At 63.1% G+C, this 57,501-nt stretch carries 50 protein-coding genes and 4 pseudogenes (2 of these 54 cut by a window edge); 23 read left to right on the top strand and 31 right to left on the bottom strand.

Annotated features, from left to right (window positions below):
- The 4 genes from C265_RS29465 to C265_RS29450 form a co-directional block, all read right to left on the bottom strand.
- Positions 1–967, bottom strand: partial view of a UxaA family hydrolase gene (locus tag C265_RS29465; RefSeq protein ID WP_010812609.1) — the 5' portion only. The gene continues 590 nt to the left of window position 1, outside the view; the window shows 967 of its 1,557 coding nt (coding positions 1–967); the start codon lies at positions 965–967; the stop codon falls past the left edge of the window.
- Positions 964–2,568 carry an aldehyde dehydrogenase (NADP(+)) gene (locus C265_RS29460; RefSeq protein ID WP_010812608.1) on the bottom strand — a complete coding sequence of 535 codons (1,605 nt, stop codon included), beginning with the start codon at positions 2,566–2,568 and terminating at the stop codon, positions 964–966. Before C265_RS29460 ends, C265_RS29465 begins: the two co-directional genes overlap by 4 nt.
- Positions 2,569–2,604: 36 nt before the next feature.
- The gene (locus C265_RS29455) at positions 2,605–3,936 is read right to left on the bottom strand and encodes an MFS transporter (protein WP_010812607.1); all 1,332 of its coding nucleotides are present in this window, start codon (positions 3,934–3,936) and stop codon (positions 2,605–2,607) included.
- Positions 3,937–4,068: 132 nt separating this feature from the next.
- Positions 4,069–5,268 carry a fumarylacetoacetate hydrolase family protein gene (locus tag C265_RS29450; RefSeq protein ID WP_010812606.1) on the bottom strand — a complete coding sequence of 400 codons (1,200 nt, stop codon included), beginning with the start codon at positions 5,266–5,268 and terminating at the stop codon, positions 4,069–4,071.
- Positions 5,269–5,418: 150 nt separating this feature from the next.
- On the opposite strand from C265_RS29450, the gene C265_RS29445 reads away from it, so the two are divergent.
- Entirely contained in the window at positions 5,419–6,357 is a 939-nt protein-coding gene (locus C265_RS29445) for a LysR substrate-binding domain-containing protein (protein WP_010812605.1), read from the top strand.
- Between the two features lie 119 nt (positions 6,358–6,476).
- Here the strand turns inward: C265_RS29445 and C265_RS29440 are convergent, their stop codons facing one another.
- From C265_RS29440 to C265_RS29425, 4 genes are all read right to left on the bottom strand, one after another.
- A complete protein-coding gene (locus tag C265_RS29440) occupies positions 6,477–7,613 on the bottom strand; it encodes a helix-turn-helix transcriptional regulator (protein ID WP_010812604.1) in 1,137 nt (378 codons plus the stop codon).
- 192 nt (positions 7,614–7,805) lie between these two features.
- Positions 7,806–8,744 (bottom strand): AraC family transcriptional regulator, encoded by a 939-nt coding sequence (locus C265_RS29435; RefSeq protein WP_081645170.1) that lies wholly within the window; start codon positions 8,742–8,744, stop codon positions 7,806–7,808.
- 289 nt (positions 8,745–9,033) lie between these two features.
- Complete coding sequence (locus C265_RS31955; RefSeq protein WP_010812602.1) at positions 9,034–10,347, bottom strand: hypothetical protein; 1,314 nt, start codon at positions 10,345–10,347, stop codon at positions 9,034–9,036.
- Positions 10,347–11,312: a LysR family transcriptional regulator gene (locus tag C265_RS29425; protein ID WP_010812601.1), complete on the bottom strand. Its 966-nt coding sequence runs from the start codon at positions 11,310–11,312 to the stop codon at positions 10,347–10,349. The genes C265_RS31955 and C265_RS29425 overlap by 1 nt, the downstream gene beginning before the upstream one ends.
- A 106-nt stretch (positions 11,313–11,418) precedes the next feature.
- On the opposite strand from C265_RS29425, the gene C265_RS29420 reads away from it, so the two are divergent.
- From C265_RS29420 to C265_RS29410, 3 genes are all read left to right on the top strand, one after another.
- Positions 11,419–12,399, top strand: a complete 981-nt coding sequence (locus C265_RS29420; protein ID WP_010812600.1) for an amidohydrolase family protein — start codon at positions 11,419–11,421, stop codon at positions 12,397–12,399.
- A 31-nt stretch (positions 12,400–12,430) separates the two neighbouring features.
- Positions 12,431–13,399 (top strand): Bug family tripartite tricarboxylate transporter substrate binding protein, encoded by a 969-nt coding sequence (locus C265_RS29415; RefSeq protein WP_010812599.1) that lies wholly within the window; start codon positions 12,431–12,433, stop codon positions 13,397–13,399.
- A 314-nt stretch (positions 13,400–13,713) separates the two neighbouring features.
- Complete coding sequence (locus C265_RS29410; RefSeq protein ID WP_010812598.1) at positions 13,714–14,850, top strand: zinc-binding dehydrogenase; 1,137 nt, start codon at positions 13,714–13,716, stop codon at positions 14,848–14,850.
- 1 nt (position 14,851) lies between these two features.
- Here C265_RS29410 and C265_RS29405 read toward each other — a convergent pair whose 3' ends face one another.
- From C265_RS29405 to C265_RS29390, 4 genes are read right to left on the bottom strand one after another with little or no spacing between them, the layout of a single operon-like run.
- Positions 14,852–15,118: a DUF302 domain-containing protein gene (locus C265_RS29405; protein ID WP_256375547.1), complete on the bottom strand. Its 267-nt coding sequence runs from the start codon at positions 15,116–15,118 to the stop codon at positions 14,852–14,854.
- An 18-nt stretch (positions 15,119–15,136) separates the two neighbouring features.
- The gene (locus C265_RS29400; RefSeq protein ID WP_037025715.1) at positions 15,137–15,874 is read right to left on the bottom strand and encodes an ABC transporter substrate-binding protein; all 738 of its coding nucleotides are present in this window, start codon (positions 15,872–15,874) and stop codon (positions 15,137–15,139) included.
- Positions 15,875–15,896: 22 nt separating this feature from the next.
- Entirely contained in the window at positions 15,897–16,940 is a 1,044-nt protein-coding gene (locus tag C265_RS29395) for an Ldh family oxidoreductase (RefSeq protein WP_010812595.1), read from the bottom strand.
- Between the two features lie 20 nt (positions 16,941–16,960).
- Entirely contained in the window at positions 16,961–17,968 is a 1,008-nt protein-coding gene (locus C265_RS29390) for a tripartite tricarboxylate transporter substrate binding protein (protein ID WP_037025634.1), read from the bottom strand.
- A gap of 113 nt (positions 17,969–18,081) precedes the next feature.
- Between C265_RS29390 and C265_RS29385 the strand changes: the two genes are divergently transcribed.
- On the top strand, positions 18,082–18,978 hold the full coding sequence (locus tag C265_RS29385) for a LysR family transcriptional regulator (RefSeq protein ID WP_010812593.1): 897 nt from the start codon (positions 18,082–18,084) through the stop codon (positions 18,976–18,978).
- Positions 18,979–19,082: 104 nt separating this feature from the next.
- Here C265_RS29385 and C265_RS32095 read toward each other — a convergent pair.
- Both C265_RS32095 and argC read right to left on the bottom strand, forming a co-directional pair.
- Positions 19,083–19,190: pseudogene (locus tag C265_RS32095) on the bottom strand (MBL fold metallo-hydrolase); the annotation flags it as partial.
- 275 nt (positions 19,191–19,465) lie between these two features.
- Positions 19,466–20,419: an N-acetyl-gamma-glutamyl-phosphate reductase gene (gene argC, locus C265_RS29375; RefSeq protein WP_010812591.1), complete on the bottom strand. Its 954-nt coding sequence runs from the start codon at positions 20,417–20,419 to the stop codon at positions 19,466–19,468.
- Positions 20,420–20,620: 201 nt separating this feature from the next.
- Between argC and C265_RS29370 the strand changes: the two genes are divergently transcribed.
- The gene (locus C265_RS29370; protein WP_010812590.1) at positions 20,621–21,505 is read left to right on the top strand and encodes a LysR family transcriptional regulator; all 885 of its coding nucleotides are present in this window, start codon (positions 20,621–20,623) and stop codon (positions 21,503–21,505) included.
- 1,160 nt (positions 21,506–22,665) lie between these two features.
- On the opposite strand, the gene phaZ is transcribed toward C265_RS29370, so the two are convergent.
- Positions 22,666–23,904 (bottom strand): polyhydroxyalkanoate depolymerase, encoded by a 1,239-nt coding sequence (gene phaZ, locus C265_RS29365; RefSeq protein WP_010812589.1) that lies wholly within the window; start codon positions 23,902–23,904, stop codon positions 22,666–22,668.
- Positions 23,905–24,239: 335 nt separating this feature from the next.
- On the bottom strand, positions 24,240–25,127 hold the full coding sequence (locus C265_RS29360) for a LysR substrate-binding domain-containing protein (RefSeq protein ID WP_010812588.1): 888 nt from the start codon (positions 25,125–25,127) through the stop codon (positions 24,240–24,242).
- Between the two features lie 108 nt (positions 25,128–25,235).
- Between C265_RS29360 and C265_RS29355 the strand changes: the two genes are divergently transcribed.
- Entirely contained in the window at positions 25,236–26,504 is a 1,269-nt protein-coding gene (locus C265_RS29355) for an MFS transporter (protein WP_037025631.1), read from the top strand.
- Between the two features lie 194 nt (positions 26,505–26,698).
- Here the strand turns inward: C265_RS29355 and C265_RS29350 are convergent, their stop codons facing one another.
- Together C265_RS29350 and C265_RS29340 are read right to left on the bottom strand one after the other, a co-directional pair.
- Positions 26,699–28,363 (bottom strand): ABC-F family ATP-binding cassette domain-containing protein, encoded by a 1,665-nt coding sequence (locus tag C265_RS29350; protein WP_010812586.1) that lies wholly within the window; start codon positions 28,361–28,363, stop codon positions 26,699–26,701.
- A 300-nt stretch (positions 28,364–28,663) separates the two neighbouring features.
- Entirely contained in the window at positions 28,664–29,362 is a 699-nt protein-coding gene (locus tag C265_RS29340) for a hydrolase (protein ID WP_010812585.1), read from the bottom strand.
- A 715-nt stretch (positions 29,363–30,077) separates the two neighbouring features.
- On the opposite strand from C265_RS29340, the gene C265_RS29335 reads away from it, so the two are divergent.
- Complete coding sequence (locus tag C265_RS29335; protein ID WP_010812584.1) at positions 30,078–31,346, top strand: patatin-like phospholipase family protein; 1,269 nt, start codon at positions 30,078–30,080, stop codon at positions 31,344–31,346.
- A gap of 102 nt (positions 31,347–31,448) precedes the next feature.
- Here the strand turns inward: C265_RS29335 and C265_RS29330 are convergent, their stop codons facing one another.
- The 5 genes from C265_RS29330 to C265_RS29310 all read right to left on the bottom strand — a co-directional run bounded on the left by C265_RS29330 (position 31,449) and on the right by C265_RS29310 (position 36,081).
- The gene (locus C265_RS29330; protein WP_010812583.1) at positions 31,449–32,372 is read right to left on the bottom strand and encodes an SMP-30/gluconolactonase/LRE family protein; all 924 of its coding nucleotides are present in this window, start codon (positions 32,370–32,372) and stop codon (positions 31,449–31,451) included.
- A 12-nt stretch (positions 32,373–32,384) separates the two neighbouring features.
- Positions 32,385–33,350 (bottom strand): tripartite tricarboxylate transporter substrate binding protein, encoded by a 966-nt coding sequence (locus C265_RS29325; RefSeq protein WP_010812582.1) that lies wholly within the window; start codon positions 33,348–33,350, stop codon positions 32,385–32,387.
- A 92-nt stretch (positions 33,351–33,442) separates the two neighbouring features.
- The gene (locus C265_RS29320; protein WP_010812581.1) at positions 33,443–34,378 is read right to left on the bottom strand and encodes an NAD(P)-dependent oxidoreductase; all 936 of its coding nucleotides are present in this window, start codon (positions 34,376–34,378) and stop codon (positions 33,443–33,445) included.
- Complete coding sequence (locus tag C265_RS29315; RefSeq protein ID WP_010812580.1) at positions 34,375–35,058, bottom strand: RraA family protein; 684 nt, start codon at positions 35,056–35,058, stop codon at positions 34,375–34,377. Before C265_RS29315 ends, C265_RS29320 begins: the two co-directional genes overlap by 4 nt.
- Before the next feature lie 42 nt (positions 35,059–35,100).
- Positions 35,101–36,081: a tripartite tricarboxylate transporter substrate binding protein gene (locus C265_RS29310; protein WP_010812579.1), complete on the bottom strand. Its 981-nt coding sequence runs from the start codon at positions 36,079–36,081 to the stop codon at positions 35,101–35,103.
- Positions 36,082–36,178: 97 nt separating this feature from the next.
- On the opposite strand from C265_RS29310, the gene C265_RS29305 reads away from it, so the two are divergent.
- A complete protein-coding gene (locus C265_RS29305) occupies positions 36,179–36,949 on the top strand; it encodes an IclR family transcriptional regulator (RefSeq protein WP_011616511.1) in 771 nt (256 codons plus the stop codon).
- Positions 36,950–37,028: 79 nt separating this feature from the next.
- On the opposite strand, the pseudogene C265_RS33050 reads toward C265_RS29305, so the two are convergent.
- Positions 37,029–37,298, bottom strand: a pseudogene (locus C265_RS33050) (hypothetical protein); the annotation flags it as partial.
- 23 nt (positions 37,299–37,321) lie between these two features.
- On the opposite strand from C265_RS33050, the gene C265_RS31950 reads away from it, so the two are divergent.
- Complete coding sequence (locus tag C265_RS31950) at positions 37,322–37,720, top strand: VOC family protein (RefSeq protein WP_010812577.1); 399 nt, start codon at positions 37,322–37,324, stop codon at positions 37,718–37,720.
- A 245-nt stretch (positions 37,721–37,965) separates the two neighbouring features.
- Here C265_RS31950 and C265_RS29295 read toward each other — a convergent pair whose 3' ends face one another.
- Entirely contained in the window at positions 37,966–38,874 is a 909-nt protein-coding gene (locus C265_RS29295; protein WP_010812576.1) for a LysR family transcriptional regulator, read from the bottom strand.
- A 119-nt stretch (positions 38,875–38,993) separates the two neighbouring features.
- Between C265_RS29295 and C265_RS29290 the strand changes: the two genes are divergently transcribed.
- On the top strand, positions 38,994–39,389 hold the full coding sequence (locus tag C265_RS29290; protein WP_011616585.1) for a GFA family protein: 396 nt from the start codon (positions 38,994–38,996) through the stop codon (positions 39,387–39,389).
- 143 nt (positions 39,390–39,532) lie between these two features.
- Here C265_RS29290 and C265_RS29285 read toward each other — a convergent pair whose 3' ends face one another.
- Entirely contained in the window at positions 39,533–40,516 is a 984-nt protein-coding gene (locus C265_RS29285; RefSeq protein ID WP_010812574.1) for an AraC family transcriptional regulator, read from the bottom strand.
- A 154-nt stretch (positions 40,517–40,670) separates the two neighbouring features.
- On the opposite strand from C265_RS29285, the gene C265_RS29280 reads away from it, so the two are divergent.
- From C265_RS29280 to C265_RS31945, 7 genes are all read left to right on the top strand, one after another.
- Positions 40,671–41,357, top strand: a complete 687-nt coding sequence (locus tag C265_RS29280) for a fumarylacetoacetate hydrolase family protein (protein WP_010812573.1) — start codon at positions 40,671–40,673, stop codon at positions 41,355–41,357.
- Positions 41,358–41,381: 24 nt separating this feature from the next.
- Positions 41,382–42,260, top strand: a complete 879-nt coding sequence (locus tag C265_RS29275; RefSeq protein ID WP_010812572.1) for a polysaccharide deacetylase family protein — start codon at positions 41,382–41,384, stop codon at positions 42,258–42,260.
- A gap of 62 nt (positions 42,261–42,322) precedes the next feature.
- Entirely contained in the window at positions 42,323–43,573 is a 1,251-nt protein-coding gene (locus C265_RS29270; RefSeq protein ID WP_010812571.1) for an MFS transporter, read from the top strand.
- Positions 43,570–44,325 (top strand): sulfite exporter TauE/SafE family protein, encoded by a 756-nt coding sequence (locus tag C265_RS29265; protein WP_010812570.1) that lies wholly within the window; start codon positions 43,570–43,572, stop codon positions 44,323–44,325. The genes C265_RS29270 and C265_RS29265 overlap by 4 nt, the downstream gene beginning before the upstream one ends.
- Positions 44,326–44,368: 43 nt before the next feature.
- Complete coding sequence (locus C265_RS29260; protein WP_010812569.1) at positions 44,369–45,832, top strand: amidohydrolase family protein; 1,464 nt, start codon at positions 44,369–44,371, stop codon at positions 45,830–45,832.
- A 235-nt stretch (positions 45,833–46,067) separates the two neighbouring features.
- A complete protein-coding gene (locus C265_RS29255) occupies positions 46,068–46,622 on the top strand; it encodes a RidA family protein (protein WP_081645169.1) in 555 nt (184 codons plus the stop codon).
- Between the two features lie 254 nt (positions 46,623–46,876).
- Positions 46,877–47,260: a cytochrome c gene (locus tag C265_RS31945; protein ID WP_010812567.1), complete on the top strand. Its 384-nt coding sequence runs from the start codon at positions 46,877–46,879 to the stop codon at positions 47,258–47,260.
- 825 nt (positions 47,261–48,085) lie between these two features.
- Here C265_RS31945 and C265_RS29245 read toward each other — a convergent pair.
- The gene (locus C265_RS29245) at positions 48,086–48,913 is read right to left on the bottom strand and encodes a LysR substrate-binding domain-containing protein (protein WP_246840265.1); all 828 of its coding nucleotides are present in this window, start codon (positions 48,911–48,913) and stop codon (positions 48,086–48,088) included.
- Between the two features lie 31 nt (positions 48,914–48,944).
- On the opposite strand from C265_RS29245, the gene C265_RS32715 reads away from it, so the two are divergent.
- The 3 genes from C265_RS32715 to nhaA all read left to right on the top strand — a co-directional run bounded on the left by C265_RS32715 (position 48,945) and on the right by nhaA (position 51,814).
- Entirely contained in the window at positions 48,945–49,121 is a 177-nt protein-coding gene (locus C265_RS32715; RefSeq protein WP_246840264.1) for a hypothetical protein, read from the top strand.
- Between the two features lie 623 nt (positions 49,122–49,744).
- Complete coding sequence (locus tag C265_RS29240; protein ID WP_010812563.1) at positions 49,745–50,185, top strand: universal stress protein; 441 nt, start codon at positions 49,745–49,747, stop codon at positions 50,183–50,185.
- Between the two features lie 216 nt (positions 50,186–50,401).
- Positions 50,402–51,814, top strand: coding sequence for a Na+/H+ antiporter NhaA (nhaA, locus tag C265_RS29235; protein WP_052181700.1), 1,413 nt, complete (start codon positions 50,402–50,404; stop codon positions 51,812–51,814).
- 199 nt (positions 51,815–52,013) lie between these two features.
- On the opposite strand, the gene C265_RS29230 is transcribed toward nhaA, so the two are convergent.
- The 4 genes and pseudogenes from C265_RS29230 to C265_RS29215 form a co-directional block, all read right to left on the bottom strand.
- Positions 52,014–52,712 carry a TrkA family potassium uptake protein gene (locus C265_RS29230; RefSeq protein WP_010812561.1) on the bottom strand — a complete coding sequence of 233 codons (699 nt, stop codon included), beginning with the start codon at positions 52,710–52,712 and terminating at the stop codon, positions 52,014–52,016.
- Positions 52,702–53,994, bottom strand: coding sequence for a TrkH family potassium uptake protein (locus C265_RS29225; protein ID WP_246840263.1), 1,293 nt, complete (start codon positions 53,992–53,994; stop codon positions 52,702–52,704). Before C265_RS29225 ends, C265_RS29230 begins: the two co-directional genes overlap by 11 nt.
- 131 nt (positions 53,995–54,125) lie before the next feature.
- Positions 54,126–55,055 carry a DUF4239 domain-containing protein gene (locus tag C265_RS29220; protein ID WP_246840262.1) on the bottom strand — a complete coding sequence of 310 codons (930 nt, stop codon included), beginning with the start codon at positions 55,053–55,055 and terminating at the stop codon, positions 54,126–54,128.
- 58 nt (positions 55,056–55,113) lie between these two features.
- Positions 55,114–55,741 (bottom strand): annotated as a pseudogene (locus C265_RS29215) (tyrosine-type recombinase/integrase).
- Between the two features lie 550 nt (positions 55,742–56,291).
- Here C265_RS29215 and C265_RS29210 point away from each other — a divergent pair.
- Together C265_RS29210 and C265_RS33255 are read left to right on the top strand one after the other, a co-directional pair.
- The gene (locus C265_RS29210) at positions 56,292–57,197 is read left to right on the top strand and encodes a fumarylacetoacetate hydrolase family protein (RefSeq protein ID WP_010812556.1); all 906 of its coding nucleotides are present in this window, start codon (positions 56,292–56,294) and stop codon (positions 57,195–57,197) included.
- A gap of 112 nt (positions 57,198–57,309) precedes the next feature.
- Positions 57,310–57,501: pseudogene (locus C265_RS33255) on the top strand (ABC transporter substrate-binding protein) (its annotated part continues 69 nt past the right edge of the window); the annotation flags it as partial.

Here is a 57,501-nt window from a genome sequence, read left to right as displayed (position 1 = left end):
CGCCATAGATCTCCGGCGTCTCCGACAGGATGGCGGTACCCCCGTGCGCCACCAGCCGGTCGACGGCTGCGCCAAGCGCGGGATTGGCGCTGATGCCGGAATAGCCGTCGGAGCCGCCGCATTGCAGTCCGACCACCAGGTGGCTGGCATCGACGGGCTCGCGTCGCACCCGGTTGGCGTCGGTCAGCATCGCCTTGATCTGCTCGATGCCTGCCGCCACCGTACGGGCCGTGCCGCCGGTGGCCTGGATGGTCATGGTTTTCAGCGCGGCGCCGCGCGCCAGTCCCTCGCTGTCGAGCAGGCCGTCGATCTGGTTGGTTTCGCAGCCCAGCCCGACGATCAGCACGGCTGCAAAGTTGGGGTGGCGCGCATAGCCCGACAACGTGAGCCGCAGCAGCGCCAGGCCTTCGCCTTCGCCATCCACCGCGCAGCCTTGCCCGTGCGTCAGGGCCACTACGCCATCCACGTTCGGGTAGTCTGCCAGCGCATGCGGATTGAGCTCGCGCCGGAAATGCTCGGCGATGGCGCGTGCCGCGGTGGCCGAGCAATTGACGGAGGTAAGGATGCCGATGTAGTTGCGCGAGCCGACCCGCCCATCGGCGCGAACGATGCCCATGAATTGCGCGCGCTGCGCCGCGACCGGGGCAGGGCGCTTACCGGTGCCAAACGCGTAGTCGCGCTCGAACTCGCCGATGGCCAGGTTGTGGGTGTGGACGTGCTCGCCAGGCGCGACGGGGCGAGTGGTGAAGCCGATGACCTGTCCGTAGCGGCGCACTGGCGCGCCAGCCTCGAGTGCGCGCACTGCCAGCTTGTGCCCTGCGGGCACCAGGCCGCGTACCACCAGGCCTGCGCCGAGGCGCGCGCCTGCCACCAGTTGCGCACGCGCGATGACGACGTCGTCATCCGGATGCAGCCGTATGACGGGTTCGGCGGCGGTTGCTGCTTCCTGTTCCAGGACGACGCTCATGCTGCGGCCTCCAGATCGTGCGCGCCTTGCAGCGCGGCGCGTGTCGGCACGCCGTCGACCAGGCGCGGCAGCTGCCACGGGTTACGGTCGCGCAAGGCCGGTGGGAGCACGGAATCGGGATAGTTCTGGTAGCACACCGGGCGCAGGAAGCGCTCGATGGCAGCGCTGCCGACGGAGGTGCCGCGCGCATCGGTGGTAGCCGGGTAGGGGCCACCGTGGACGATGGCGTCGCTGACCTCCACGCCGGTCGGATAACCGTTGAAGAGCAAACGGCCGACCTTGCTTTCCAATAGCTCGATCAGCGCGGCGTGGTGATGGAGGTCACCGTCGTCGGCCATCAGCGTGGCCGTAAGCTGGCCGCGCATCCGTTCGGCAAAGGCCAGGAAGTCATTTTCGGAATCCAGCGCGACGATCACCGTCGACGGGCCGAATACCTCCTCCTCCAGCGGACGATTTTCCGCAAACAGCACGCTGCGATCTGCCTTCAGCAGATGTCCGCCAATGCGGCCGTCAGCTTGCTTTGACACCAGGACTTCCACGCCGAGGACTTCGCGCAAGCCGGCCAGCCCGCGCTGGAAATTCTCCCGGATGTCGGCGCCCAGCATGGGCTGCGGTTCGGCCAGCGCCAGTGCCGTGCCAAGTTCGGCGACGAACGCATCGAATGCCGGTGAGCGGATGCCAAGCACCACCCCCGGGTTGGTGCAGAGCTGGCCGCAGCCGAAGGTGACCGAGGCCGCCAGTTCGCGCGCAATCTGCGCGCCGCGCGCGGACAGTGCCGAGGGCATCAGGATCACCGGGTTCACGCTCGACATCTCCGCAAACACCGGAATCGGATCCGGCCTCGAGTGCGCCAGATCGAACAAAGCCCGGCCCGCAGCCAGTGATCCGGTAAAGCCTACTGCCTTGATGTGCGGCGTCCGTACCAGTGCCGCCCCGGCGGCTGCGGTGCCGAACACCATGTTGAAGACGCCCGCCTGCGCACCGCAGCGCGCGATCGCGCGTTCGATCGCATTGGCAACGTATTCAGACGTGACCATGTGGCCCGGATGCGCCTTCACCACCACCGGGCAGCCTGCTGCCAGCGCCGAAGCCGTGTCGCCGCCGGCCACCGAGAATGCGAGCGGGAAATTGCCTGCGCCGAAGACCGCCACCGGACCCACGCCGACGCGGTACTGCCGCAGGTCGGGTCGCGGCAGCGGCTGGCGCGCAGGCTGCGCGCGGTCGATGCGGACATCGAGGAAGTCGCCGCGCCGTACCGTGGCCGCGAACATGCGCAGCTGATTGCTGGTGCGCTTGCGCTCGCCTTCCAGCCGCGCCGGCGGCAGGGCGGTCTCGCGGCTGGCCGCCGCGATGAACGCCTGGTCCAGCGCATCGATTTCATCGGCAATGGTCTCCAGCAGCGCGGCGCGTTCGGCCGGGCTGGTGGCGCGCAATGCGGGGAAGGCCTGGTGCGCGGCCAGCGCGGCTGCTGCAACGTCGGCTTCGGTGGCTTCCTGGAAGCTGACCGGGTGCCGCTCGCCGGTCACGGCGTCGATGCTGAACAGCGGGGTGCCGGCAGCACGGCGTTCGCCGCCGATGTAGTGAAGTCCGAGGATGGTCATGTCAGGGTGTTTTGGTGCAGGGAATACGGGACACAGTCAGGCCGCCTCGGAGGAGCCAAGCCGCAACGTCGCGGTGCGGCGGGCCCGTGCGCCGATGCTCATCAGCAGCAGCACACCGACCACGCCCGCGATGGCCAGGGCCAGCATGCCCGCTTGCTGGCTATGGAATGCGGATTCGACCGCGGTCTTCAGCGTCGGCGCGATAAAGCCACCGAGATTGCCCAGCGCACCGATCAGGGCGATGCCGCTGGCCGCGGCGGTGCCACTCAGGTATGCGGTGGGCAGCGTCCAGAACAGCGGCTGGACCACGACAAAGCCGACGGTAGCCAGGCAGAACGCCATCAGCACGGGCGCCAGTTCGTGCCCCAGCGTCGACAGTGCGATGCCGGTGGCCGCCATGGCGAGCATGGCCATGGCGAATTCCCGTTGCTTGCCCCTGGCATCCGCGATGCCGGTGATCAGGCGCAGGGAAACCAGCGCGCACAGCCACGGAATCGCGGTGAGCAGGCCGACCTTGGCACCGATCGCTGTGCCGGTTAGCTCGGAAATACGCGTCGGCAGGTAGAAGATGACGCCGTAGACGCTGACCTGGATGGCGAAGTAGATGGCGACGAAACGCAGCACTTGCCAGCTGCCCAGCGCGCTCAGTGCGGTTGCCGGGCCATGCGCGGTCTTCTGGTTGTCTTCCGCGGCGATAGCGGCTTCGAGCGCAGTCTTCTCGTCGGCGTTCAGCCACTTGGCATCGCGCGGCTTGCTGACCAGGTAGAAGAAGGCGATCACGCCCACCACGGACGCCGCCAGGCCTTCGATGATGAACATCCATTGCCAGTTGCGCAGGCCCAGCTGGCCACCCATCACATCGAGCAGCAGCCCCGAGACCGGCCCGCCCAGCACCAGTGCCACCGGCAAGCCGAAGTAGTAGACGCCGAGCGCCTTGCCGCGCTGGCTGGCAGGGAACCAGTAGGTCGAGTACAGGATCACGCCCGGCGAGAAGCCCGCCTCGGCGACGCCAAGGATAAAGCGCAGCACGTAGAACGAGGTCTCGTCATGCGCGAACATCATGGCGGCCGACGCCAGCCCCCAGGTGACCATGATGCGGCTGAGCCAGACCCTGGCGCCGACCCGGTGCAGGATCAGGTTGCTGGGGATTTCGAAGACGGCATAGCCGATGAAGAAGATGCCGGCGCCAAGCGCATAGGCCGCGTTGCCGATATTGGAATCGACCATCAGGGCTTGCTTGACGAAGCCGACGTTGGAGCGGTCGAGCATCGACAGCGCGAACATCAGTGCAAGGAAAGGAGCGAGGCGCAGGCGGGCCTTGCTTACCGCGCTTGCGAGCGGATCTCGGTTGGCAGCTTGAGTCTGCATGGGTTGTCTCCGGTACGAAGCCGCGTGGCGCGGCCTCATGTCATGGATTGCGGCATCCCCGTCTTTTGCTTGCGCGAGGGTAGCTGCGGTGTTCAGGGCGGGGCGCCGTGGCGCCCGTTCAGAAATCGCCGTTCAGAAAGTGGTGTGGCCACGTGCGGCCAGGTTGGCCATCAGGGCGCGTACGCCGAACGTCCACGGAGCGATACGGTCGCTGCGGCCCACGCGGTTGACCAGGCTGCCGAGCTGGCGGCTGGAGATGGTGACAAGATCGCCATCCTTGTGGGTGAAGCCGCCGCCCGCGGTGTCGCGGTCTTCCACCGGCGCGAACAGCGTACCGAGGAACAGCATGGCGCCATCGGGATACTGGTGGGTCGCCCCCATTGCCTGCTCGGCCAGCTCCAGCGGGTCGCGCGTGATCTGGTCCATCGAGCTGGTGCCGGACAACACGAAGCCATCCAGGCCATCGACGCGCAGATCCACCGTCGCCCGCCGCACGTCGTCGAGCGAGAAGCTCTGGTCGAACAGGCGCAGGAACGGACCGATCGCGCAGGAGCCGTTATTGTCCTTGGCCTTGCCCAGCAGCAACGCACTGCGGCCCTCGAAGTCGCGCAGGTTGACGTCATTGCCCAGCGTGGCGCCGAGCACATCACCGCGGCTGTTGATGGCCAGCACGATCTCGGGTTCCGGATTGTTCCATGCCGAGCCGGGATGCAGGCCGATTTCCGTGCCGGTGCCAAGCGCCGAAAGCAGCGGTGCCTTGGTGAAGATCTCGGCGTCCGGGCCGATGCCCACCTCAAGGTATTGCGACCACATGCCATGCTCGATCAGCAAGGCCTTGAGTTCGCCCGCCTCGCGGGAACCCGGCCGGATCCGGGACAGGCGCTCGCCCACCAACGCCTGGATCCGGTTGCGGACCTCGGCGGCGCCTTGCGGGTCGCCCTTGGTCTGCTCTTCTATGACACGCTCGACCAGGCTGCCGGCAAAGGTCACGCCTGCCGCCTTGATCACCTGCAGGTCGCATGGCGCCAGCAGGCGGGCCACGCTGTCGCTGCCGCGCGGATCGGCCGTGTTGGCCAGCAGGTCGTCGAGCTTGCCGATCCAGCGGCCGGGCGTATTGTGCACGACCGTCACCGGGTCGCCCTGTTCGAGCAGGGTGCTCATGGTCGGAGCGACATCCGATATGTCGAATACCCCATCCGGCCGCAGGACCACGACAGCCGGGCCGGCCGGAGCGCCGTCACTGGCCGGGATCCATGCGCGGCCGACCAGCGTCCCCGCCAGCCCGTCGGCAGGAAGCGTTTGCGTTGCGCTGAGCGTGAGCGGCAATGCCATCGATTGTCTCCACCTGATGTTGTTGTCATGAGCGCCGCGACCACCGCGGCGTCGGGTGGAACTCTACGTGGCAGTCCCATAAACATCCAATCGATTATTGGGTAGAATCGATTCCGTTTAGTTATTGATTCAGCCGGGTTTACCCCCTTCATGGCCAGACAGACTGCTTCCGCCCCTTCCGCCGTGCTCGCCAAGCTGCGCTTCCGGCACCTGCAGCTGTTGGATGTGCTGGGACGCAGCCGCAACCTGCGCATCGCGGCCGAGCAATTGCATATCACCCAGCCGGCTGCCACGAAGATACTGAGCGATATTGAAGACACCCTGCAGGCCAGGCTGTTCGATCGCTTGCCAAGGGATATGCGCCCGACCGAATTGGGCGAGTTCGCGCTGCGCTACGCGTCGACGGCGCTGGCCGAGCTCGGCAAGTTTGTGAGCGAGCTGGAAGCGCTACGGGCCGGCGGGCACGGCCACCTCACCGTTGGCGCGATTTCGGCGTCGGCCGCGCAGGTGGTGACCACGGCGATCCGCGAGATCCTGCAGCAGCGCCCGCGGCTGGTCGTCAAGCTGATCGAGCAGAGCAGTGACCAGCTCGCCGTCTGGCTGGAAGACCGGAAGCTGGATATCATGGTCGGGCGTCTGACCGAGCCACGGCACCAGGCGATCTTCGATTTCGAGGCACTGTCGCCAGAGCCGGTATGGGTCGTCTGCCGGCCGGGACATCCCCTGCTGGACAGGCCCAGGCTGGAAATTGCCGACATCGGCGCATGGCCGTGGATCCTTTACCCGCAGCTCACCGCCATCCGGCAACTGTTCGATGAAACCATTGCGGCGGCAGGCATCCAGGGCCTGGTCGGCATGGTGGAAACACCGTCAATCTTTTCCACCCTGGAACTGCTGCAGGCGACGGATATGCTTTCGCTGCAGCCGCGCGCCGTGGTCGAGCGCTTCGTCGCGGAAGGCATGCTGGCGCACGTGCCGGTGCCGATCCGGCGCGCCATGTCGAGCTACGGCATTGTCACCCGCAAGAATGAGCTGCCGTCGGAGGCCATGCTGCAGTTCATGGCGGCGCTACGGGCGGCGGCCCGGTGAGACGGCACGGGGATCGGAGATAGCAGGCGGGTCGGATGCGCTGGCCCGGTGTAGACGTGAATATTGCTCCCTGCGTATTCGACATGTCTGTGGCCCTCGAAAGCGGCAACGGACCGTCATCAGCCAGGGCCCATGCACGCACCAAGTTCGCTCAGCAGGTGAGCGAGGCTGGCCTGGCTGCCGGTCTCGGTCTTGTTGAAGATCGCCTTGAGCTGGCTGCGGGCAGTCTCGTGGCGGATGCCGAGCCGCGCGCAGGCTTCGGGCAGCCCGATGCCCGCGGTGAGCACGGTCGCCAGTCGAACCTCGGATGCGGTGAGGCCATACAGTTCGCGTAGCACGCCCGCCAGCAGGGGCTGGGGCGGAGCAGCGCCGACCTCGCGGACTGCAACCAGGGCGGCGGGGCGCTGCCATCGGCTGGCCAGGCGATGGGCCGGCGGCAGCGGCAGCACGATGACGCTTGCGCTGTGCCCGCTGCCGTCACGGGCATGCGCGGCCTGGGCCGGCATGGCCGCTTCAGGGCTGCAGGCCGCAGCCAGCATCTCCCGGAACGGCCGGCTCAGGCACCAGTCGTCATGGCACGCCCGGGCTCCGGGCTCACCCTGCTTGCCCGGCAACAGCCGCCTCACCCAGTGTTCGCCACGGGCATTGCTGAGCAGCACCTTGCCGTCGGGCGCGACGACGATCAGGCCAAAGGGGAGTCGTTCCAGCACTTGCGCAGACAGTTCACCGAGCATGGTGACGTCCAGCGTGCGCTCGCGCAGGCTCAGTGCCTGACGCAGGTGCGGGATGGCCCAGCCTAGCCGGCGCGCGTCGTCAGCGTGGAACGGTTGTTGTCCGAGCGGCTTTTGCAGCGACAAATAGATTTCGCGGTGCGGCTTGCGCTCGACCAGGCAGCCCATGACGGAACTCAGATTGAACCCGTGCATGAACTCGCTATAAAAGGGCAGCCGGCTCATATTTGCCAGGCCCAGGTCGCGCGAATCGATATACCAGTCACCCACCGCCATCTGGCGCGTGTATGTCCGCGACGGGTCCTCGGCCTGGTAGTGGTCGTTGTAGGCGTCGACCAGTTCCTGGTTCAGGGCATGGATCTCGCTGACCCGCAACCGCTGGCTGAGCGCGTCGAACTCCACCAGCGCGGCGTGCATGCTTTCACTGGCATCGCGCAGCAGGGCCAGGCTGGACTGCCAGGCGGTTTCGTCAAGGATGCCCTCGTACAGACCTCGTATGGTCTGATGCATCACTTCTTCTTTCATCGCGCTCCCCCTGGGCGCCTGCGCCGCGCACCTGCCGGGGGGTTTACCCCGCGCGGCCTGATTGCCCGCCTTGCTCTGTCTGACTTGTCCCCCATTCGGGGGGATAGAAGGACAATACGAGATCCGCCACGCCCGTACTTGCGGTTTCTTGCGAATAATTCTGGGGAGCAGGCTTGTGCGTCGGCTGTCAGGTCAGGCTTGCCTGGCTTGCACATGCGCATTGCGGCGGAAATCGCTTGGCGATGCCCCGCTGAACTTGCGGAAGGCAGCGAAGAATTGTGTGTAGGAATCGAACCCGCTTGCGGCCGCCACATCGGACAGGGACATATCGGGGTGGCGCCGTATCAGTTTGCGCGCATACTCGACGCGGCAACTCAGCACGTATTGCCAAAGGCTGACCTGGCGCGTCTTGCGGAACATCCGGCACAGGTGGAAGGGGCTGATATGAACCGCGGCGGCGATCGCGTCGATGGTGAGCGGCTGAGACAGGTGGGCGAGGATGAAATCGTCCAGCCGCGCCAGCGTGTGCCTGGACAAAAGGCCCCGTTGCCCTGCCAGAGCGCTTGCGTCCTGCCTCCCGCCGCCGTAGAGGAGGCCCACGCGCAGGCTGATGGCCAGCAGCAAGGATTGGTCGAGCAGGCTTCCGCCCACGCTGCCGCCCCGGACATGGGCGTCCAGCGCCAGCACCAGTTGCACCAGGCCATTGTCGGCGCCGCCGGCGAAGTCCGAGCGCAGCTCGGGCGCGCTGCGTTCGTGCGTCTGTTCATGCGCCAGGACAACGGCATCGGGTCGCACGGAAAAATAGATGGCATCCAGCGGGGCTGACCAGGCGCTGGAAAGCGCATCGCCTGCGGCGCGAAAATAGACCTGGTTTGGCGCCATCGCCCCGTCCAGGCGCCGCCCGTTGACGTGCCAGCGGATCGCGACGGGATGCCGGCCGATCGGGACGGCCAGGCAGTGCACGGGCATGACCGTGGTGTCCAGGGCGCCGGCGGGCAGCAGGTGGCGCTCCAGTACAAAGCCGTCCCAGTGGGAAGTCGCGCTGCCATAGCGCGGCGTGGTAGGGATCGCTGGCATGGTGCCGCCGGCCGTTGTTGCCAGCAACTGGGTGCGTGGAGGAGCCTGGCCCATGGTTGGCGCGGGTCAACCCGTTCCCAACATCGCGGGCAAGGCGAGATATACGGTATTTTTCATCTTTTTGTACCGTCACCTTTCGCTACTGCCTTGGCGGCAGGTCGTGCGCTATGTGTGGAGCGAGTATATACAGCTTGTGGTCGCTTTAGCGGTTTGGTGGCGTTCCAGCAAACTGCCGCTTCCGACCCTGAGCAGCCTCTCGACTACTGCAGGGGGCGGCTTCGGCAGTCGAGGGGGCCGGGCCTTGCAGCAAATTGCCAACAGTCTGGGCGGCCCGGTTTCGAGTTCAACCCTTCTTTTGCCGGATCAACTGCATCAGCTCCTCGCGGTCTGCTTCCAGAATGGACCGGACCGACGTTGAGGGCCGGCGCCTGGCTCGATCCATGAAGGCTTCCGGCAGGAAGTAGTCCGACAGCGCGTCCATGCGTTTCGGCCCGAGGCGGTTGCCCAACCACTCGGCCACATCGCTATCGAAGAACGGGAAGTTCTTCTTCGAAGGCCGATGCACGGCGATCGCCCTCAACTTCGTGGTGTTGATGATGTCTGATACGTCGCCGTCGAAGCTGAGCACCTCCGCCACATAAAAGTCCACGTGAGGAGCCTGGTCAGGAGTGACGGAGGTCAAGGCATCCAGGGCGCGAGGAATGTACATGTCCCAAGCGCAGTTTCTGATCAGCGCGAGGGGATCGGCATGGTTCTGGATGGAATTGAGCTTCCTGGAGATCCTTGATCGGTTGCCGCGAAGCAGGATGTCACCGCAGACGATCAGCTCCCGTAGCATGATTGTGGACAGTTCTTCGTGCATGTACTCGACCAACTGCGCCAGCTTGTGCTCCTTGGCCTTGTTGGAACTCAGCTCGATGATCTGGCTCCGAACCAGGATCGCCTCCATCAGATCGAGCTGGTCCTCCAGGCCGGCGAAAAGCCCAGCCTTCAGGTTCCGTTCGAATTCCGCCATCAGGCCGGTGGCAAAATTCTCTGCACTCTCACGGAACTCCGCGCGGAAGCGCCGACCCCATTCCGCAGTCAGCTTGCTGCCGGAGGACGACAGCGCATGGATCGCGGCTACTGACTCTTTGCATCTGGCGACCGTCTCATCATTCCAGGACCGGAGCGACTCCCACAGATACAGATAGGGGTTGAGCTGTTGCAGCCTTGGTCCGATCTGGTTGATCAGATCAGCCCGGTTCAACGCTTCCGGAGACGGGTTGTCCTGGTAGGCGATCTTGCGAATATAGGTGGCCGCATTGGAGTCTACGAACATGGCCGAGCCGCCGTGAAAGCCCATTGGCCCGGATTGCGAGACAAATGGCGCGTCCATCAGCCATAGCGATTTCCCGCGGAATACAGACGTCGCAACGCCGGCGGGGCCTAGTGTCCGATCCAGCAGCTTGATGGATCCGGCGTTGCTCTCCTCCGCAAAGATGATCTGCCATTCTTCCAAGGCGGCCGCGTTCTTCTCGAACCGGCGGTGGGCTTCCAGCGCATTGGGAGCCGAACAGATTTCCTGCACCAGTTGCTGGTCGGAGAGTTGTTGGGACGGTGTTGGTTCGGGAGATGCGGACATTGGGGAGGTCGGGAAGAGGTGACTGGCGGTCATCAGAACCGTTCCTTGCACAGAGTCTTCAGCGTGCGCACAAAAGTCGCCATGGTAGGTGAGTCACCCGCACCCTGGCGCCGGTAAAGCGCCACCGGCGGCAGCGGCCACTCCAGGTCGCAGGGCACGCTGGCCACGTGCGCGCGGGTGGACAGATCGTGCGCCACGTCGGCAGGCACGATGGCCACCATCGACGGGTTGCGCTCGATCATGCGGCCGACGATCTTGAGCGAATGGGTTTCGATGGCCGGCACCGGTGGCTCTTCGCCCACGTGCAGGAACAGGTCCAGCACCGAGGCACCCAGCGCCGTTCCCGCGGGCGGCAGGACCCAGTCCATGGTGGCGAGCTCGTGCCAGTCCAGCGCGCGCTTGCCCAGATGCCTGGCAGTCTTGAGGTGGCACACCAGCGCGGGGCGCTGGCGGAACAGGATGTCGCAGCGCAGGTCACGCACCTGTGCCGCGCCGCGCGCGCGTGCCACCACGCCTTCGAGCCTGTGCTCGCGAAGCAGCGCCAGCAGGCGGTCGCTACTGGCTTCCTCCACCGAGAACACGAACGGCCCGACCTGCTCGCGCGTGTGCGAGAGCGTGTCGCACAGCAACTGGCCGGACAGGTAGTGGATCACGCCGATGCTGAGCCGCTCGGTGAAGCCCAGGCGGGCTGCGGCCATGTCGTTGGCCCAGTCCTGCAGGTCGACCAGCAGGCGCGATGCGCGCGAGATCGCGATGCGCCCCACCGGCGTGGGCGTGACGCCACCGCGTTGCCGCGTGAACAGAGCAGTGCCCATCATGGATTCGACCTCGGCCAGCATCTGCGTCAAGTAGGGCTGGGTCACCCCCCATTCCTGCGCCACGCGGGAAAGCGAGCCGTACTCGCTCAGCGCGACCAGCAGGTTGAGCTGGCGCGCCTTCAGGCGTGAGCGCATGCGGCCCAGCGTTTCAAGGGCCAGGGCGGTGAGTCGGTCGGGCATAAGTATTTACTTATCCTGGTATCAAGATATCTGCCAATACGTTTATGCCAGATCACTACAGTAGTGTCTAGACATCCGTCACTCACACACCACAGGAGCCCCCTAGATGCCTGTCATCGATGTCCACACCCACATCTTCACAAAGCCCTGGCTGGAGCTGCTCAAGCGCAAGGGCGGCCTCTACAACATCCAGCAGCGCCCCGACGGCCAGCACGAGGTATTCCGTGGCGACACGCCCGTGGTCATCCCACAGAAAGGACACTTCGACTACGATCTGCGCATCCAGCACATGGACGCGGCCGGCATCGATATCTCAGTCATGTCGCTGACTTGCCCCAATGTGTTCTGGGGCGACGAGGAAACCAGCTGCGAAGCGGCGCGCGAATCCAACGATTCGCTGGCGCAGGCGCAGGCCGATCACCCGAGCCGGCTGCGTTGGTTCACGTCGCTGCCGTGGGAATACCCGCAGCGCGCGCTCGACGAGCTCAAGCGCACCTGCGACAACGGTGCGAGCGGCGTCATGGTGCTGGCCAACATCGCCGGCCGCAGCCTGACCGACCCGGCCTTCGCACCCATCTGGGCCGAAATCGACCGCCGCGCGCTGCCGGTGCTGGTGCACCCCACCGACCCGCCGGGCGCCGACCTGATGGACATGACCAAGTTCGACCTGAGCTGGTCGGTGGGCTTCATGTTCGACACCACGCTCGCCATCACGCGCATGATCTTCGAGGGCTTCTTCGACCAATACCCCAACCTCAAGATCATCGCCTCGCATGCGGGCGGTGCGTTGCCCTACCTGGCCGGCCGTTTCGGGAAGGGCCACGAGGTCGAAATCCCCCAGCGGCGCAAGATGCAGCGCACGCCCATCGACTACCTGCGCCACATCCACTACGACTGCATCTCGTACAGTCCGGCTTCGCTGGAGTTCCTGATCTCGGTCGTCGGCGCCGACCGGGTGATGTTCGGCACCGACTGGCCGCACCAGGTTCACGACACGCGCGGGTCCTTCGCCAATACCGAGCGGCTGTCCGCCGCGCAGCGCGACGCCGTGCGTTCGGGCAATGCCATGCGAGTATTCGGTTTCTGATCGACTTCGGCTGACCAAGGAGACTCTCAGCATGTTGAAGCGACGCGTTTTCAATCGGGTGGCTGCAACCATGGCGCTGGCCGCCGCGCTGCCCATGGGCGCCCTTGCCCAGGACAAGCCCCCCCTCAAGCTGCTGGTCGGCTTCGCGCCCGGCGGCTCGGTCGATGTCGTGGCGCGGCTGCTGGCCGAGCGCCTGCGCCTGCCGCTCGGCCAGCAGGTGATCGTCGAGAACAAGCCCGGAGCCGGCGGTCGCCTGGTGCTTGGGGAAGCAAAGCGCGCGCCGGCCGACGGCAACACGCTGGTCATTTCACCCAGCGGCGCGTTGGTGATCTCGCCATGGCTATACCACCTCAACTACGACCCGGTGAAGGACTTCACGCCCATCGCGCGCGTGGTGACCTTCGACTTCGCGGTGACGGCGGGTCCGGCGGCGCCGGCCGGCGACATCCGCGCGGTGCTGAACTGGCTCAAGGCCAACCCGGCCCGCGCCAACTACGGCACTTCGGGCGCAGGCACCGTGCCGCACTTTGCGGGCGTGCTGCTGTCGCAGGCCTCAGGCGTGCCGCTCACGCACGTTGCCTACAAGGGCGGCGCGCCGGCAGTGTCCGATCTGCTGGGCGGACAGATTCCCATCATGGTGGACACGATATCGGAGACCATCGAGCATCACCGCGCGGGCCGCCTGCGCATCCTCGCGGTCACGGGTAACGCGCGATCGCCGGCGCTGCCCGACGTGGCCACGCTCAAGGAGTCCGGAATCGACGCCACAGCTGAGGCCTTCGTCGGCCTGTTCGCCCCGGCAGGCCTGCCGGCCGACAAGGTCAAGCGCCTGTCCGACGCGATCGCCGAAGTGCTCAAGGCGCCCGATCTCCAGGCGCGCATCCGCGAGATCGGCCTGAATGCGAACTACGCCGGCCCGCAGCAACTCGGCGAGACCCAGGTCGCCGACCTCAGGCGCTGGGAGCGGCCCATCAAGGCATCGGGCTACAAGGCCGAATGATGTTGCCGCCGTGCAGCATGCAGGGGCTGGCCGCGCTCGTGGGCCGGCCGGTCCCGCACAGGCGGGTCAATCGTTTCCTTCAGTCCGAGTCGAGCCGGCGACTGGAACGTAAAGCGCAACAGGGCTGACCGCCAGGTGATTGGCATATCCACCGTTATCAGTGCGATGCATGATGGCCTGTCGGCCGACGCATGACCTGAATTTCCGGCCCAGTACGGCATTCGCAGGAACTTGCTACATTGCTGACTGCTGGCGAAAACAGCCCCCTGCTGCTGCCGCGCTCACCGCAAACCGACAAACCAAGGAGACATCGAATGCACACCGCACTTCAACTTCGTTCGCAAATCAAGAGCAGCGGTGAACTCGAGCTGTCGCTAGACAGCATCGACACGCCGCACCCTGGTCCGGATGAAGTGCTCATTCGCATTGAAGCCTCCCCCCTCAACCCGTCCGATCTCGGCCTGCTGTTCGGTGCGGCCGACATGAGCACGGCCAAGGCCAGCGGCACGGCCGAGCGCCCCATCGTCACCGCGCGCGTTCCGGAAGGCGCGATGCGCAGCATGGCGGGCCGCCTGGATGCGTCCATGCCGGTTGGCAATGAGGGCGCGGGCGTGGTCGTCGATGCAGGCTCGTCCCCTGCGGCGCAAGCCTTGATGGGCAAGACCGTGGCTGTCATCGGCGGCGCGATGTACGCGCAGTACCGCTGCATTTCCGCGGACCAGTGCCTGGTCCTGCCCGAAGGCGCCACGCCTGCTGACGGCGCGTCGTCATTCGTCAACCCGCTCACCGCACTGGGCATGGTCGAGACCATGCGCCTCGAAGGACATAGCGCCCTGGTGCACACCGCCGCGGCCTCCAACCTGGGCCAGATGCTCAATCAGATCTGTCTCAAGGATGGCATCAAGCTGGTGAACATCGTGCGCAAGCAAGAGCAGGCGGACCTGCTCAAGGCACAAGGTGCGGTCCACGTCTGCAACGCCGCGTCGCCCACGTTCATGCAGGACCTCACCGAGGCACTCGTCGCCACTGGCGCAACGATCGCGTTCGACGCCACGGGCGGCGGCAAGCTCGGCGGCCAGATCCTCACCTGCATGGAAGCGGCCTTGAACAAGACGGCCCGCGAATACAGCCGCTATGGCTCGACCACCCACAAGCAGGTCTATCTCTACGGCGGCCTGGACACAAGCCCGACCGAGTTCAACCGCAACTTCGGCATGGCGTGGGGCATGGGCGGCTGGCTGCTGTTCCCGTTCCTGCAGAAGATCGGGCGCGAGCGGGCCAACGCGCTGAAGCAACGCGTGATGGCGGAGCTGAAGACCACCTTTGCCAGCCACTACTCGAAAGAGATCTCGCTGGCCGAGGTGCTGGACCTGGACGTGATCGCCGTCTACAACAAGCGCGCGACGGGGGAGAAGTACCTGATCAACCCGAACAAGGGCCTGGCCGGATAAGTCACCGTGGGGCGCCTTGCGCGCCCACACCCGTGTCAAGAATCAGCCGCTGCGCCACAGCCGGCGGCGCGGCGCTGCCGGCCGGCAATGGGAGGGCGCTTTCCAGTTCCGCGGCGGTGTGGCAGCTCATCCAGGTGCTGCCCTGGCAGTCATCGCGCACCAGCACGCGCAGGGGCAAGTCCAGCGCAACGCTGGGTGCGGCGAGCATCAATGGCGTTCCCCGCCTGGCGTTGTCATAGATCAGCACCTGCGTCGCCGGCATTGCCAGCCCGGCGTTGCGTGCAGGCTATGATTTTGCGGGCGCGACGGACGCGCCCTCGATTCCGTGACGCCTGAGAGCGTCCGAAACGAAGCAGGAGGCCTTCATCTGCTCGACGAACCGCCGTAGCCATTCCACGGCTTCAGCGCTGCGGGCTATGGGGAGGCCCATGGCTTGCTGTATGACCATAAACCGGCCCGGCAACAACCTCAGGCCCGCAGTGCGCTTGGCATCTGCTTCCAATTGCTGTCGCACCCCTGCAGCCACGTCCGCGCTTTGCTCCAGGAATGTTTGCACAACGGCCGGGGACGTCGGCGCGCGCACGATGTGTGCATGTTGCAGCGTACGAGTGAGATAAAGATCGTAGGCGCTCCCTTTTCCTACCACGACACGGCGTCCGGCAAGATCGACCTCTTCGTTGGCCTTGACGGTGGATTCCTCCTTCACCAAATACGCGCCTTCGATCAGCACGTAGGGTTCGGAGAATGCGATGCCGGCCCCCCGGACCGGGTCGACGGCAAAGAATCCGAAGTCCGCCTGTTCGGCCGTGACGGCATCGACCGACTTCCCCGCTGAGTCAAATACGACAAGTTCAAGCGGAACACCCAGGCAACTGGCAAGCTCACGGGCGAGGTCCACTGAAACGCCGAATGGATTGCCGCCGGCATCGAGGTTTGCCAGGATAGGGTTGCCTACGTTGATGGATGCGCGAAGGATTCCCGTCGGCGCAAGCTCCGCTGCGAGCCTTGCATATTGACTTGTCATGATGCTTCCGGCGTGTGCCATTTCAGTTCGTCTTTGCGTTGGCATGTCGATCCAGTAGCGCCTTCACCGCTGGATCCATGGCAATGCCCTTTTCGCGCTGACGCGCCAGCTTGTCGAGTTCGATCTCTCCGGGAACAATGACGGGCTTGCCAGGCTCCGCGGGTGCGCTACCGTGGAGGATCGCCGCAAAGTCTTGCATGCGGGCAGCCAGCCATTGGGCCGATCCCAGTCGCCGGGTATCAACCAGGATAAAGAAATGGCCCAGGTTCTGGGGCTGGTCGGGTGCATCGACCCACGACTTGACGTGAGTCAGGTACGCCGCATCCGACAGCAGTCCTGCGAAAAGATCGACCATCAGTGCCAGCCCATAGCCCTTGTGCCCGCCAATCGGAAGCAGGAAGCCATCGAGGGCAGCCTTGGGATCGGTGGTCCGTCGTCCTTGCGCGTCGGTAGCCCATGAATCCGGGATGGATTGTCCTGCCTTGAGCGCATTGCGAATCTTGGCGCGTGCGGCCACGCTCATGGCCATGTCCAGCAGGAAGTGGCGGCCGTCATGCCCCGGTACGCCGAAACCCAGCGGGCTGTTGCCCAGGCGTGCGTCGCTTCCACCCCATGGCGCGATGGTCGTCGTGGCGTTGCTGCCAATCATGCTGGCGAATCCTGCTTCCGCCGCAATGTAGCTGTACGGTGAAACTGGCCCGAAATGATTGCTGCCCCGGACGAAGGCCATGCCGATGCCGAATTCTTCGGCGACTTCCATGGCGGCGCGCAGCGCCTTCATGCCAGCGAGCGGGCCGACTGCGTTGCCACCATCGACCTTCACCAGCGCTGGCGCGGCGCGCTCGACTGTAATGGTGGGGCGTGCCGAGATACCGCCGGACTGGAGCCGTTCGCCATAGGATTCAATGCGAGACAGTCCATGGGTGCTGAGCCCGAAGAGGTCTGCAAGTACCAGGATGTCAATGACATCGATGGCGTCCCCTTCGGTCAGGCCCAGGCCCTGGAACGCGCGCACTCCGAGCTGGCGGAGTTCGGCTTCGGATACAGTGATTCGATCTTGTTGCATGCTGGATATTCTCGGAAGACTTAGTTTGCCTGGATTCCCGCGCTGCGGATGACGGTGCCCCAGCGTTGTTGCTCGGCACGAATGAATGACGCAAATTCGGCGCTGCCCGCGCCGACAGGCGTGCTTGCGTCCTCGGCAAGTCGTTGTCGCACCAGCGGGGTGGCCAGGGCCTTGACTGCCTCGGCATGCAGGCGGCTGACCACCGGCGTTGGCGTGCGCGCTGGCGCCATCAGCCCAAACCATTGCGAGCTTTCAAATCCCGGGTGGCCTTCCTCGGCAATGGTGGGAACGTTGGGAATCGGCGCGAGGCGCTGTGACGATCCAACGGCGAGGATGCGCAGCTTGCCCGCCTTGGCGTGTTGCAGGATCCCCGCCAGGCCCGCCGATGCGGCGTCGATGTTTCCGGCGAGCAAGTCGGAAATCTGGGCGCCGGTGCCCTTGTATGGCACGTGCACAAGATCGATATGCGCAGTCTGCTTGAGCATCTCGAAGGCAACGTTGCCAGCGCTTCCGTTGCCCGCCGATCCATAGGTCATGGCACCAGGCTTCGTCTTGGCCTGGGCGATGAATGCCTTGATGGAATCGCTATGGACGGTAGGCCCCACCGCGAACACCATCGGCACTTTCGCCAGCAAAGTCACCGGCGTGAAGTCCTTCAGAGGATCGTAGGGAAGCTTGCGCATCATGGCGGGATTGACGGCAAGCGTGCCAACGTGGCCGAGAACCAGTGTGTATCCGTCAGGCGCTGCGCGTGCGGTCTCCTGCATGGCGATGACACCCTGGCCGCCGCCCTTGTTGTCCACCACGATCTGTTGGCCCAGATTCTTCGACATCTCTGCCGCGATGACGCGGGCAATGGCGTCCGAGCTTCCGCCGGGCCCATACGGGACAATCAGCCGGATCGGCCTGGCGGGTGTCCAGGTCTGCGCCTGTGCGGGAATCAGTGCAGTGGCTAGCGGGATCGCGAGGGCGGCTAGGGCGTTACGGCGCGACATGCGCCGTAACGGCTCTTGTACTTTGTTGGGCATTGTGTCTCCTGCTTGGTCAGGACAGTGTTTCGTTCCATCCATAGGGCGAATGATCACGCTGACCGGATTCCAGTGTAAAGTGCAAAGATCACAAGTATTCTTGCGTATGACACATGAATTTCGATTTGGCGGACTTGCGAGCGTTCCTGGCCGTAGCCGATCTGGGCAGCTTCAAGGCGGCATCCGATGCGATGTTCCTGTCGCAGTCGGCACTGTCGCGTCGCGTCGATAAACTGGAAGAAGCGCTTGGCGTCGCGCTGTTCACGCGGACCACCCGGAAAGTCGAATTGACTACCCTGGGCCGCATGTTTGTGCACAAGGCGCGAAACGTCATCAACGAGCTGGAAGAGGCCATGCTCGGCATCCAGACCGTTGCCGATCGGCTGTCGGGCGAGGTGACGCTTGCATGCGTACCGTCTGCGGTCGGGCATTTCCTGCCCTCTGTCGTGGGGCCGTATCACGAGCGCTATCCGGGGATACGGATCCGCATCATTGACGAGTCTTCCGGGGATGTCCTTCTCGCGGTCACGCGCGGCGATGCGGATTTCGGCCTGACCTATATCGGGACGCAGGAGCCTGACATCGATTTCTGCCCCTTGATTGAAGAGGCGTTCGTTGTCGCCTGTCGCAAGGGGCATCCGCTGGCGACGCGAAGAAGCGTCAAATGGAAAGACCTTGAAGGCTTTGACTACATTACGCTCGCGCAAGGCAGCGGCAACCGCTTCCTGATCGACCAGGCCCTTGCGCGGCTGCCGGTAAGACCGCGATGGTACTGCGAGGTAAATCATGTTCCCGCCTTGGTAAGCCTGGTCCAGGCCGACCTGGGAATCGGTGTTGTGCCTCGAATGGCTTTGCCGCCGAAGTCCAGCAGTGGTCTGCTTGCGATCCCGCTGACTGACCCAGTGATAACTCGAACGTTGGGATTGATCTCGCGACGAGGACGCCCGTTGGCGCCGGCCGCTCAGTTTCTCTTTGACATGCTTATCCGAAGAGGAACAGCGAAACCCTAGGCGCGTGGCACGAAGTTACTGCCGTGTCAGTGACCACCGGTGTCAGAGCACCCATGGTCACTCGGGAAGGAAGCGATGATCGACCGAGAATGGCCGACCCCAGGCACGTCCGGGCGCAGTTTGGCCTTGACGCCATCCACGTTCAGGCCCCCGACGTGATCCATGTGCATATGCGTAATCACGATGTCGGTGATCGCAGCCAGGCCTCGACCGTCGCACGTCTTGTGCAACCATCGTTGCAACCGATTGTAGGCAGCGGGGGCGAACGCCAGTAGCATCGCGAAGGCCCTCAGTATGTTGACCGAACGGCAACAATTGCTCCTGCGTCAGTACGAGCGCATGCGGAAATATCACGAACGCATCCACGCCATGCGTGGCATGCAGATTTACAGACGCGCCGAATCACGCGTGATTGACCCGATCGCACCAGGCGGGCCGGAAGCCGGGAAGCTGCCGGCCCGCTTCTTATTTCGACGCTGGGTAGGCTTCAGGCGGCCCGGTGAACCTCCGCCGCCACCCCGGCCAGCATGAGGTCGAGGTTCTGCACTGCCGCCCCCGAAGCACCCTTGCCGAGGTTGTCGAACACCGCTGCCAACAGCACTTGCCCGTGCTCGCAGTTGGCGAACACGCCCAGGCGCAGGTCGTTGGTGCCGTTCAGTGCCTGCGGGTCGAGGTGAGTGGCGGCGGCCGATTCGGCTAGCGGCATCACCTCGACATGGCGGGCGTTGGCGTAGTGGTCGAGCAGGCAGGCGTGCAGCCTGCCGACGTCCGTGCCGGGTGCCAGCAGGTCCAACTCCAGCGCCACCGTCAGTACGATACCTTGCCGGAAGGCGCCGTAGGCCGGCACGAAGGCGGGGCGCCGTGCCAGGCTCGCGTGCTGCTGGATTTCAGGCGTGTGCTTGTGCGCCAGGTCCAGGCCATAGACCTGGAAGGGCAGGGCCCGGGTGGCCTCCGGTCCCTCGTAGGTATCGACGGCGATGCGGCCGCCACCCGAATAACCCGACACCGCATGGATGGCGATGGGGTAGTCGTGCGGCAGCAGGCCGGCCTCCGCCAGGGGGCGCAACAGGCCGATCGCCCCGGTGGGATAGCAGCCCGGATTGCTGACGCGCAGCGCGCCCGCGATGCGCTGCGCCTGGCCGGCGGTCATCTCGGGAAAGCCGTAGGTCCAGCCGGGCTGCGTGCGGTGTGCCGAACTGGCGTCGATCACACGCACCGCAGAGTTGACGATGGACGCCACCGCCTCGCGTGCGGCGGAGTCCGGCAGGCACAGGATGGCGATGTCGCAGCCGTTGATGGCGTCGGCGCGGGCGCGCGCATCCTTGCGCTGGCCGGCGGGCAGTGTCAGCAGGCGCAGATCGTCGCGTCCGCGCAGGCGCTCGTGGATCTGAAGGCCGGTGGTGCCCTGGTCGCCGTCGATGAAAACAAGAGGGTAGCGCATGGGATGGATCCTTGGCAGTGGCGTGAAAGTGGCGGCCCCGGCCGGTTCAGCATCAGCTCTGCGTTGGTGCGGCCGGTACAGGAAGCGCCATCTTGCGCCACCGGCTAGAATCGAAGAAGTTGAATTTCATGACGATGAAATTCACGTTTCCTGAACGATATTCCTCGTCAGCAGATACGCCCTTAACCGGAGTGCCGCCCCATGCGCGAGATCAGCCTGGACCGCCTGCGTACCCTCGTCGCCATCGCCGATCTGGGTTCCTTCGCCGAAGCCGCGCGCGCGTTGCACCTGGCTCCGCCCACCGTCAGCCTTCACATTGCCGAGCTGGAAGCCCGTGTCGGTGCGCAACTGCTGACGCGCAGGCGCGGTGAGGTGCGCCCGTCGTCCATTGGCGAGACCCTGGTCGATCGCGCCCGCCGCCTGCTGGCCGATGCCGACCTTGCGCTGGACGACGTGCAGCGTCAGGTGCAGGGGTTGACCGGCCGCGTGCGCCTCGGCGCCTCGACCGGGGCCATCGCCCACCTGCTGCCGCAGGCGCTGGCCATGCTGGCGGAGCGGCATCCCGACATCGACGTGCAGGTGGCCGTGCTTACCTCGGAGGAGACGCTGGCGCGGCTGGCCGCCGGCACGCTGGAGATCGGTCTGGTGGCACTGCCACAGGCGCGCGTGGCGGGGCTGACCATCCGCCCTTGGCGGCGCGATCCGGTACGGGCTTTCCTGCCAGCGAGCTGGCCCTGCCCGGCGCGCATCACGCCGGCCTGGCTGGCAACGCGCCCGCTGATCCTCAATGACGGCACCACGCGCCTGTCGCGCCTGACCGCCGAGTGGTTCGCCAGCGGTGGCCACAGGCCGGCGCCGCGGATTCAGCTCAACTACAACGACGCCATCAAGAGCCTGGTGGCGGCCGGCTATGGTGCGGCCCTGCTGCCACACGAGGTCACCACGCCGGCGCCGGATGCGCGCATAGTGATGCGGCCGCTGCGGCCGGCGTTGTGGCGGCGACTGGGGTTGGCGCACAGCGGGGAACGGGTAGAACGTGCCACGGAATACGTACTGGAGGCCCTGTGGGCGCTGCGGGCGGGATAGTGCCGTTGGCCACACGTCGGCCGGCGGCTGTGCGCGGCGCCGCCACGCGTTGATCGTGTCCTCGATTGCATTGATGGAGACATTTGCCGCGCCTGTCTGCATGTTGCGGTCATGGGCCCCTCACTGGTGAGCGCCCCAAGCTCAGCGCCCATGGGGCTGCTAGCGGCGGGCGGCATAAGCGCCGTGCCGTTTCGGACTAGAATCCTCTGAGGAGGTGTCAGTCATGTCAGCTATCAAGCGCATCGATCCGGGCCATTCCGCCCATCAGGCCGCGCCGCACAGGACCCCCCGCTACCCTGCGGAGCACGTCACGCTGACGGCTGGCTCCAGGAAGAGGCTACGCCCCAGTGTGCCGCATCGAAAGGTCGGGCGCGGCAAGGTCGGCGTCGGCGGCAAGTAGGGACCTGCAGCGGCTGGTCGGCTTCGCGCCCGGCGGCTCGGTCGATGGGCCGGCCGGTCCCGTACAGGCACTCGATCACTTCTTCACGATCGAAGTACGCGCCGGCGCGTGACGTTCAGTTCGTTGCCATAGTCTGTGTCGGCATCAGCGATCACCGGTACCACTACCGACTGCGCGATGACGCGTGAACAAGCTGGGCGCGGGGCAGATCACGCACGATGTGTCGTCGGCGCCAGAGGGTTAGCGTCATTCTTGAACTCGTGTGCACCCTCATCGCACGCCGGCGCGGAGCAGAGTTTGCAGCTACTTGAGCGCTATTGGGTTCGCAGGCTTGTGTTTACAGCGCGAGCGTCTACCGTGATAGGCGATCCCACAGGAAAGGAGACAGCAATGAAAAAGCTAGCTTTCCTCGCCGCCCTTTCGCTAACGGCCGTTGCGGCGTGGGCGCAGGGCGGTCGCTACGGTTCGCCTCCAACACCGGGGACTGACACTGGCAGGCGCGCGGAGCCAACTGTGCAGGCCGCCAGCGGAGCTTCCGGCGAGAGTGCCAAGAAAGACAAGAGCGAAGCGCACGGCAAGGTTGACCGCAGTAAGGGGCGTGCCGGCGGCCAAGGCGCTTCCGCCGCGGCAACGCGTGGCCGTCCTGCATCGGCGCCCGAGAGCCAGCCCTGAGCTGGCCACCGCGAGTTCTTGTTCCCCAATAGGGATTGCACAACCCTTGACTGGATGATCGCTCGCGCCTGCCCGCGGGCAGGCGATGCTAAGTATCGTGCCCGGTCAGATCGCGGATGCGGGGGTAGACGTCGGTGCACCAGCGAGGCCCGCAGAACAGATCATAGTGGCCGCACTGGCGGGCCGTGAGGTGCCGCTTGTCGCATGCGGCGATGCCTTGGCACAGATCGTGCGCGGCCTGCGTCTGGCCCCGGCCGGAAATCTCATCCTGTTCGCCCTCGATGGTCAGCAGTGCGGTGGTACGGATGTCCTGTGGCCGCACTGCCTCGCCCCGCACCTGCCAGCTGCCGCGCGCCAACTGAAATTCCTGGAACACGAGCTGGATGGTGTCCAGGTAAAACTCGGCCGCCATGTCGAGCACCGCGTGGTAGGCATCGCAGGCACGCCGGTGCTCCTTGGCACGCACGGGGTCGCAGCGAACGAGATCCAGGCAATAGTCCCAATAAGCCTCCCCCAGACGTTCTGGCTGTGCCGCCGCCAAGCCGGCAAGTTGCAGAAAGCTTGGGCACACCTTGCGTCCGGCACCCGGGTAGGGCTGCGGTACCGCATAGGTCAGGTTACGCTGAAACCACGCGAGAGAGTGGCGCGCGGCCAGACGTCCGAGTGCAGTCGGGCTGCGGCGTGCATCGACCGGGCCGCCCACCAGGATGAGGCTCCTGGGCGTCGGCTCACCCGCGCTCGCCAACAGGGAAACCGCAGCCAGCGCTGGCACGGTGGCCTGACAGATGGCCAGCACATGTAGCGGTTCCGCCCCGATCCGACGGATAAAGGCCTGCAGGTGGGCCACCTGGTCATCGAGGTGGAACGGTCCTTCGGCCACCGGCACGCGACGCGCATCGTTCCAATCCGTCACATACACGACATGCTCGGGCAGCAAGGCCTGCACGACTTCACGCAGCATGACGGCATGATGGCCCGCCAGCGGCGCACAGACCAGCACCGGCGGCGTCGGTGCGGTGCAAGGGTCAAGCGCGCCCATGTCGGGTGCGAAGCGCAGCAGCCGGCAAAACGGCCCTTCCACGATGACCTGCTCAGCCACCGCGATGACGTGGCCGTCGCGCCGGATGGCGGTGATGATGCCAAACGACGGCTTCTCGCAGGTCCTGCCGAGCCGGTAGAGCATCTCATAGCCAGCAGCAAAGCCCGATGCGCCCGGGACATACGCGAAGGGGCTGGCCGGATCGATGAACGCATTTGCTGCGCTCGCCGCCCATGCGGTGAATGGCGCGAGCAGCGCGCGCTGATACTCGACGAGCTGGTACAGCATGAAGACTCCCGTAGGAACGCGCACACGATTCCGGCTGGCAATGACATCCGCGCTGTGTTGCTCACGGCGATGGGCATGCTGCCGGGGTCGATGTGCCTCTCCATGGCAACAGGTGTCACCGCGGGGGGGGAAGTGCAGTCATAAACACGGGCCAGGATTTCACTATATGTCGGACAGGCCTTGCTGCAACGCCAAACATCAAGCGCCGCGCCGCTGGCGGGGCCCGCTTGCTTGCGACCCCGTACCGGTCTTCCGCATCCTGTTACGTGAACGGCCGGAATTCGATGGTTCACCGCCGATCCGATAGGGCGTGACCAGCCATCCCACCGCCGCCATCACACTGGACGCAACGCCTCAAGCATGATGTCAGCCAGGCGCTGCGATACCTCGGACGCGGGTCCCGGCGCGCGCAGCAGCATCAGGGGCATCTTGCCGAGCGGCGGCAATCCTTCGGCAGCCCCAAGTTGCCGCAGCGATGCCGGCAAGCCGTAGGGCGTGCGGACCACCAACCCAAGTCCGGCTGCCGCGGCGGCCCACAGGCCACCAAGGTTGGGGCTGGTGAACGAAACGCGCCAGGGGATTCCGGCGCGGTCCAATGCCGCCGTGGCGGCATCGTGGAAATGGCAGGGCCGGTCGAACGCCGCCAGCGGTATCGGCTGGCCGGGCTCGATGTGCCACGGCAGCGCAGCCGGTCCGACCCAGCACATCGGCGGTTCGCCGACCACGGCGATATCGGCGCCGGGCTCTCTTGCCGTCCGAGCGCCATCCGCGCCGCCCCAGACCAGCGCGAGATCCAGCGTCCGCGCCTGGATGCGGGCGAACAAATCGTGATTGCGCGCCACCATGGCTTCGACCCGGACCTTCGGATGCGCTCGCGCAAACCGCCCCAACACCTCCGGCAGCATTGCCTCGCCGAACTCTTCCTGCAGTCCCAATCGCACGCCGCCGGACAGGTCCACCCCTTTCACGGCCGCGGCAGCTTCGTCGTTCAGGGCAACGATTCTGCGCGCGTAGCCAAGCAGCAGACTCCCCGCCTCGGTAAGTTCCAGGGTCCGGCCGGCCTTGCGAAACAGCGGCGTGCCTGCCATGTCCTCGAGCTTGTGAATCTGCGCACTGACGGCCGAAGTGGAGCGCCCGACCTGCTCCGCAGCGCGCGCGAAGCTGCCCAGGTCGATGCCGGCGATCAAGCTGCGCAGCGCGGCAATATCAAGATTCGACGTCATGGCAATCGTGCGGAAAAACGAAACAATTGGTCCCAAACTTTCTGATTTTCAAGACGAATATTGGTTGCAATACTGACGCCCTGTCAACAGCCTTATCGGAGGGCCGTCGTGGCCGAGTCCGTCTGTTTTGCCCGCCCTGGTGGCAATTCCCTCGCGGCTTCCGCCGCTTCGCATCGCTGGAAAGTGTTGGGCGTCGGCGTTGCCGCGAACGCCAGCTTCATCGCTGCCGCCAACGGGTTGCTCGCCACCGCGGTGTGGCTGCGCAGCGCCTATCAGATCGACAACGGGGGGCTTGGCCTGCTGCTTGGTGCGTTGGGCATCGGCGCCGCGTTGTCCGAACTGCCGTGGGGCGCAGCGGCCGACCGGTGGGGCGACCGTCGCGTCCTGCTGTACGGGCTCGGCGCCACCGCTATCATACTGGCGGTGATGGCACTGTTCCTGGCCCCAAGGCCGGATCGCGTGCCGTCCTTGCCGGTGGCGATGGCCTGCATGGCGCTGCTGGGACTGGCGGGCGGCAGCGTCAACGGGGCCAGCGGGCGGGCGGTGATGCGATGGTTCGCCGACGGCGAGCGCGGCCTGGCGATGAGTATCCGCCAGACGGCGGTGCCCCTCGGCGGCGGGCTAGGGGCGCTCGTGTTGCCGTGGCTGGCCTTTGCCATGGGCTTTCGCTGGGTGTACGCAGTCCTGGCCGCGTTCTGCCTTGCCTCTGCCTGGCTGACCTGGCGATGGCTGCACGAACCCACGCATCTCGCTGCCCCCGCGTCGGCACGACGCCATGCGCATGACAATGCCAGCCCGTTGCGCAGCCTGCGGGTCTGGCGCATTGCGTTGGCCATCGGCATCCTGTGCGCGCCCCAGTTCGCGGTCTTGAGCTTCGCCTCGGTGTTCCTGCACGATGCGGCCCATGTGGCTGTGTCGGGCATCGCCGCCACCCTTTGCGCTGTGCAGCTCGGCGCGATGGCGATGCGGATCTGGAGCGGCCGCCATACCGATCGGCGTGGCAACCGCCGTGCATGGCTGCGCCATTGCACGCTGATCGCCGCGCTGATGTTCGTGCCGCTGGCCCTCTGCGCGGCGGTCGGGCAGGGTGTTCCTGCGACGCTGACCATGGTCGCGGTCGTGCTGGCTGGCATCGCGGTTTCGGCCTGGCATGGGGTTGCCTACACCGAACTGGCGACGCAGGCGGGCGCGGAGCGGGCGGGTACGGCCCTCGGACTGGCCAATACGCTGGTCTTCGCCGCGTACTTCGCTGCCCCTGCGGCGATTCCGCTACTGCTCGATAGCGGCGGCTGGGCCGGCGTCTGGCTCCTGGCCGGGGCCTGCGCGGCGACGGCGTGGCCGCTTTTTCCCCGGGCTGGCGATGGTCCCGGCAACTGACTGACGTTTCCAGTCACTGCTTCGACCGGCGAGCAGCTTCACATTAATAGGCATGCGCAGGGTTCTGAAAAGGAGAACCACTGCGACGGGATTTCGGAACTCGCCATATCAATCACGAGGCGCTCAATGGCGACCTTCGCGCTGAATCCTGTAAAGCTCACGCCTGGGTCCCACCCATTTCAGGCGATGACCTTCTACACTGCGGCAGGCTGCTCGCGCAGGCGACGGGCTTCGTCGCGCAGGAACTGCTGGTAATCATCCAGATCGCCGTCGAAGGGCTCGACGCCGCCCTTGGTGACCAACCAGAACTCATCGCATACGGCGCGCAGCAGGGCCCGGTCGTGACTGACCAGCATCACTGTGCCTTCGAATTCGTTGAGCGCCATGCCTAGCGCTTCGCGGGTGGCCAGGTCGAGGTGGTTGGTAGGCTCGTCGAGCAGCAGCAGATTGGGACGCTGCCACACGATCATGCACAACACGAGCCGCGCCTTCTCGCCGCCGCTCATCGTGCTAACCGCCTGATGGACCATGTCGCCACTGAAGTTGAAGGTGCCGAGGAAGGTGCGAAGGGATTGTTCGGTGCCACTCTGGCCGGGAGCGCGCATGTGCGCCGGCGTGTCCTTGGCAAGGCGGATCATGTGTTCCATCGGCGTGTCGAGCGGGCGCAGCACGTCGAGTTCCTGCTGTGCGAAGTAGCCGATATTCAGGCCTTTGCCTTCGCTGATTTCGCCGGCAATCGGTGCCAGCGCGTGCGCCACCGTCTTCACCAGCGTGGACTTTCCTTGGCCGTTGGCACCGAGAATGCCGATGCGCTGCCCGGCCAGCACGGAACGGTTGATGCCCCGCACGATGATCGTGGGCGGCGTGCCCGGCAGTGCGCCGGTCGGCGCCGGGTAGCCAAAGCTCGCGTCCAGCATCGACAACAGCGGGTTCGGGACGTTGAGCGGCTCCTTGAACTCGAAGTTGAACTCTGCGTCGGCAAGTACCGGTGCGATCTTCTCCATGCGTTCGAGCGCCTTGACCCGGCTCTGCGCCTGCTTCGCCTTCGAGGCCTTGGCCTTGAAACGGTCGATGAATTTCTGCAGGTGGGCGATCTTGTCCGCCTGCCTGGCCAGCGCGGCCTGCTGCAATACGAGTTGCTCAGCGCGCATGTCTTCGAATTTGCTGTAGTTGCCGCCATAACGCACGAGCTTGGCGTTGTCGACGTGCACCGTCACCTGCGTCACCGCGTCGAGGAATTCGCGATCGTGGCTGATCACTACCAGGGTTCCCTGATAGCGCTTGAGCCAGGCTTCCAGCCAGACCAGCGCGTCGAGGTCGAGGTGATTGGTCGGCTCGTCGAGCAGCAGCAGGTCGGACGGGCACATGAGCGCGCGCGCCAGTTGCAGTCGCATGCGCCAGCCGCCGGAGAAACTGTTGACCGGCTGACTAAGCTGCGCAGCACTGAAGCCAAGGCCGAGGATCAGCGCTTGGGCACGTGCGGGGGCATCGTGTGCACCGGCGTCGTGCAGGGCCATGTAGGCGTGCGCCATGCGCATGCCGTCGTCGCTGACCTCGGCGGCGGCTACTTCGGCCTGCGCGGCCAACAGCACGGTATCACCCTCGACTACGAAGTCGGTCGCGCTCTGCCCGGTCTCCGGCATCTCCTGCGCGACCTGGCCCATCTTCCATGCAGCGGGAATCGAGAACTCACCGCTGTCTTCGTGTAGCGTCCCGTTGAGAAGGCCGAAGAAGGATGACTTGCCGGCGCCATTGCGGCCGACAAGACCAATCTTTTCGCCGGGGTTGAAGGTGACGGACGCGCGGTCGAGTACGACATTGACGCCGCGGCGCAGCGTGACATTACGGACGGAAATCATAGGGAGCTACTTCAGAGAGGATTCGCATGATAGCCGACCGGATGTGCAGGGCTGTAGTCTGATGCGTTGACGTTTGCGCTCATGGCTGAGATCCATCCTGTAGCGGGGGCATGCCCGCGGGGGAGGGTTTCCCCCGCGGAGGGGACGATCATGCGATCAGCGCGTTGGCGACGATCGCTGCCGCCGCTACGCTGGACGTGCTGATGGCCAGCCAGCATCCCAGCAGGAAGGCGCCGTTGGCCACGCTTCGACCTGGAATCATCTTGTGTGCTCCGAGGGATGGCTGGTGGCGGACATGCATCAGCGCTCGATGACCGGTGCGTGCACGGGAGCCAGCGATTCGTGCGTGGTTGCCGTGCGTTGCGCGGCTTTGTGGACCATCGTATAGGCATAGTCGACCCCCATGCCATAGGCGCCCGAGTGCTCCTTGACCACGGCCATCACGTCGTCGTACGTCTCGCGGTTCTTCCAGTCGCGTTGCCATTCCAGCATGACCTGTTGCCAGGTCACGGGCACCACGCCTGCCTGGACCATGCGCTGCATGGCGTAGTCATGAGCTTCCTTGGTCGTGCCGCCCGAAGCGTCGGCCACCATATAGATCTCGTAGTCGCCCTCAAGCATTGCGCACAACGCGAAGGTAGTGTTGCAGACCTCGGTCCACAGGCCGGCCACGACGATTTTCTTGCGGCCATTGGCGGCCAGCGCGTCGCGCACCTTCTGGTCGTCCCAGGAGTTCATCGAGGTGCGTTCGAGCGTTTGCTTGCCGGGGAAGACGTCGAGCAGTTCGGGGTAGGTATAGCCGGAGAATGAATCGCTCTCGACCGTGGTGATGGTGGTCGGCACATCGAAGATCTTCGCTGCCTTGGCCAGGCCCACGACGTTGTTCTTCATGGTCTGGCGGTCCATCGACTGCACACCAAAAGCCATCTGGGGCTGGTGGTCGATGATGATCAGTTGGCTGTTGCGCGGGGTCAGGACTTCCAGCTTGGCGTTCGACATGTTGCTCTCTCCGATGAAATTTATTCAATGATTTTGAGTTCTCGTTGGGCGGCGCTTTGTTCGCTGCGTTGCGTTGTCGTGCCGTCCATGTGACGAACTATAGCGGAGGAAAGTGCGGAGGCAGTCAGCCAGAGTTGTAAATATTATTCAAAAAATTTGATTAAATCGGGACATGTACGACCCTGGCCCCGGTGGGCGTTTGGTTCCTGAAGCCCGCGAGCGTGGCGGGCTCCGACATGGAGGAGATCGAAAATGACCGCCAGCGGCGCGGCACCAGGCGAACCAGGCAAGCCCGGTCGAGTTAGCATTCAGTACCTGATTGATCTTCGTCCGCCCTCCGACTTTCTCCCGACGCTACTCAGGCGCCATCTGCGGGTCGCGCGGCCCCATGGCGATGCCGTAAGATTCCGAGGGAGCCGGACACACCGGATCCTGGCGCCAACGAAACTCGACCTTCCCTTCCCGCGGGCCGCCACCACGCCGAGCACCTTTCTGACCTAGTCCAATGTGGAAGTTTCGACTTGACCAGACTCTTTGCCGCAAGAGCAGCCTGCCTTGGCGAGTTGGGGAGGCAGGGAGAGAGCGGCACGCCCGCGGCAGGGCCTGCCACGCTCTGATGCTGCTTCTGCTTGCGGGACTCAGTGCCTGTGGGTCGCTTTCTCACAATGCTCCGCGCAATCTGCCTCAGGCAGCGGCTGGCAGCGCATCCGCGACCATGCGCGAACCCACCGACGTCGTTGGCCCGACAACCGTCGCCATGTCGTTCTCTGGCGGTGGCACGCGAGCCGCAGCTTTCGCCTTCGGCGCGCTGCAGGGCCTCGACGCCATGAGAGGTCCCGGGGGCGCGTCCCTGCTCGACGACGTCTCATTTATCAGCAGCGTGTCCGGAGGCTCCATCACCGCGGCGTACTACGGTCTGCACGGCAAGGCCAGCCTGGCGACCTTTCGATCAGTGCTCTTGAAGGACGGAGAGGCGGGACTTCGCTTCAGTCTCCTGAATCCGGTCAACCTTGCGCGCCTCTTCGCGGGAGGCCTCAACAATCGGGAAGATCTCCAGACATGGCTCGACGAAGACGTGTTCAAGGGCGCGACGTTCGCCGACATGTTCCGCCGCGGCAAGCCGCTCGTCTGGATCAACGCCACGAACGTCTACTACCGGGTCGCGTTCCCGTTCAGCCAGCTGGCATTCGATGCGCTATGCAGTGATCTCGCGAGCTTTCCCGTTTCCGAGGCCGTCGCCGCATCCATGGCGGTCCCGCTCTTCTTCGCACCGATCGTCCTTCAAAAATATCCCGAGGCTTGCAGTACACCGCTGCCGAACCTTGACCACGCCCAGAGGCCCGGGCAATCGCTGCTGCTTGGCGCGTTGGCAACCGCCGTTCGCGGTCACCGGGACACTTCGAAGGGAAAGTACATCAAGCTGGTCGACGGCGGGGTGACCGACAACTACGGCCTGGCCACAATTTTGCAATCGCGCCTGCTGCTGGGCACGGCTTACGGTCCCATGAGCGAGAACGACGCGATCAATGTGCGGCGGCTACTCTTCATCGTTGTTGACGCCGGTCAGGGCCCGCGCGGCGATTGGAACCAAAGCCCGGGTGGCCCATCCGGAATCGAAGTCGCAAGCGCAGCCATCGACGCGGGAATGGCGACCAGCGTTCGAATGACCTATGACGCCTTCGTTCCCATGATGCAACGGTGGCGCGATGATCTCGTGGCGTATCGGTGTGCGCTGCCGCATTCCCGGCAGCAGGAGATCGCTGCACGCCGCCCAGGCTGGCGGTGCAATGAAGTCGAATTCTTCGTCACGCGGATCTCGTTTGAGGCCCTCGACAAGGAGCGAGCTGCAAGCCTGAACGATCTGCCGACCAGGCTTCGACTGCCCGAGAAGGACGTCGATCGCCTGATCGAAGCGGGAAGGGATGTCATCCTTGGCAACCCGGTGATCCGCGAGTTCGAGCGCGAATCGACCGAGGCGCGATAGTCCCGCGGCACGCGGCGTGCGTGAGGCCGCGTTCTTGCTGCTCGGCCGCAGCGCTCTGACGGTGGCATGCGTCCGGCATGGCGAGAACGCCCGGTACTCCGTTCACGCCAGCCGCCCTCCATGCACCGGTGCACCGCCCACCGACATGTCGGCGCACAGGATCGTCCCGGTGGTCGACTCGGTCATGAGTAGCGTGGCGCCCTCGGTGCCGCCAAAGCACAGATTGGTCAGCGATGTGCCATCCGGGCTACGAATCACCTCCACAGGCTCGGCGCGATGATTGAGCACCCAGACATAACCAAGTCCGGGATTGGCCACCAGCAGATGGCCATCCGATCTCATTGCCAGACCGTCGGGGCCGCTCGGGCCGTAAGAGGTAAAGAACTGCCCGACCTTGCTGACCGAACCGTCGGCCTGCAACGGCACGCGCCATACGCTGTTGCCGCGGGTCATCGCGACGAACAGCACCTTCTCGTCAGGCGACAGGACGACACCGTTCGGGCTCGGTGCGTTGTCCAGCAGGACGTCCAGCTTGCCGTCGGGCGTCAGCCGATAGACGCGGCCCGTCGGATCGTGCAAGCCGGTCTGGCCCTGGTCGGTGAAGTAGAGGTTGCCCTGCGAATCGAAGGTCAGGTCGTTGACGCCCCGGAAGCGTTCAGAATTCCTGCGCTCGAGAAACGGGGTGACGGTTCCCGACTTTGCATCCAGACGCACCAGGCCGTTGCGATAATCAGTGATCAGGAAGTCACCGCTGGCCAGGCGCTTCATGCCATTCGGTTCACCGTCATACTCGGCAACAAGCTCCCAGTCGCCCTGCATCGAAACACGGAAAATGCGGCCGTAGGGGATGTCCGTTACCCAGAGATGGCCATCGGCCCAGACCGGCCCCTCCAGGAATGAGTCGATCGTCGCCCCGCCGCGATTGGCGTGCGCCCACGCGTTGTCAGGGTCATGCCGACGGAACGACTCCGGAAGCCGGGTGAGCACCTGTGCATCGCGTACGGCCGGTTGCTGAAGTAGGAACATCGCCGCTCCTGGTTATTGCTTCTCAATATGCGCCTTTTGCGCAACCGTTGCCCATTGCGCGGTTTCGCGCTGGATCAGCTGCGCGAACGCGGGGCTGTCCAGGTTGCCCGGCTGCGACCCCATCTGCGCAAGGAATGCCTTCATGTCGGGCGCCTGGAGCGCCTTCTGGATTTCCGTTTGCAGGCGCGTAATGACATCGTTCGGCGTGCCCTTTGGCGCGGCAAGGCCTGACCAGTTGAACAGGCTGAAGTTGGGTACACCAGCTTCAGCGAACGTAGGGACGCCCGGGAACACATCCACCCTGGTCTTGCCACTGATGCCCAGCAGACGCATCTGATTACCCTTGACCGGCGCCAGCGCGGTCGGGGTCGACACGACCAGCAGATCCACGCTACCGGACAGCAGCCCGACCATGGCCTCGCCAGCCCCCTTGTACGGCACATGCATCAGCTTGATACCTGCGGCCTGTTGGAACGCCTCGGCAGAAAAATGCGGCGAACTACCGGGGCCGCCGGTGCCAAACGTCACTTCTCCGGGATGCGCCTTGGCATAGCTGACGAGGGAGGCCAGGTCCTTGAAGCGCGAATCGGCCTTGACGCCAAGCACCACCGGCGAAAATGCGAACGGCGCGATAGGGATCAGAGCTGTCTGATGGTCCCAGTTCAGTTTCTTGAAGACATAGGGGAGGGTGGTATAGGAGTTGTCGTTCGCCAGAAGCGTGTAGCCATCGGCGGGTGCGTTCACGACCAGGGACGTGCCGATCGTGCCGGACGCGCCCGGTTTGTTCTCCACGACGAAGCTCTGCCCCGTCTGCACGGAGAGCTTCTGCGCAACCTTGCGCGTCACGACGTCGACGGCGCCGCCGGGAGGATTCGGCACGATGATGCGGACCGGTTTGTCCGGGTACGCCGCCACAGCGGACAGGCTGACAAGCAGCGTCGTTGCTGCCACCAGGCAGCCAATGGTTCGATAAAACACCTTTGTCTCCTTGTGCTGGGGGGGAGGCCTGACTGTCCGTCGGCTCCTCCCGCGACACTTCTGTTCTAGTTGATGATGCAGCCGTGCGTCGTTCAGGCCGGCGTCGTCACGCCTTGCAGCACCGCCAGGACGTTCTTCGCCGCCCCAACCCCCATGTTCACGTACGCCGCGTTGCTGACGCCGCCGATGTGCGGCGACAGGATGAGGCTGGGAATGTCGCGGAACGGATGCGGCACGGGCATCGGTTCCACGGCAAAGCTGTCCAGGCCAGCGGCATACAGTTTGCCGCTCTGCAGCGCTTCGGCCAGTGCAGGCTCGTCGATGAGCCCGCCTCGCGCCGTATTGACCAGGATCGCGCCGTCCTTGAACGTCGCCAGTGTTTCACGGTTCAACATGCCACGGTTCTCTTCCGTCAACGGGCAGTGCAGCGACACCACGTCCGATTCCCTGAACAACCGGGGCAGGTCGACAAGCGTTACGCCTTCCGGGACTGTCGTCGCATAAGGATCGAAAGCGGTGACATGCATGCCCATCGCCACACCAATCACGGCGGCGCGGCGGCCGATCTCTCCGAGCCCCACAATACCGAGCGTGCAACCGTTCAGCTCGACGGCCCTATAAGTTGCCTTGTCCCAATGACCCTGACGCATGCGATCGTTGAGATGTGGAACAGCTTTGGCGCACGCAAGGATCAGCGCCCACGCATGTTCTGCCACGGCGGCGGCATTGGCCCCGGCTGCGGCGGCCACCTTGATGCCGCGCGCCTGTGCAGCGGATTTATCGATGGTGTCAGTTCCGGTGCCGTGTTTCGAAATCACTTTCAAGGCTGGTGCTGCGTCCATGACTTCAGCGGTCAAGCTGCCGTAGCGCACGATAATGCCGACCGGGTTGTGCTCCTTTGCCAGGGCTGCAATATCGGCGGTCTGGGGCGTTTTCCCCGCGAATACGATCTCATAGTCACCCAGCAGCGCGAGGGCTTCCGGCGCGAGGTCGGCACCCGTGACGATAATGACTTGCTTTTTCGTCACAGTGCTTCTCCCTGCTTCAGGACGCCCGCCGTCACCAGCGATGCCAGCAGCCAGGGCGCGGTGGTATTGCCTTCCCTGATCTGGGCGATGCGCTTGGCTTCCGCCTCTTCCTTCTTTGCCGCCGCATCGAGCAAGGCTTCGATCTTCTCGCGCTCCACCACGACCAGGCCATCGGCATCGCCGCAGATGTAGTCGCCAGGGTTCACCGTGACGCCACCAACAGAAATGGGGTGTCCAATACGCCCGCCAACTTCCTTGGTGGGGCCGTTAGGGTTCGTGCCCACCGAAAAGACCGGGAACTGCATTTCGTCCAGCTCGAGGCTGTCGCGGACCGCGCCGTCGATGACGACACCAGCAAGGCCGCGCTGGCGAGCGGCATGCATCATGATCGTTCCCATCAGCGCAGAGGTCTGGTCCCCTTTGCCGTCGACGACCAGAACATCGCCCGGCTGCGCCAGCGCCAGTGCTGCGTGGATCATCAGATTGTCACCGGGGCGTACCTCGACAGTGAAGGCGGGCCCGGCGACTTTCATGGTCGGGCGCAAGGCCCTGATCCGGCCATGCAACGCGCCGCGGCGTCCGCCGACATCGGAGAGGATCGCCGGTTGGAACCTGGCAGCGCGCGCCACGATCTCGGCGGGCACGCGCTCAAACGATTTGATGATGTTGGGCAAGGTCATGATGGACTCCAGCAATATGAAATGGATAGGTAGATAAGGGCGTCAATCCAGCTTCGTGCCGGAGGTCTTGATGACCGATGCCCAGCGTCCGATGTCCTGCTTGATCAGCGCGCTGAACGCCTCAGGCGTGCCGGCCAGCACCGATGCACCTTGTTCATTCAGCTTCTTGGCGAGCTCCGGGGATTTGAGCGCCTTGTTGAACTCGGTATTGAGGCGTACCACGATGTCCTTCGGTGTCGCGGCAGGCGCGACGAAGCCGAACCAGGTCGCGGTATCAAAGCCGGGATAGCCCAGCTCGGCGACTGTCGGCACCTGGGGCAGGTCTGGCAAACGCTTCGGCGACGTCACCGCGAGCGGCCGCAGCCTGTTGTTCTTGATATGCCCGAGCAACGTTGGCACGGATGCCATGTAGAGATCGACCTGGCCGCCCATCAGGTCGTTGACCGCCTGGGCTGCGCCCTTGTACGGCACATGGGTGAACTTCACCTTCGCGGTACCTTGAAGCAGCTCGCCGCCAAGGTGCGCCACCGTGCCGTTGCCCGGCGATGCGAAATTGATCGCTCCGGGCTTTGCCTTGGCAGCCTGAATCGCGTCCTTCATCGTCTTGTAGGGCGAGTTGACATGCGTCACCAGGACGAGCGGCGCGGAGGCGACCAGACTGATGGGCGCCAGATCCTTCAATGGGTCATACGGCAACCGTTCATACAGCGAGGGATTGATTGCAAGGTTGCTGGTCTGCCCCATGACGATGGTGTAGCCATCGGCCGGCGCCTTGGCTGCCGCGTCCACCCCGAGGTTGCCACCGGACCCTGGCTTGTTCTCCACCACAAAGACCCAGCCGGTCGACTTGGCCACCGTATTGGTCACCTCGCGCGCAATGATGTCCGTGCCCCCGCCGGCGGGAAAAGGCACGATGACGCGGATGGGCTTGGTGGGGTATTGCGGCGCGGCCTGGGTAGTGGCGGACGCCAGAACCAGACCTGCGGCGAGCATGAATATGCAGCGACGGGAAATTGCCTTCATTACTGTCTCCGAATCTCGGTTTCGTTGTGCTTCGGATTGTGGTCGACCGTTTCACGGCATACAATGCTGTTTCATACCGTGCACCGCGTTTCATTCTATGAATGCGAATAGTGATCCAAGGGGCGCCTCAAAAGGCGACGATGGCGCTGGGGGCGTCATAGCGGTCACCCGCGCCCTGCGCGTACTCGAGGCGTTCGGGGTGAACGACCCCCAGCTCTCACTTGCCGAACTGAGCCGGCGGACCGGCATCCACAAGACCACCGTGCTGCGGCTGGCGCGCACGCTGGCGGCGGACAACTATCTGGTGCAGAAGGAAGACGGCAACTGGCGGCTCGGCCGCGCAGCCGGGTGGCTGGGCGCGTGCTACCAGGCCACCTTCAACGTTCAGGAAGTGGTGGAGCCGGTGCTGCGGGAGCTGACGATCAAGACCGGCGAAAGCGCTTCGTTCTACGTCCGGGAGGGGCAACAGCGAACCTGCCTCGTCCGGGTCGAAGGACCGCAGGCCATCCGGCATCACGTCAGGATCGGGGCGGCCCTGCCGCTGGACAGCGGTTCGCCAGGCCGCGTCATCCTGGCGTTCTCAGGTGAGCCGGGCGAGCTTTATGAAATGATCCGCCGCCGTGGATTTCATCTGTCGCTCGGCGAGCGCGAGGCCGAAGTCTCGAGCGTGTCGGCACCGGTTTTCGGATTGCACTGGCGGTTGCTAGGCTCCATGTGCATTTCGGGACCGACCGCCCGGCTAAGCGAAGAGCGTTTGCTGGAGCTGGCACAGACAGTCGTCGACGCGGCGAACAAGCTTTCGTATGCCATGGCAGGAAGCCAACGGCCTGCGATGCAAATTGAAAGGCCGTCGACCTGGCACCCTTGAGATTGCAGATGTGGGGCAAGGAGAGCCGATAGAAATCTTAGATGACCTCTGTCAGTCGCGAGCCGGGCGTTGGGGCTAATCAAGCGGCAAGGCGATGTTGTTCTTCTGCGGCAATAGATGGATACCGTCGCTCAACGTGCGATCGCAACTGGTCATTGAGCACGGCCATCCGGATTTGTGGCAGGTTGTGCGCGCGCCGAGGCCGCCAAGCCATCTGCTGTCGTTTGACGAAGCGCCTGCTCACCACTTGGTTGACGGCCGACTCGACGAAACCGGACCGGCGAGGCTGACGCTTCGTGGGGAGGCTAGGAGCGATCCCATGCTCACAACCGTGATAATGTTCGTCGCCACCACCCTCCTGTGAGACGCAAAGTGATTTCGCACATTTTTCTTGGCGTTAACGACTTCGATCGTGCTTTTGAGTTTTATTCGGCGTTGATGCATGAACTAGGACACAACCTCAAATTCTGCGAGCGCGACACGCCATGGGCAGGGTGGATGGCAACGGACGCACCGCGGCCGCTGTTCCTTATTGGCAAGCCATATGACGGCAATGCTGCGCGAGGTGGGAATGGTCAAATGGTGGCATTGCTTGCGCGTGATCGGCAGACCGTTGACCAGGCATACGCCCGCGCGCTCGCAAACGGAGCAAATTGCGAAGGCGCTCCTGGCCTAAGAGCCCAGTATCACCCTCACTACTACGGCGCATACTTCCGAGATGCTGATGGAAACAAGCTTTGCGTATGCTGCCATCACCTGGTGTCGGTTTAGCGTTATCAATTTAGCACTGACCTGCCTCTGCGCCTGTCGACGCGGCCCTCACCTCAGATGGCCGTCGACGCACTGGCGCGGGCAACGGAAGCCGGTCGATGCCATGCAGCGCAGGAAGTCGACAAACGCGGCTGGACTGAGATAGTTGTCATCCGAGCCATCCGTCCGGTCAAGGAAACGATGGGCGCCTGCGATCCCAGCAGGACACTCGATTATGGCGCACGACCCTCGCCCCGTTTGTGACGCTACTGGTGGGATGCTGAGGCGATCTTTTGAGAAAAAAACTTCACGAAAGCCTCGACCTTCCTCGGGTGATTGCGAGGTTTCGGAAACACCGCATATATTCCCGGCTGCTCAGATGCACCAATCTCGTCGTACTCTTCCAGCAGCCGAATCAAGCCGCCGCTGAGCAAGTCCTGCTCGACAAGCCAGTCGGGCTGCCGGGTGATTCCCTTGCCTGCTTTGGCCCATGCAATCAGCGCATGCGATTCGTTACTCGAAAATGCCCCATCTACCGGAATTGCCATAGTTGTGCCGTCCACCTGGTACTGCCAAGATGAGGAATGCGGTTCATGGCGGTAAATCAGGCACTGATGTCGTGCCAGTTCGGTCGGATGCCGGGGGGCGCCATGAGATGCCAGATAGCCGGGACTGGCGCATGTTACGCGGCGGTACGTGCTGAGGCATCGAGCCGAGAAAGCGGAATCCCCGGGTCGCCCCGCCCGCAGGGCGAGATCGAAGCCGTTGGCCACAAGGTCGACAATCCGGTCGCTAACCTGGAGATCGAGGCTGATTCTCGGGAAGCGTGCCGTGAACTCATCCAGATGCGGGTACACAAAGGTCAGCGCCACGCCCAGCGGTAATGTGACGCGTAACTCACCCCTTGGTTCCGACGCAAGGCGCCGGACCGCATCTTCCGCTTCATGCGACTGTTCAATGATGCGCTTCGCGTGTTTGTACCAGAGCCTGCCTGCCTCGGTCACGGCGATGCGACGCGTCGTCCGGTCGAGCAGGCGCGCGCCAAGCCGTTTTTCTATTCGGGCTAGTGCGCCGGTCACCGTCGCAGGCGCGAGTCCGAGGACCCGGGCTGCCTGCGCCATGCTCCCCGAGTCCACGATCTGGCAGAACACCTGCATGCTGAACAGCTGATCCATCGTCGATTATTCGTAAATCATGAAGAATCCATTCATGGGCGGCTACTTTATCAAAATTTCCGCACACCCTACGATCTTCTCCAATTTAGCATTCATCGCAACACTTCCTGGAGAAGCCCATGACCCAGCACGGCAGTTGTCTCTGCGGACACGTCAAATACCGAATCCACGGCCCGCTAACCGACGTCCTGAATTGTCATTGTTCGATGTGCCGAAAGCTTCATGCCTCGGCCTTCCGCACGAGAGCCAAGGTGGCGATTAGGGATTGGGAATGGGTATCCGGGCAGAACACCGTCAAGTTTTACGAGTCCTCGCCTGGCGAGCACAAGGGATTTTGCAGCGAATGTGGCTCAAGCATATTGACGCGATTTGACAGCAATCCCGATGTAATCGGATTCCCGCTCGGTACGCTTGATAGCGATCCCGGCGTGAAGGCCGAGCGCCATGTTTTTGTCGGCAGCAAGGCGTCGTGGTATGACATCACCGATACGCTTCTGCAGCACAAGGAATACTGAGGCCAGTCGGAACGCAGTACACATACAAGGGAAATATCACGAATAAGAAGCTTAAAATAAAGACTAGTGGAAAGCCACAACAATGCCAGTCTCATCGGCTAGCCCTCAGCTCACCACTTTGCTATGTCTTTTGACAGGTGGTCTTACTCAACCCAAGTTCGCGCGCCCACGTCCTGGAATTGGCGTCGATATGCCAAAGGTGTCGAACCCACGATCTGCCGAAACCGCCTGGCAAAGTTATTTGGTTCACCGAATCCCGTGCTTTGCCCGATTTCTGCGGCCGAGGCGGATGTGAAAGCCAGCAAAGTCTTTGCCCGCTCGATCCGCCTTTCAGTCACGATCTCCAGAAAGGTCTTTCCGGTTTCACTTTTCAGCAGGTGGGCCAGGTGTGTTGCTGATACATGACTGGCCTGCGCAGCGTCGCCCAAGGTCAGTTCCCGCGAAAGGTTTTGGGTGATATACCGAATGCAGCGCAGCACGGACTGCTTGTACGACTGCAGCAACATCCCGTTGCTCTCGCAAAGACGAATCTTGTCACCGTGGCGTCGCCACACCATGCCAATCAGGTTTAGCAAGTGGCTGCGGATCAGCAAGTTGCTGGCCGTATCGTCACTGGGCGATTGCTGGGATTCTTGCGCCATGCGCTCGCATAGCTCCTGAAGGTACTCGGTGTCCAGTTCATCGAACTGAAAATCCAGACAATGCTGAAAGCGGAAGGGACCAAGCTCTGGCGCGCGCGCGAGCGGCACTTCCGACAACTCGAAGACATCAAGGTTAAGCGACGGTAGCAGATACTCTTTGCTGATGTTGATTACGTGGAACTTGCCGTCCACTACGTTCGGAATGTAGTGAACCAGAAACGGCAGGACGAAGCTTACGGTGCCGGGGCGAATGGGCCGCTGCTGGCCCCCAATGTAGTGAGTGGTTTCGCCTAGTGTGTTGACGTAAATCTGGAAGTACTCGTGACGGTGCGGCACCGGGTTCGGCAGACAGTTGCTCTGATCGTGGATGCCAAAGTAGGCGCTCTGCGCCCGGGCCGCCATGGTGTAGTTCCGGATGACAGCACCCTTCTCGCCGTCGTGGTGGAGGGGCAGCAGCGGGTCGTTCGAGGGCTTCGCTCGGTGCATGGAAACGTGGGGGGCAAAGGATCGTAAGGATTGCGCATCTTTTCGCAAGCCTGTGCGTTGAGGCCGAACGACCGCGTCTCTAAACTCTAGCCACTCCGTTCAATAATCTTACACAGAGACAATCCTTATGCCTAGAGCCAGTGCGGACAGCGTCGTGCAATCGACCAAGGTCCTGAGCGTTACCCCCGCCTTCATTGATATCGTTGGCAGCGATCAACGCTTCCCGGTGCGGCGCGTCTATTGCGTGGGGCGCAACTACCTTGCCCATATCCGGGAAATGGGCGAGGGTGACGAACGCGACCCCCCATTCTTCTTCCAGAAGCCGGCCGATGCCATTGTGACCGATGGCCGCGTCCCCTATCCGACGTTTACTGATGACTTTCAGTTCGAGTTTGAACTCGTCGTTGCCATCGGCCGTGAAGCGACGGAAGTGCCGCCGGACACTGCACTGGATCATGTCTTTGGCTATGCCGCAGGGCTTGACATGACGCGGCGGGACCGCCAACGCGAATGCAACAAGCGCGGCCTGCCGTGGGAGCTGGGCAAGTCATTCGACCATTCGGCGCCATGCGGTCCCATCCATCCCGTGGCGAAGGTCGGCCATCTCCGTTCGGGCGCACTGAGCCTGGCGGTAAACGGTGACGTACGACAGCACTCGGTCCTGGAGAAGATGATCTGGAACGTCCATGAAATCGTCAGCGAGCTGTCCAGGCAGTATCGCCTGCTTCCTGGCGACCTGATCTTTACCGGCACGCCAGAAGGCGTTGGTCCGGTGCAGCGCGGTGACAGGTTGATCGGCCGTATTGAAGGGCTCGACCCCTTGCAGGTCGAGATCGTCTGAGTCCCGGGTCAAAGGAAACACGCCATGAAACCACTCGAACGCATCTCATTTTCGGCCATTTCCGAGCGTCCCGCCCTGACGCTGCCGGCTGGCAAGCGCCTGGCCGTTTGGGTCATCGTCAATGTTGAGGAATGGGATATCAACGAGACCATGCCGCGCACGGTTCTCACGCCTCCGGCGGGCGGTTCGCCGATGCCAGACATCCCGAACTGGGCCTGGCACGAGTACGGCAACCGCGTCGGCTTTTGGCGCATGCTGGACGTCATTGACGAGCTTGGGATCAATGCAACGCTCGCCATCAACGGCGCCGCCATCGATGCCTACGAGCCTATCGCCAAGGCGGCGAAGGCGCGTAACTGGGAGTTCATCGGCCATGGCTTTGGGCAGCGCAACATGCAGAAGGTGCCCGACGAAGCGGTCGACATCGCAAAGACCACCGAGGCCATTCGCGCCTACACCGGGAAGCGCCCCCGCGGCTGGCTCGGACCGGGGCTCACCGAGACCTGGAATACACCCGACATCCTCGCGGAGCAAGGCTACGAGTACGTGTGCGACTGGGTGCTCGACGATCAGCCCGTGGAACTGAGGACGCGAGATGGCGGCTGTATCGTGAACGTGCCCTACACACAGGAGTGCAACGATGTAGCGATGATGCTGATCCAGCATCACAAGGCCAGCGAGTATCGCGACCGCGCTATCGACCAGTTCGAGCAACTCTACGCCGATGCGAAGGACTCAGCCCGCGTGATGGCGCTGGTCGTGCATCCGTACATCATGGGCGCGCCACACCGCCTGCGCTATTTCCGGGAGGCGCTGGCGCACATTCGGGCACACGACGACGTTGCCTTCCTGACGGGAGAACAGATCCTCGATTGGTATAAGGCAGCGCGCGCGGCCTCATAGCCGGATCCGTACATCGCCAGAAACTCGAACAAATCTCTCGCTTGACGAGAAGGAGACAACACGTGAATTCCTCGACTTCGGCCGGCCCGCTGACCGGAGACGTGCGCAGCGATGCGCCCGTCACGGCATTGGAGATCGGCATGTTTCTTGTGCTGCTTGCCTCCTATGCGCTCAACGCGATGGACCGGCAGATCTTTCCGCTGATCGCCGCAGATGTGCGAAGGGAGTTTGGGTTCGGCCTCGCCGACACCGGCCTGCTTTCGACCATCTTTACGCTCGGCATGGCACTAGCGGGGGTGCCGACAGGCTACCTGCTGGCGCGGTGGTCGCGCAAGGCCGTGCTCCAGATTGGCATCGCGATCTTCTCGCTTGGCACGCTGTTGACTGCCTACTCGAGCGGCTTTGCCGACATGATCCTCTACCGCGCCGCTACTGGCATCGGCGAAGCGATGCAGCTGACTGTGGTGATCGCCATCGCGGCGAGCTATTTCGCTCGCTTCCGCGCGACGGCCGTTGGGGCCATCAACTTCTCCTTCGGTGTCGGAGCCATCGTGGGACCGCTGCTCGGTGGGCACCTGATCGGCATTGAGCGAAACTGGCGCTTGCCGCTGGTGGTGTTCGGCCTGACCGGATTTGTCGCAATGGCGCTGATCGCGGCTACCGTGAGCAAGCGCATGACCGAAAAGGCCAGCGCGATCGCCACGCACATCGACACGCGCGGTGCAACCACGATGTGGAACCGCAACACGGCTCTCTTGACTGTGATGAGCATCATTGGCGGGTTGTGCATCTATGGCTACCTCGGCATGTACCCCACGTTCCTGCGCGAGCATCTGCACTACACGCCGTCGGACACTGGTCGCGTCATGAGTATCTTCGGGTGCGGCGTGTTCGCCTCCATCTTTGGCGGCTGGCTTGGCGACCGCTTCCACCCCAAGCTTGTGTTGTCGCTGAGCTTTGCGGGGACCGGGCTGCTCGGCTTCCTTCTGTTCTCGGGGCCGACGGGCATGTTGGTCCAATCGGTGCTGTCATTCGTGTGGGGGCTGGTGGTAAGTGGCGTGCTGTACGTGAACCTGGCCGGCTACCATATCAAGTCCGTGCGCTCTTCGCTCACGAATCGGGCCACCGGTGTCTTTGTCACGACGCTCTACGGCGCGGGCGCTTTCGCGGGCTACATCATCGGCGGCATCGCGGCGCGCTTTGGCTGGAGCACCGCCGGCTTTGCGCAGATCACCTTGCTATCGGTCTTCGGAATAGTACTCACCGTGCTACTGCGGACCGACCGGATGTCCTTGCCTGTGCGTAAGCCATGACGCCGGCCGAATGGGTGCTGCTCGGTGGCGCTGCGACTTTCGCCGGGACGCTGAATGCGGTGGCAGGCGGCGGTAGTTTCCTGACACTGCCGGCCTTGGCGATGGTCGGCGTGCCGCTGGTATCTGCCAACGCCACCGGGACCGCCGCGCTCCTGCCTGGCTATATGGCGGGTGCCTGGGCACAGCGCAAGGATCTGTCGGGGCCGATGGCACCCTCGCTTCTTCGGCTAAGCGTGCTGTCGGTGCTGGGCGGTGCGGCAGGCGCCACGTTGCTGCTGTCGACCTCGAACAGCGACTTCGGGCGCATTGTGCCATGGTTGCTGTTGGCGGCGACCCTTCTCTTTGCCTGTGGGCCAAGGCTTCTGCGCAAAGGAGCCGTCGCATCGCAGTCCCCCAGTGAATGGATCACGGACATCTGCATCGCTGCGGTCGCGATCTACGGTGGCTATTTCAACGGCGGTCTCGGCATCTTGCTGCTGGCGGTTCTCGCTGCGCTCGGGCACACCGACATGAGCCGGATGAACGGCATCAAGAACTTCGTCTCCGTGATCCTGACGCTGATAGCTGTCGTCATTTATGCGGCCAGCGGCGCCATCGCCTGGACGCATGCACTATGGATGGCGATCGGCGCCACAGCCGGCGGGTATTTCGGCGGCGTCATGGCTCGGCGACTTAAACCGGCCCTGGTGCGTGGCTTCGTCGTCCTGACAGGGCTGGCAATGACCGCAGCATTCTTTCTCGAGACGAGTTGACCACAACCGTCTTCCTGCAATCCAAATCGCATCGGAAAGGAACATGAGAACAACCAGAAGAGAATTCGCCAAGGTCGCCGGCGCAATTATGGTCGCGGCAACCGGGATCCCCTCGCTTGTCGCTTCGGCATCGGCTTCGGCGGGAGGCGGCATGCCATCCGCGGCGTACGGAGCCCGTCGAGGCACCTACCTGATCAAGAACGGCATGGTCATCACGGTCGACCGGAAGAATGGCGTCATGCCACGCGCCGACATCTTGATTCGAAACGGCGTGATCGAGAAGATCGGTCGGGGTCTGAGCACGGCCGGCGCGCAGACGATCGATGCCGCGGACATGATCGTCATGCCCGGCTTCGTCAACTCTCACTACCATATGTGGAGCGCGATCGGACGCAGCTTCACCGCGCGGAACGGCGGCTTCTCCTACTACCCGGCCAAGAGCGCCACATCCGCCTTGTACACGCCGGAGGACTTCTACAACAGCGTGCTCCTTGCGTGCGCCGAACTAGCGAACGGCGGGACCACTACCGTGCACAACTGGTCGCATAACACCCGCTCCGCGGCCCATGCGGATGCCGAACTTCGCGCGCACCAGCACTCTCTGCTGAGGGCCCGTTACTCGTACGGCCACATTGACAAGCTCCCGGTAGACGAGGTGAACAGGTTCGGCGACCTTGCGCGCGTCCAGCGCAAATGGTTCGGTGCAAACTCCCCATTCGAAGGTTTGGTGCACCTGGGACTGAATCTGCGTGGTCCGCAACAGAGCACCGATGCTGTCTTTCACGAGGAAATGAAGTTCGTCAAGAAGAGTGGGCTTCCCGTAGCGATCCACGCGCCGCAGGAGTCGCCCAACAATGTCGATGCTGTCGACTACGAGAGGCGCGGTTACCTCGGCCCCGATTTTATGATCGCGCATTACGTCCCGGCGACGACCGAGGACTTGATGGCGATGGCGCGCACGAAGACACCGCTCTCCTTTGCGACACATTCCGAACTCCGGCTCAGCAGCACGGGCGATGCCCGGGCTGCGCTGTTCGCGATGCGTGCCGCGGGGCTGACTATCTCATTGTCGAGCGACGCGACGTCCATTGCCCCACCGGACATGTTCGAAATGATGCGTTTCACCTGGAACCTCGGGGTGCCCTGGGTTGGCACCCCCAGCGAGCGGGCAAGGGCGGTCAGCGTGCAAGAGGTGATCGAGATGGCGACGATCAATGGAGCCATCGCGATGGGGATCGGCGACATCACTGGATCGATCACTGAAGGCAAGCGCGCAGACATCATTCTGGTGCGGGCCAAGGATCTGAACATCTGGCCAATAGGCAATATCGAAACGGCGATTGTGCAGAGCGGCAGCGCCAGCAACGTCGACACGGTGTTAGTCGATGGCCGAATAATAAAGAGAAGCGGTCGCTTGCTAGCCTACAACGTGGACAGCATTGTTCGCGGTGCTCAGCAGTCCTCCAATCGGATTCTCAATGCGGCTGATGAGATGATGAAGTTATGAGTAGTCTAAAGAGTGAGTGGGACGAACGCCGCCTTCTGTTCGAGATGAAATGCACACCGAACTCCCTCCGTGGACCAGGCAGCGGGAGTCATTTGTCCGCCCAAGGGGCGACCACTCGATTTAGTCGAGACGAACGCGAGCACGTTCTTCGCATATGCGTTCTTCGTTTTGTACGGTCCGGCAAGGCAACGCCGCGTTGTCCGGACCTTCATCCTTTACTTCCCAGGCCCTGCCCATGCGCACAGCACGCTTGCTATCATGTAGTTCTATCGCGGCCCTTGCCACCCTCGTTGTGCCGGCGCTCTGCATCGCCAATGCCAACGCCGCCGAGCAGATCGTCAGGCATCGCAACCCGGCGCACATGACCGAACCGTGGGCGCGTGAGTTCGCGGAGGTGATCGAGATTCCCGCCAATGCGCAGCTGCTTGTGCTCAGCGGCGTGGGGCCCACGGTGGCGAATGCCTCGGCGCTGCCCGATACCGCGGCCTCCTATGGCGACACCGCAACCCAGACTCGCAGCGTGCTTGGCCAGATCGAGCGCATCCTCCAGGATCGCGGCTATCGCATGGGCGACATCGTCTCCATGCAGGCGTTGATTGTGGCAGACCCGGCCACGGGCGAGCCAGACTTCACCGGCTTCTCGAGCGCCTATAAGCAATACTTCGGAACAGACAAGCAGCCCAACGTGCCGGTGCGCACGCGAGCCGAAGTCTTGCGGCTGGTGCCGCCGGGATGGCTAGTCGAAGTCACCGTCATGGCGAGCCGTGTGCCGTCGCGGCGGCCACAGTAGAAGACATAGGCTAACTAGCGGTGTGCCGCAACCGGGAGGGCGGAGCTCGAGTGGCCGGGCGCAGGTAGTGGGACAGCGCACCTAACTCTCGGTTGAACATGACTGAGTGCGCCGAGCCGCCGCCTGCGAGGCGGGTTGCCCAGGGATCGGCTTGGCGGCCCGACGAGCTGTCGCGTGTCGTGGCCCTCATGTGTTGCAGTGGTGCTCCCCGGTATTTCCTCTCGATTATGATCTGATTTATACAATAAGGCCAAATGAAAGTAAGAGCATTATGCATCGCTTCGCTAGGAGTTGTGGTGCTAACTCAAACATCACTATCCTGTGCGCAAAATTTTAATGGGAAAAATCTCTTTACGCAGAGATGTGCCATATGCCATGGAGCAGACCTCAAAGGGACAGGGCCATTGGCCAAGAAAAGCATTCCTCCCACACCTGATCTGACAACCGCCGCTTTCAAAAGACGACTCAATGATTATCCTGGTGTTATTGTTTCATCGGTGATACTTCGTCCAAATGGAGACTTGATTCCAAGAACTTTGCAAGAGAATGGTGTAAGGCTGGCGCCGCACTCTTGGACTGTTCAAGATTTTCGAGATTTAAATAAATACATGAGTGGTGTGATTTCAAATAGCCGGTGATCGTGAGGCAAGAAGACGATACGGAAGTTCGGTGATCGCGGCCACTTTTCCTTGTGTCCGGCCGTTAGCCAGACGACATTAGTCTGGCGTGAAGGGCGGCCAGATTCTAAGAGACTGCTCTGGATTTGAACCGTTGTCTGCGCCGGTTCGTAGGCAGTTCAACTATGGAGCTTGCGCATCCGCATGTCCTCGATCATGCGCTGGCGCGGCGGGCTGATGGTAGGCGTCGGGATTGACATGGCTGTGCTCCTGTCGAGAATCGAGGCAAATTGCCTCGATTCTCAACATAGGGAACAGCACAGGCGGTTCAGTCACTTTGTGCAATGGCCGGAGGGCTACCGCGCGAACGGTTTAGTCCACTGGCCGGACCCGGACGACCGCGCAGGTTGGTGGATGACTGTGATCGTAGACCGTGCCTCCTGCCCTACCTTCGACACGACGTTGCTGTCTCAGGACAGGTTCACTGCTTCACGGGCCAACTTCAACGAAGAGACCAGGCGGTGCACAGAACGCACGCCCGTGCCGACTTTTGAAAACATGCTGGCGGTACGACCTTATGCCACGCCTTAACATGGCCAGTCTTGCAGTGCTCAGCCATCTCACTTGCGTCGATCCGTTTCCATCACCGGGCCCTGGGCAGCATGCAGCGGGAATCGGCCTGGCCCGTCGACGCCGCACCCCGGCGAGGAGCCGGCGCGTCGTGTCGCGCTGGCGTGGCTGACCTCGGCCGATCCGGCAAATGCGGTGCGCCTCGCATCTGATGAAGAGCGCGGCGCGCTGCTATCTGCCTTTAGTACAGACTCAAGTAGCCCGGCGGGGTTACCATCAGCCGTTTCCCTCGTCCCCCCCGAAGCCGTCGATCAGCGCATCCCATCTTGGCGGCGCGGTAAATACCTCATCCAGCAAGTCGAGGAATGGCCGCACGTTGGGGCTTGCGCGCCGGCTCTCGGGCCATAGCGCGGTAATGTTCGCGCGAGGGACCGCTAACCGCGGCATGACCGGGACCAGCTCCCCTCGCATCACATGCGTCGCCGCCAGATAGGTCGGCATGATGCCGATCCCGCCGCCGGCGATGACGATCGACGCCACCACGTCGCTTACATCCGCGACGATGCCCGCATCCGGAGCAATCTCGACCAGCTCCCCATCCACGGAAGACGGCCAGCGCAACGCCTGGCCCGAACTCTGGAAGCGGAATTTCACGCAGTCATGCCGATCCAGCTCCTCCGGGCGCGTGGGCGTGCCTTTCCGAGCCAGGTACGCGGGCGCGGCAAACGCGCAGATCCGGTGCGGCGCCAGATGGCGCGAGATCAGGCGGGAATTCGGGAGATCGCCTACGCGGATGGCGATATCGATGCCCTCGGCAACGAGGTCGGCCATCTGGTCGCGGATGCGCAGGTCGACCGCGAGGGCGGGATGCCGCGCGCGAAATAGCACCAGCGCCGGTGCCAGCACATGCACGCCGATCGGATACGGCGCCGCCACGCGGATTATCCCGGAAGGACCGTTTCTAGTGGAAATCGCGGCCTGCTGTATTTCCTCCGCTTCGTGCAACAGGCGCATCGCGCGCTCGCGCAACCCCTCGCCCTCGTGGGTCAGGCGCAACGACCTCGTTGTGCGGATGAACAGCGGGATCCCGAGCTGCTTCAACACGCTTTCACCCGGCACCACCGACACCCCGCTGTTGGGCCGCACGCTCGGCGACGCCCGCGGCGGCTATGTCACGGAGCTCAGCGCACGGCTGCCGCTGAAGAAGATCGTTCCTATGCAACAGGCTGCCGCCGCCGTCATGTTCCTGATCCAGAACGACTTCATGAACGGCGAGACGCTGCACATCGACGGCGGCCAGCGCCTGGTTTGAGCCGGCCTTGCCGGCAGCCAACGGCCAGGTTCCGTTTGGCCGGGGACGACATTGACCTAGCCTCACGCCGGCCGGCGCTCTTCAACGATCTTCTTGTCGCTACTGGCTGACGTGCCGGGCCCGGACGTCGCGCGAACTCATGACTTTCTTCCTGCTGGCTCCATGAGCACCGAACCAGGCTAATTGCGGCGCACGAAAGAGCCGCCATCTGCGGCTGATCCTCTACTTACCGCTTTAGGAGTCTTGAGTGCATCGAACGTTGCACCGACGCGATACCACCAATAAGTAGGCTTCGATAACCTCGCGTCGTTTGCGCGCATTGTTTCGGACGTCGCCGCGATTGCCCACCCATTCTTGAAGCCCTCGTCAACATTGTCGACAGCTTTTCTATTGTCGGACGGCGGCTGATAGTGCCTAGCACGAAGCGATCGGAGACCGCTCCATCGACAGCAAGGAGTCGGGCCATGCCGGGGTAACATTCAGGTACGTGTGCGACGTACTCCGGCGCGGGTGGTACACCGGGTTCTGCCTGGTTACAGGTTTGAGAGCGTGCTGCTTTGACGTGAATCAATCACAGGCGGAAGAGCTTACGTAAGCTTGAATCGTTGCTATAGGAGGCCGGGATGACCATTGTCGTGCTACCGAGCGACGGCTCGCCATACAGCATTAGAGCCGCGAGAAGACTGGTTTCTCCCGGTCTCTTTGAGCGCCCGCTGGAAGTGCACCTAGTGCACGCGTTTCCCGATATCAGCGGCAGGGCGCAGGCATATTTCTCGAAGCCCCAGATCGATCAGTGGGCAAACGAGGCCGCAGATAACGCATTCCAGGCAATTCGCCCATTACTGAAGGCGGCTCACTGTGCGGTGACCGAACATGCTTGCATTGGTGAGCCAGCGCCACGAATCGTAGACGTGGTGCTAGCGTGCCGAGCCGACGTCATCGTCATGGGCACGCACGGCCGGGGCGCTTTCCTGTCGGCCGTCCTCGGGTCGGTGGCAGCGCGCGTGTTAGCTTCCTCTCCCGTTCCGGTCTTGCTGGTGCCTAAGCACCATGGCCATGACTGAAGTGCGGCCACGGTGACACGCGATAGAGGTGAGTCTGCAGCAGTGCATGTCTGCGGGTTCCGCTGCTAGCGCAGGGGGACGGCTGCCGTCACAGACCGCATGTTGTCGTGCCGTCGCTTGTCGGCTGCTCATGTACAATCGCCGATAGGGTGTCTACGCTGCACGTCGCAGTGAGACAGGTTAATGCGTTGGTCGGGCCGCCAACGCAAATGCTCTATGACTGTGGACCGACTCCCGCCCCCACCGCCCCCACCACGGCAACCATTGCCGCGTGCTCAAGTTTTAGCCGAGAAGGCATTCTCGGCGCTCGAACATTTTCTTCATATCGAGGCCGTTAGCGGCATTGTCCTGCTCGCCGCCGCCGGGATCGCGCTGCTTTGGGCGAATTCCCCCGCTTCCCACAGCTACCACGCCCTATGGCATACCCCGCTCTCATTCGGGATAGGTAGCCATCTGGTATCGCAATCCCTGCATTTTTGGATCAACGACGCCCTGATGACCATCTTCTTTCTCGTCGTTGGGATGGAAATCCGGCGCGAAATCCATGAGGGAGCGCTGGCGAACGTGCGCCTTTCGGCCCTGCCAATGGCTGCGGCGCTTGGTGGCGTGATCGTCCCCGCGTTGATCTACCTCGCGATAAACACAGAGATGCCCCAGCGCCAGGGTTGGGCGGTGCCAACCGCTACTGACATCGCGTTCGCCGTCGGGGTGCTCGCGTTACTCGGCAAATCCATACCCGGCAACGTTCGAGTGTTCCTGCTCGCGCTGGCGATCATCGACGACATTGTCGCGGTCCTGATTATCGCAGTGGCCTTCTCGGGCGGGTTGGACTATGGGGGGCTTCTTGTTGCAGGTACAGGTATTCTAATGGTCCTGGGGCTGCAATGGATCGGCGTCGGAACCGCCTATGCTTACGTCGTACCGGGGGCCATTCTGTGGCTGGGAATGCTGAAGACCGGTGCCCACCCGACGCTCGCTGGCGTCGTGCTTGGCATGATGACGCCGGTACTGCCCGGTCGCACGCGAGAACGGCCTTTGGATGTGGCCATGCGTGCGCTCCTTGATCTGCGCGCTCGCGCGACCGCTCGGACACCTAAACCAGAACACATCGCGGCACCGCTTAAGCAACTGCGTCACGCCCAGCGGGAGCTACTACCGCCCGTGATCCGTGTACAGATGGCGCTTCACCCTTGGGTCGCCTACCTTGTCATGCCGCTCTTTGCCTTGGCAAATGCCGGAGTGAGCATTGATGGCGTCGATCTCACTAGCGGCGGATCGCTAGGCGCGATGTTTGGTGTTGTCCTTGCACTGGTCGTAGGCAAACCTCTCGGCATCGTGTCGGTCAGCTGGCTGGCCGTACGCCTGGGCTGGTGCCAGTTGCCGCCCGACGTGACCTGGCGCGGCGTATGCCTGGTTGGACTACTGGCCGGCATCGGCTTCACGATGTCGATATTCATCGCCACGCTTGCGTTCGAGGATGTCAACCTACTTGGGGCTGCCAAGCTTGGCGTGCTCTTGGCATCGGCGATAGCTGCCACCATAGGGCTGACCTGGGGTTTCATTTATGCCAGGGGCCGAAGACCGAGCATGGAACGCGCCGACGAATCTACTGCGGCGGCGTCCGACTGAAGGGGCTACGCGTGCATCGGCGTGGGAAGTTGCTACAGAATCGATGTCCGCTAGGACAGGCAGGGAGTTGATTCGCCCGTTACGGTAAGACGCGCTCGCGGCGCAAGCGAGCCTGCTACTACTGGTATGGTGATGTTGGGGTGGACTAAATCATGGGCGCCTATCAGCCACCAGTCCAAGCCATGACAAGTGCGCACCGCTATTGTTTTTCCGTACTGCCAGCGAATCGTTCGATCTTGCTAGTCGGCCCAGAGACGACCAGCAAGTCTCCCGGCTGGATCGTGGTGGTTGCTGTCGCATGTTCAAACTCTTCGTTGGGACGCTTGATGCCCACCACGGTAACGCCGAATTTCTCGCGCACCCTGGACACCAACAGCGCCTTATTGTGGGTTGAAGTTGGCGCATGGATCCTAGCGATGGCAAAGCCATCGTCGAATTCGATGAAATCGATCATGCGACCGGTGATCAAATGTGCAACTCGTGCACCCATGTCCGCTTCTGGATAAACCACATGGTGCGCACCGATGCGTTGCGCGATCTGACCATGCTCAGGGGTAAAGGCCTTGACCCAGATATCCTTGATCTCAAGTTCGGTCAGTGACATCAAAGTCATCAGGCTGGACGACATGTCTGTGCCGATCGCGACTATGGCGTGAGAGAAATCCGCCACGCCGAGTTGGCGCATCACAGCCACATCAGTCGAGTCAGCTTGGACTGCGTAGGTCAACGCATTTGACCAGCGCTGCACAAGATCGGCATCCTTGTCGATCCCCATGACATCGTGGCCGAGGCGGATTAGCGATTGCGCAACTGAGCTGCCGAAACGTCCGAGCCCGATCACAACGACGCTGTCTCCTGCAGAGAAAGCGAATTGCTCGGTAAATAACCTAGCCAACAATTGGGTGCTCCTCAGGGTAGCGGTATGGCGTGCGATGCTCGCCCATCGCCAACGATACGGCGAGCGTAATGGTGCCGACCCGGCCTGCGTACATGAGCGCGGTCAGCGTAAGCTGAGCGGAAGCCGGAAGGTCCGCTGTGATGCCAGTCGACAAGCCAACTGTACCGAAAGCTGAAATGACTTCAAAGATGACCTGATCAGTCGGCAACTCGGTAACGAATAGAATGGTGAGTGTTCCCGCCGTAATTAGGGCGCTTCCCAGTGCCAGCACGGTGATCGCCTGCCTATGTGCCGAGTTGCTAACGCGCCGTCCGAACGCCTCAGTGTCGCCACGACCGCGGATCTCAGCGAGCACCAGCAATGCGAGTATTGCAATGGTGCCAACCTTGACTCCGCCGGCGGTACTGGCGCTACCTCCGCCAACGAACATCAAGAAAAAATGCAGCGCCAGGCTTTCATGAGTTAGCGCGCCGATGTCGATTGAGTTGAATCCGGCGGTACGGGCGGAGACGGACGCAAATGTCGCGGACAACAGCTTACCTGCAGTCGGCATGGCGCCGAGCGTTCTTGGATTATTCCATTCGAACAACAGCAGGCCAAGAATCCCCGTTGCTAGAAGCACCCCTGTAACCGACAAGGTTAGCTTGCTATGCAGGGACCACCGGCGTGGATCGGCAATCTTGTTCCGCAAATCCTGCAGCACGGGGAAACCGATGCCGCCGATGACGATTGCCACCATCACCGGCCCAAGTACCCAGAAATCGGCCGCATAGCGTGTAAGACTGTCTGCGTGGGTTGAGAAGCCGGCGTTGTTGAAGGCCGATATGGAATGAAACAAACCAATCCACGCTGCTTCGTGCCAAGGAAGGGAATAGGTGAGATGCAGCCTCGAGGCTAGCCACACCGCGATGATCGCCTCTAAACTCAATGTCACCACCAGCACCAGCTTCGCCACGCCGGTGACGTCACCCAAACTGATCGTATGGGTTTCAACCCGGGTAATCAACCTAGCACGCAATCGCAGCGAGCGGTTGACCATCAGGCCCAGAAGGGTGGAGGCCGTCATCATCCCAAAGCCGCCAAGCTGGAACAGTGCCATGATCACCGCTTGGCCGAATCCGGACCAGTAAGTTCCCGTGTCGACGATAACTAGGCCAGTCACGCAGACCGCCGAGACTGCGGTAAAGAATGCGGTGAGCCAGGGCGCGCTCCCGCCATCGACGCGTGACCAAGGCAACATCAACAGTACGCTGCCTGCCATGATGGCCAGCAGGAAGCCCATGGCGACGGTCCGGGTCGGATGCAAGGATCGTTTCATGCACAGAATTGTGCTATGAAACGTGTCACAAATCTAACATTTCCACAGACCACCATCTTTGCACCATCTGGGCGCAGGCTTCCTGGCGTCAATGGTCATCGCATTCCATTGCGGACTTCCTGCAACACCTCATCGAAAGTGTCAACGCGGATCATGCCCAGCCGCGGAAACTCCAAGTCGACGATGACATAGAGTGTCACCGTCAGCGAGGCCACGAAAAAAAGCGCATGCAACCAGTTTCGAGGACTGCGGCTGGCCATGCCATAGCCCGCAAACAAGGCCCCAACCCAGCAAAGCGCGAAAAGCATGCCGAAGATGACGACGGGTGGATGTTCCTTTGTTGCTGCGAGTCGGGTCGATGCCGTGTCGAACGCTGCATTGAGGGCTGGTAACAGAAGCATGGTGGCCGCCGTACTAGCGGTTCGCTGGGACTCCGTTACGGATCTTGTCCAGAGGCGTTCACGCAGCACGTCCGAACGTACCAAGGAAGCCTCGACGCGTTTGCGGTTAGGGACGGCTCGATAGGCGTCAAGCCGGGCATCGAGATATTGCCGGAATATCTCCTGCAACTCACTACGTGCTGGTGGCGGTAGCAGATCCAGACGCAGGTAAGCAGTGCCGATATCGTTGGCTTCCTGGACGATCAGCGTACGCCGCATATCAAAGCGGCTTGCCGCCCCGGAAAAGGTGAAGGCGATCAATAGCCCAAGCAGTGCGAATATCGCGCTTGCGACCGCGCTGACGCCCGTTGTCTCCGGTTCGCGACCGGAGGAAACCTGCCATTGCCACACCAGCCGGCCGAGCTCCAGGGCGATCAGGATACTTATGAATATTCCGACCGCCAACACCAGCCCGCCGGCCCAATCGGCACCATAAAGTAGTGATGCCAAATTCGTCTCCGGTGCATTTCCGCGATGCGCGGTTTCAACGTTGAAGACGGTATGGAAAAGCTTCGTCACAGTATGTGCGCTTCCGCACAGGCGTCCGATAGCCGGGTGGAACTGACGCTTGAGCGTCGGCGTCACGGCATAAGCCAACGTCCGTAGATGGCCGGCAAGCGCCCCCTCGCCGGCCAGAGGTTTGTCACACTTCGGTCTGCTCAGCCATCTCAAGCGCGTCGTCGACTTCGATACCGAGGTGGCGAACCGTGCTCTCCAGCTTCGTGTGGCCCAGCAGCAATTGCACTGCGCGAAGGTTCTTGGTTCTACGATAGATGAGCGACGCCTTGGTCCGCCCCATGGTGTGGGTGCCGTACGCCGTGTCGTCTAAGCCGATGGACTCGATCCAGCGATGTACGAGCCTGGCGTACTGACGTGTGGACAGGTGGGCCGAGGCGTGAATCCGACTCGGAAACAGAGCATCCGACGAGCGCAATCCGCGATGGGCGATCCATGCCCTCAAGACTTGAGCGGGTCTGCTCCGTAATCTCGAACTGAACCGGTCTATGCGTCTTTTGCTGGATCACCATCGCGCGGATACTAACGCGGGTGCCCTGACAAACGTCTCGTACGCATAGCCTTGTGAGATCACACGCTCGAAGCTTGCTATCGATCGCAAGATTGAACAGTGCGAGCTCACGAAGATTCGACGACATCTGTAGCCTTGTACGAATCGCCCAGATCTCGCAGAGCTTCAGCGGCGGCTTTTGTCCGGTGACCTTACCCTTATTCAATGGCGCACGCGGGGTCACGGGTGAATTCGACGTCTCCATGATCATCTCCTTTCGAACGAAGGTAGAATCAGTTTGCGCGCGCTGCAGATCTTCGCTGATGTCTCCGTCAGTCGGGCTGCAACGCGTGCCTCGAAAACTGTGCCGCAGACGGTCGCCGACCGACCCTTCTCCGACCCCCAAACATGGCTGTTGAATGTCCGTTGAAGGCATGAGATGCGACATCTGCGCAGTTCAGTGCTGTCGACTGATCGAGCCCATCTCGGATGGTTTCCAGCATCTGACTGAACGTCCGCGTAGGCCACGCTCCAGCCGTGCGAGTGAGGTCACCTACGGCTTTCGCCGGGCGGGAGCCCCGTCAATTTCGAGCCCCTCGCTAGTGCATTGCGAATCTTGGCGCGCGCGGCCACGCTCATTGCCATGTCCAGCAGGAAGTGGCGGCCGTCATGCCCCGGTCGAGCCGTTTGCGCCTGCCGCATCGGTGCCGGTCGCGTTCTGGCCGGGCATTACGCCAGTTTATACATTGACATCATCCAGGACGGCTGGTTTGGCGGACACGTAAGCGCCAGAATCCCCCAACCAGTGAGGTGAAATGAAATATCAACTGTTCAACTACGAAGGCCGCGATGGCACGATCAACGTCGGCGTGCACGCGGACAGCCGGCATGTGCAATTCGCCGCAGGCACCGTTGACGGCCTGTTGCAGGACTGGCCCGCCGCGCAGCTACGCATTGCGCGCTTCATTGCGCAACTGCCGCTGGCCGCCGAGACGATGGAGCCCGCACAGATCCGCTTCCTGCCGCCGCTGAGCCAGCCCGGTGTCATCTATGGGGCAGGGGCGAACTACCGCGACCATGTCGTGGCCATGGCAAAGGCCGTCAATATGGACCTGACGACAGATCCGAAGGCCGATGGCGTACCGCCGTGGCACTTCATCAAGGCCGGCCGGGGAACACTGTCCGCCCACCGCCAGGCGCTGCCTTATCCCTCGCACACGCGAATGCTCGACTGGGAGGCTGAACTTGCGGTGGTGATCGGCAAGGCATGCCGCAACATCTCGCCGGGCGACGCGCTCGACTGTGTAGCGGGATATACCATTGCCAACGACCTGTCGGCACGCGACAACCTGCGTCGCGAGCAGGTCGATGCAAGCTCGCCGTTCCGCTTTGACTGGATCGGCCACAAGTGCTTTGAAGGCTCCTGTCCCCTCGGTCCTTACCTGACTCCCGCGGCTTTCGTGGCGTCCCCTGAAGCGCTGGATATCAAGCTTTGGGTCAATGACGAACTCAAGCAGAACTCGAATACGTCCAATCACCTTTACACGGTTGCCGAGCAGATCGCCTACTTGAGCGAGCGGCTCACGTTGTATCCGGGCGATGTGCTGCTCACCGGGACGCCTGCCGGCGTTGGCATGGAATCGGGAGTCTTCCTGAAGCGCGGCGACAGTATCCGCGTCTGGATTGATGGACTGGGCGAACTGGAGACATCGTTGCAGTAGGGCAATACCACGGGCGGCGTTCGCCGCCTGACATGGGGAGCCGTTCAGGCTCGCGTCCGCACGGGCACCACATAGAGTGCCTGACGGGCAATGACAATTCGACGGAGGAGACATGAAACAGAAATGCGTGGCAATCGCCGCCGCGCTGGCGCTGCTCGCGCCGGCGCTGGCCAGTGCTGAAGTGAAGGTCGGCATTCTTGCCACCCTTTCGGGGCCGTCGGCCGATGTCGGGCGCGACCAATACGATGGCTTTCTGCTTGCCGTTGAGCAAGGCGGCGGCAAGCTCGGCGGACAGCCGGTCCGC

The organism is Cupriavidus sp. GA3-3 (assembly GCF_000389805.1).
Lineage (GTDB): Bacteria > Pseudomonadota > Gammaproteobacteria > Burkholderiales > Burkholderiaceae > Cupriavidus > Cupriavidus necator_D.
This window is presented reverse-complemented; position numbering and strand designations above follow the sequence as displayed.

Bases quoted from the DNA above. Each gene is read 5' to 3' on its own strand.
- C265_RS29460 (WP_010812608.1), bottom strand. From the start codon at position 2,568: ATGACCATCCTCGGACTTCACTACATCGGCGGCGAACGCCGTGCTGCC.
- C265_RS29455 (WP_010812607.1), bottom strand. From the start codon at position 3,936: ATGCAGACTCAAGCTGCCAACCGAGATCCGCTCGCAAGCGCGGTAAGC.
- C265_RS29450 (WP_010812606.1), bottom strand. From the start codon at position 5,268: ATGGCATTGCCGCTCACGCTCAGCGCAACGCAAACGCTTCCTGCCGAC.
- C265_RS29445 (WP_010812605.1), top strand. From the start codon at position 5,419: ATGGCCAGACAGACTGCTTCCGCCCCTTCCGCCGTGCTCGCCAAGCTG.
- C265_RS29440 (WP_010812604.1), bottom strand. From the start codon at position 7,613: ATGAAAGAAGAAGTGATGCATCAGACCATACGAGGTCTGTACGAGGGC.
- C265_RS29435 (WP_081645170.1), bottom strand. From the start codon at position 8,744: ATGGGCCAGGCTCCTCCACGCACCCAGTTGCTGGCAACAACGGCCGGC.
- C265_RS31955 (WP_010812602.1), bottom strand. From the start codon at position 10,347: ATGACCGCCAGTCACCTCTTCCCGACCTCCCCAATGTCCGCATCTCCC.
- C265_RS29425 (WP_010812601.1), bottom strand. From the start codon at position 11,312: ATGCCCGACCGACTCACCGCCCTGGCCCTTGAAACGCTGGGCCGCATG.
- C265_RS29420 (WP_010812600.1), top strand. From the start codon at position 11,419: ATGCCTGTCATCGATGTCCACACCCACATCTTCACAAAGCCCTGGCTG.
- C265_RS29415 (WP_010812599.1), top strand. From the start codon at position 12,431: ATGTTGAAGCGACGCGTTTTCAATCGGGTGGCTGCAACCATGGCGCTG.
- C265_RS29410 (WP_010812598.1), top strand. From the start codon at position 13,714: ATGCACACCGCACTTCAACTTCGTTCGCAAATCAAGAGCAGCGGTGAA.
- C265_RS29400 (WP_037025715.1), bottom strand. From the start codon at position 15,874: ATGACAAGTCAATATGCAAGGCTCGCAGCGGAGCTTGCGCCGACGGGA.
- C265_RS29395 (WP_010812595.1), bottom strand. From the start codon at position 16,940: ATGCAACAAGATCGAATCACTGTATCCGAAGCCGAACTCCGCCAGCTC.
- C265_RS29390 (WP_037025634.1), bottom strand. From the start codon at position 17,968: ATGCCCAACAAAGTACAAGAGCCGTTACGGCGCATGTCGCGCCGTAAC.
- C265_RS29385 (WP_010812593.1), top strand. From the start codon at position 18,082: ATGAATTTCGATTTGGCGGACTTGCGAGCGTTCCTGGCCGTAGCCGAT.
- argC (WP_010812591.1), bottom strand. From the start codon at position 20,419: ATGCGCTACCCTCTTGTTTTCATCGACGGCGACCAGGGCACCACCGGC.
- C265_RS29370 (WP_010812590.1), top strand. From the start codon at position 20,621: ATGCGCGAGATCAGCCTGGACCGCCTGCGTACCCTCGTCGCCATCGCC.
- phaZ (WP_010812589.1), bottom strand. From the start codon at position 23,904: ATGCTGTACCAGCTCGTCGAGTATCAGCGCGCGCTGCTCGCGCCATTC.
- C265_RS29360 (WP_010812588.1), bottom strand. From the start codon at position 25,127: ATGACGTCGAATCTTGATATTGCCGCGCTGCGCAGCTTGATCGCCGGC.
- C265_RS29350 (WP_010812586.1), bottom strand. From the start codon at position 28,363: ATGATTTCCGTCCGTAATGTCACGCTGCGCCGCGGCGTCAATGTCGTA.
- C265_RS29340 (WP_010812585.1), bottom strand. From the start codon at position 29,362: ATGTCGAACGCCAAGCTGGAAGTCCTGACCCCGCGCAACAGCCAACTG.
- C265_RS29335 (WP_010812584.1), top strand. From the start codon at position 30,078: ATGCGCGAACCCACCGACGTCGTTGGCCCGACAACCGTCGCCATGTCG.
- C265_RS29330 (WP_010812583.1), bottom strand. From the start codon at position 32,372: ATGTTCCTACTTCAGCAACCGGCCGTACGCGATGCACAGGTGCTCACC.
- C265_RS29315 (WP_010812580.1), bottom strand. From the start codon at position 35,058: ATGACCTTGCCCAACATCATCAAATCGTTTGAGCGCGTGCCCGCCGAG.
- C265_RS29310 (WP_010812579.1), bottom strand. From the start codon at position 36,081: ATGAAGGCAATTTCCCGTCGCTGCATATTCATGCTCGCCGCAGGTCTG.
- C265_RS29305 (WP_011616511.1), top strand. From the start codon at position 36,179: ATGAATGCGAATAGTGATCCAAGGGGCGCCTCAAAAGGCGACGATGGC.
- C265_RS29295 (WP_010812576.1), bottom strand. From the start codon at position 38,874: ATGGATCAGCTGTTCAGCATGCAGGTGTTCTGCCAGATCGTGGACTCG.
- C265_RS29290 (WP_011616585.1), top strand. From the start codon at position 38,994: ATGACCCAGCACGGCAGTTGTCTCTGCGGACACGTCAAATACCGAATC.
- C265_RS29285 (WP_010812574.1), bottom strand. From the start codon at position 40,516: ATGCACCGAGCGAAGCCCTCGAACGACCCGCTGCTGCCCCTCCACCAC.
- C265_RS29275 (WP_010812572.1), top strand. From the start codon at position 41,382: ATGAAACCACTCGAACGCATCTCATTTTCGGCCATTTCCGAGCGTCCC.
- C265_RS29265 (WP_010812570.1), top strand. From the start codon at position 43,570: ATGACGCCGGCCGAATGGGTGCTGCTCGGTGGCGCTGCGACTTTCGCC.
- C265_RS29260 (WP_010812569.1), top strand. From the start codon at position 44,369: ATGAGAACAACCAGAAGAGAATTCGCCAAGGTCGCCGGCGCAATTATG.
- C265_RS29255 (WP_081645169.1), top strand. From the start codon at position 46,068: ATGCGCACAGCACGCTTGCTATCATGTAGTTCTATCGCGGCCCTTGCC.
- C265_RS31945 (WP_010812567.1), top strand. From the start codon at position 46,877: ATGAAAGTAAGAGCATTATGCATCGCTTCGCTAGGAGTTGTGGTGCTA.
- C265_RS29240 (WP_010812563.1), top strand. From the start codon at position 49,745: ATGACCATTGTCGTGCTACCGAGCGACGGCTCGCCATACAGCATTAGA.
- nhaA (WP_052181700.1), top strand. From the start codon at position 50,402: ATGACTGTGGACCGACTCCCGCCCCCACCGCCCCCACCACGGCAACCA.
- C265_RS29225 (WP_246840263.1), bottom strand. From the start codon at position 53,994: ATGGGCTTCCTGCTGGCCATCATGGCAGGCAGCGTACTGTTGATGTTG.
- C265_RS29210 (WP_010812556.1), top strand. From the start codon at position 56,292: ATGAAATATCAACTGTTCAACTACGAAGGCCGCGATGGCACGATCAAC.